Source organism: Terriglobus sp. 2YAB30_2 (assembly GCF_052114765.1).
In the GTDB taxonomy this organism is placed as follows: domain Bacteria; phylum Acidobacteriota; class Terriglobia; order Terriglobales; family Acidobacteriaceae; genus Terriglobus.
On the sequence record NZ_JBFRFJ010000002.1, the window covers coordinates 1 to 52,931 of the forward strand.

Sequence of the window (52,931 nt, forward strand, 5' to 3'; positions counted from 1 at the left end):
GATGCCTGGCGACAACGTCAGCCTGGAAGTAACGCTGCACACGCCGGTAGCCATGGAGAAGGGCCTCCGCTTCGCGATCCGTGAGGGTGGCCGCACCGTCGGTGCAGGCGCCATCGCCGAGATCGTCAAGTAGTCCTGCGCGGACGGCGAAAGCTGTCCGCGAAAACAACCGAATTAGGGTGGCTGGTGGAACAGCACCAGCCACACCTCAACGAGATCTTTGCAGCAGGAAAAGAGAAGAAGATGGCAGGACAACAGAGAATCCGGATTCGCTTGAAGGCTTATGACTACCGCGTGCTTGACACGTCGACGGGCGAAATCGTTGAGACGGCAAAGCGTACCGGCGCACAGGTAGCGGGACCGATTCCCCTTCCCACGCTGAAGAACAAGTACTGCGTTCTGCGTTCGCCCCACGTCGACAAGAAGTCGCGCGAAGCCTTCGAGATCCGTACGCACAAGCGTCTGATCGACATTCTGGAGCCGACGCAGCAGACAGTGGACGCGCTGATGAAGCTTGACCTCCCGGCCGGTGTGGACGTAGAGATCAAGACCGTTACCAAGTAAAAGTTTTGTAGTGAAAACCTACAGTGCTCTGGGAAGATAGCCGGCGCATGATGAGGAGAGAAGAAGATGGCAGTAACTGGAATTCTGGGCAAGAAGATTGGCATGACGCAGGTGTTCGACGATAAGGGTGAGGTTCACCCGATCACCGTGTTGAAGGCTGGCCCCTGTGTAATCACGCAGCTCAAGAGCCTGGCGAAGGACGGCTACGAAGCCGCCCAGATCGGCCTGGTTGAGTTCGTGAAGGCGAGCAAGGTGAACAAGCCGATGACCGGCCACTTTGCCAAGAGCAATGTTCCTCCCGTGAAGTTCGTGAAGGAGGTTGGCCTCGAGGCCGCCACTCCCGCGGCTGAGGGTGAGGATACAAATGGCGTGAAGGCTGGCGACCGTATCATGGTCGACATCTTCGCCGACGAGAAGTTTGTAGATGTGATCGGTACCTCGAAAGGCCGCGGTTTTTCCGGCGTCGTTCGTCGTCACCGTTTCGGCGGCGGCCCCAAGTCGCACGGTCACATGTTCCAGATCCAGGGTTCGATCGGCGCTTCGTCGTTCCCCAGCCGTGTCTTCCCGGGTCAGCGTATGCCGGGTCACTACGGTGTGGATCAGGTCACGGTTCGTAACCTGCGTATCCGCGGCATCGACATCGAAGAGAACCTTCTGATGGTCGAGGGCGCCGTTCCGGGACCGCGCGATGGTTATGTGCTGATCTCGAAGGCCAAGCATCCGCCGCGTGAGCGTCGTGGCTTCGGTGGTTCGGGTACGGTTGACCCGCTGAAGGCTTCGAAGAAGGCTTCGGCTGGTAAGAAGAAGTAAAGCTTGACTGTCCAGATGATGCACTTCGTGTGCTTCATCTGGACGGTAGATCCATCGGCTGCGGGGCTATAGGCCTGACTGCGGGATGAAAACAGACAGTAAGTTACGGTCTCCGCAATGGAACGGAGCCAAAAGGAAAAGAAGATGGCAAACATCAAGGTTGTGAATCTGAGCGGAGATCAGGTCGGCGAGTTTCAGCTTGCTGACGAGGTCTTCGGCGCAGAGGTGAACGAGGCCCTCCTGTGGGAGGCGGTGAAGCACTACCGTGCGTCGCTGCGCCAGGGAACGGCTGCTACGAAGAACAAGAAGCTCGTTTCGGGCTCAGGCAAGAAGCTGTGGAAGCAGAAGGGTACTGGCCGCGCCCGTGTGGGTTCGGTTCGTTCGCCGATCTGGCGTCATGGCGGTACGGTTCACGGACCTCAGCCGCGCAGCTATGAGTACCAGTTCCCGAAGAAGAAGCTGATGGGCGCTCTGCGTTCGGCTCTTGCGGCCAAGCTGGCCGACGGCAAGCTGACGGTGGTTGACACCCTTGAGGTGAAGGAGCCCAAGACCAAGCTCTATCGCCAGGCTCTGGACAAGCTGGATGCCAAGAAGACGGCTCTGCTGGTCGAGTCGGGCAAGAAGCTGACGGACAACCTGTTCCTCGGTTCCCGCAATCTGGATGGCGTCGAGCTGGTGCTTAGCTCTGAGGTTCATCCCTACGATCTGCTGCGCTACGAGCATGCAGTCTTCTCCAAGGACGCCCTGGAGGCGCTGCAGGAGACGCTGAAGAAGTCCGTATCCAAGCGCAAGCCCGCTGTGAAGGAGGTCGCATAAATGCCGACCCTGTATACGACGATTCGCCGCCCTCTGATTACCGAGAAGGGCATGGGCGTGAAGGAGACCGAGGGGACGCTGGTATTTGAAGTGGCTCCCGAGGCGACCAAGACCGAAGTGAAGCAGGCTGTTGAGGCTCTCTTCAAGGTGAAGGTTGCCACTGTACGTACGAGCAATGTCACGGGTAAGGAGCGCCGCCGCGGACGTTTTGTCGGCTATCGCCCTGACTGGAAGAAGGCGTACGTGAAGCTGAAGGCCGGCGAGAAGATGCCGGATTATATCGACAACCTGTAAGGCCATAAGCCCGACAGGGAAGAGTCAACCGAACGATTCAAGACGCCAGCCGCGAAAACAATATGCGGCTGGCCTCAGGCAAGGAAACAGAGACAATGCCGATCAAGACATTTCGACCGATTACGCCGACACTGCGCTTCCAGACGAAGCTGGTGAACGACGACATCACGACCAACGAGCCGCACAAGGCGCTTCTCTCGACGAAGAAGCGTACCGGCGGCCGTAACAACACGGGTATGTTGAGCGTGCGCCACATCGGCGGCGGTCACAAGAAGAAGATTCGTGCCATCGACTTCAAGCGCGACAAGTACGGTATCCCGGGAACCGTGGCGACGATCGAGTACGATCCGAACCGCAGCTCGCGTATCGCGCTGATCAGCTACGCTGACGGCGAAAAGCGCTACATCATTCAGCCGCTTGGCCTGAAGGTTGGCCAGAAGGTGATGAGCGGCCCCGAGGCCGACATCCTGATCGGTAATGCTCTTCCGCTCAAGAACATTCCTGCCGGTACCACGGTGCACAATGTTGAGCTTCGCCCTGGCAAGGGCGCACAGATGGTGCGCTCTGCCGGATCGAGCGCACAGCTCGTCGCCAAGGAAGGTGACTACGCTCTGCTGAAGTTGCCTTCCGGCGAGACCCGCAAGGTGCTAGTTGAGTGCATGGCAACCGTTGGCCAGGTCGGCAACACCGACCACGAGAACATCTCGATCGGTAAGGCCGGTGCGAACCGCTGGCGCGGTATCCGTCCCACCAACCGTGGTGTCTCGATGAACCCTGTCGATCACCCGCACGGTGGCGGTGAGGGTAAGACCTCCGGTGGACGTCACCCTGTGACTCCGTGGGGCCAACCGACCCGTGGCTACAAGACCCGTAACAACAAGCGGACCGATGCCTTCATCGTGAACCGCCGGACCAAGTAAAGGCGAGGATAAGAGATATGGCACGTTCGATGAAGAAGGGCCCGTTTATCGACGCCCACCTGATGACGAAGGTTGAAGCGATGAACCAGGCGAATGACAAGAAGGTCATCCGCACCTGGTCGCGCCGCTCGACCATCTACCCGGAGTTCATTGGTCACACCCTTGCTGTTCACAACGGCAAGAAGTTCATCCCGGTCTACGTGACCGAGAACATGGTTGGCCACAAGCTGGGTGAGTTTGCAGCGACGCGCACCTTCAAGGGACACGCGGCGAAGACCGAGTCGGCGGCGAAGAAGTAAACGATCAGCGGAGCGCTTGGCGCTCCCGAAGATAAGAGAGAAGAGTTATGGCACAGGCAGCAGAACAGACCCGCGAGTTTCGCGCAGAAGCGAAGTTCCAGCGGACCAGCCCGCAGAAGGCCAAGCTGGTGCTGGATCTGATCAAGGGCAAGCGTGTTGAGGCGGCGTTGACCACCGTGATGTTCACCAAGAAGCGCATCGCTCCGCTGGTGGAGAAGGTGCTGCGTTCGGCGGTGCAGAACGCAAACTACCTGTCACAGGAACAGGGCCTCGATGTGGATGTGGACAACCTGTATGTGAAGCAGGCTGTCGCGAACGAAGGTCCGCGTATGAAGCGTATCCGTCCGGCTCCGATGGGCCGCGCGTATCGCTACCAGCGCCGGCTTGCGCACATCATCATCACCGTAGCAGAGAAGCAGCGGGCCGGTGCGGCTGCAGGCTCTGGCGCGGCTGAGGTGAAGGCGGCTGCTCCGAAGAAGGCTGCAAAGAAGACGGCGGCCAAGAAGGCTCCGGCGAAAAAGGCGGCAGCGAAGAAGGCTGCCAAGTAACGCAGGTTTAGTTAGATTTGACCGCGACCGGCCGAATAGATGGACCGGCGCGGATGGAGTGAAGGGATAGCTTATGGGACAGAAAGTCCATCCTTACGGATTTCGCCTCGGCGTAAACAAGCCGTGGAAGTCGCGCTGGTTCGTGGAGCGCGATTATGACAAGCTGCTGGTCGAGGACGTCAAGCTGAAGGCGGAACTCCGCGAGAAGCTGAAGGCCGCCGGTGTGAGCTCAGTGGAAGTGGAGCGCCCCGGCAACAAGCTGCGGCTGATCATCCGCACGGCCCGTCCGGGCATCATCATCGGACGCAAGGGCGCTGAGATCGACAAGCTGAAGGCCGATATCCAGAAGCGCACTAACCGCGAGGTGTTCATTGACATCCTCGAGGTCAACAAGCCTGAGCTGGATGCCCAGCTGGTCGCCGAGAACATCGCACTGCAGCTCGAGAAGCGCGTCAGCTTCCGTCGTGCAATGCGTAAGAGCGTCGACTCGGCGTTGCGCTTCGGTTGCAAGGGAATCAAGGTGCGTGTTTCCGGCCGTCTGAACGGTAACGAAATCGCGCGTTCTGAGTGGTATCTGCAGGGTCGCCTGCCGCTGCACACGTTGCGCGCCGATATCGACTACGGCTTTGCCGAAGCTCGCACGACCTACGGTGTGATCGGCGTGAAGACGTGGATCTACCGTGGCGATATCTACGAGCAGAAGAAGCGCCGCGATCAGGCTACGACTTCGGGCGTGTTCTAAAGCAAGGTTATGGGCTGCCGGAGAACTCCGGCAGTCAGTTGGATGATTTTGACGAATCAAGTATTGCCGGTGAAAGGCGAAGTAACCGGCAGCTAAGAGCGAAGAGGGTTTCACTATGTTGATGCCAAAGAAAGTTAAGTTCCGGAAACAGCAGAAGGGCAAGATGCGCGGCAAGGCGTGGCGCGGCTCGACGCTGAGCTTCGGAGATTACGGTTTGAAGGTGATGGAGTGCGGTTACATTACCGACCGCCAGATCGAAGCCAGCCGTATCGCAATGACGCGCTTCATCAAGCGCGGCGGCAAGGTATGGCTGCGTCTGTTCCCCGACAAGCCGATCACCAAGAAGCCTGCCGAAGTCCGTATGGGTTCCGGTAAGGGTGCTCTGGATCACTGGGTTGCGGTTGTTCGTCCGGGCAAGATCCTGTTCGAGATGGAGGGTGTTTCACCCGAGATCGCGAAAGAGGCGATGCGCCTGGCGTCCAACAAGCTGCCGCTGAAGACGACGTTTGTGCAGCGCCACGACGTGAAGGTTGTTGCCGCCAAGTAACACGGGCAGGCGACGGGATAAGAGAGAAGAGTTATGGAACTGAACAAGATTCGGAATCTGAGCGATACGGAGCTGACGACCGAGGCCGACAAGGCCTCCGAACAGCTGTTCCGCCTTACGTTTCAGCGCTCACTGGGCAACAACGAGGGCGTAAAGAAGCTGCGCGGGCTGAAGAAGGATGTCGCCCGCCTGAAGACGATCTCGCGTGAGCGCCAGCTGGGCGTCCGCGGAGCCGCTGCCGTCGAGGCTTCGGCCGAGCCGGTGAAGGCGAAGAAGGCGGCCAAGAAGGCAACCAAGAAAGCAGCGAAGAAGGACTAACCCATGGCAGAGACCCAAGTACAGCAGAACGAGCAGGCGACGCGCCGCAATGAGAAGGTCGGCCAGGTAGTTTCGACCAAGATGCAGAAGACCATCGTGGTTTCGGTCGAAATGCGCAAGGCTCACCCGAAGTACAAGCGCGTTGTGAAGTCCAACAAGAAGTTCTATGCGCACGACGAACAGAACTCGGCCCGCGTGGGCGATGTGGTCCGCATCCGCGAGACCCGTCCCACCAGCAAGCTGAAGCGCTGGGCGCTGGAAGAGATCGTCCGCCGCTCGGCCCTGGCCCAGTTGCCGGATGTCAAGGAAGCTGCGGCTGAGTAATTCCGGCCCGAACGACGAGAGCCTGCGGCGGAAGAGCCAGCAGGCTGACTGAGGAGAACGAAGATGTCCGTTCAGATGAGAACGATTCTTGATGTGGCCGATAACTCCGGTGCACGCCGCCTGCAGGTGATTCTGCCGCTCGGCGGCGGTCTGGGGAAAAAGGCCGGCCTTGGCGACGTGGTCACCGCCGCGGTGAAGGAAGCCGCTCCGGATGGCACCGTGAAGAAGGGCAAGGTTGTAAAGTGCGTGATCGTGCGGACCCGCAAGGAGTCGCGCCGCAAGGATGGCACCTACATCCGCTTTGACCAGAACGCGGCCGTTGTGATCAACGATGCCGGCGAGCCGGTGGGTACCCGCGTCTTCGGTCCCGTCGCTCGTGAGCTGCGCGAGAAGAAGTTCCTGAAGATCGTCTCGCTGGCCCCTGAGGTCATCTAAGCAATATCCTGGCTGGTTCGAAGCACACCGCTTCTGAACCAGCCAATGACTTTTCTGTTGGTTTAAGGTATTCTTCTTAGGTTTGGTCTTGGTGACCACTGACCCCGTAAGGGGACCCAGATGCGACCGGGGCTTTCGGAAAAACTTGGGGTAAGGCAAGCCGCCCGACGTTTCCCGTCAAAACAAACTTTCAATAAGACTGACCGGCGCAGTACATCGCCGAGGCCTGTCATGCATGGTATGTGCATGGGGACAAGGAGCAACAAGCAATGCCGAATATTCAGCGCAACGATACGGTGATCGTGATCGCCGGTAAAAGCAAGGGCAAGAAGGGCCGCGTTCTGCGCGTCATCTCCGAGAACAATCGCGTTCTGGTTGAGGGCGTAGGCCTGGTGAAGAAGCACGTTCGCCCCAATCCGCAGCGCAACATCAAGGGCGGTATCGCCGAGCAGGAAGCTCCCATCCACATCAGCAACGTGATGCTGCTGGATGGCCAGGGCAACCCGACTCGCGTTGGTTTCCGCGTGGTTGATGGTAAGCGTGAGCGCTTCGCCAAGACGACCGGTGAGACGCTGGCTGGCAAGAAGAAGTAAGAACGGAAACTGATTTTAGGATCACCCCACGCAACGGTATACGGACTCTGAATGGAGTCCACTCCGGGACCGTGAGAAAGAGAAGAGCACAATGGCAGCACGCCTTAAAGAGAAGTACACCAAAGAGCTGAAGCCGGCAGTTCAGAAGGACCTCGGGATCACGAACGTGATGGCCGTGCCGAAGCTGGAGAAGATTGTCATCAACATGGGTCTGGGTGAGGCTACCCAGAACTCAAAGATCATGGATCCTCTGGTCTCTGATCTGGCGCAGATCACCGGTCAGAAGCCGGTGCTGACCAAGGCGAAGAAGTCGATCGCAGCCTTCAAGGTCCGTGAGGGCCAGGCAATCGGCGCGATGGTTACGCTGCGCGGCGACTCGATGTACGAGTTCCTGGATCGTCTGATCACCATCGCTCTGCCCCGTGTTCGTGACTTCAAGGGTGTTTCGCCGAAGAGCTTTGACGGCCGCGGCAATTACACGCTCGGTCTTCGCGACCAGTTGATCTTCCCGGAGATCGACTACTCCAAGGTGGAGCGTCTGAAGGGTATGAACGTCACCATCGTGACTACGGCCCAGGATGACCACGGCGCGCGTACGCTGCTCAAGCACTTCGGCATGCCCTTCCGCCAGGGCAACTAAGGGAAGGGATTAGGAAAAGACTATGTCAACGACTGCAAAGGCTGTAAAAGACGCTCGTAAGCCCAAGTTCAAGTGCCGCAAGCACAACCGCTGCAAACTGTGCGGACGCCCCCGTGCGTTCCTGCGCAAGTTCGGCATCTGCCGTTTGTGCTTCCGTGCTCTGGCGCTGAAGGGTGAGATCCCAGGCGTCGTCAAGTCGAGCTGGTAATGCCGGCGTTCCGACGGGCGCTTCCTGTGAGCGCGTAACGAAATTCGGCGGCCGGTGTAACAGCCGCAGCCGCCATAACATCTCCGCTGGTTCTCCTGGTATGAAGACCGGGAGCGAACGGGGGATGAAGGAGAAACGATGAATCTGACTGATCCGGTAGCAGACTTCCTGACACGTATCCGCAATGCGATCCGCGCTCGCCACCAGAAGCTGGATGTTCCCGCTTCGAAGCTGAAGGCAGAGATTGCCCGCATTCTGAAGGAAGAAGGCTACATCGCCAATTACAAGACCTCTGACGAAGAGGGCAGGACTGTTCTGCGCGTGTACCTGAAGTACGGCGTGAACAATGAGGCTGCAATCCAGAACCTGGAGCGTGTCTCCCGTCCCGGTTGCCGCGTGTATGTCGGCCGCGACGAGATCCGCCGCGTTCAAGGCGGTCTAGGCATCTCGATCATCACGACCCCCAAGGGCCTGATGACCGGTCGCCAGGCGCGCAAAGAAGGCGTCGGCGGCGAACTCCTCTGCAACGTCTGGTAGGACTGGCCGTTCAGGCGGAGGGCGCTTCGCGCATCCTCTGGTGGCTGCACGTTGAGATTGAACCGGTGCGTTGCACCGGAAGTAAGGAAATCGGTAGCGATGAGCTGCCTGGCTGCAGTGGAACGAGTGGTGGCAGAAGCCACTCGGGACTCGCAAGCCGATAAAGGATTGAGTCAATGTCACGTATTGGAAAGAAGCCGATCGCTCTCGCATCGAGCGTGAAGTACAAGGTGAACGGCAATATTGTCGAAGTGACCGGCCCCAAGGGAACGGTTAACGCGCTTCTCCCGACCGGTATCAAGCTGGTGGAGAAGGATGGTCACCTTCTGGCTGAGCGCGAGAACGATTCCCAGGCTGCCATTCACGGTCTGGCGCGCGCTCTGGTTTTCAACGCCGTCGAGGGCGTGACCAAGGGCTGGACGAAGGAGCTGGACATCGTCGGCATCGGTTACCGTGCCGAGATGAAGGGCAAGAACGTGGTGGTGTTTACTCTGGGGTACTCGCATCCGATCGAGTTCCCGCTGCCTACGGGCATCGACGTGGCCATCGATCCGAAGCAGACGCACCTGACGATCACCGGTATCGACCGGCAGAAGGTCGGCCAGGTAGCGGCGGATATGCGCTCTCTGCGTAAGCCGGATCCGTACAAGAACAAGGGCGTCCGTTACACGGGCGAGAAGCTGAAGAAGAAGGTCGGTAAGACCGGCGCTAAGTAAACCGAACGGGGGCGCAGGGCGCCTCCGCTACTAGGAGAGAGACGATGATTCTACAGAGACAGCGCAATGTAATCCGCAAGCGGGTTCACACCCGTATCCGTGAGAAGCTCTCGGGTACGACCGAGCGTCCGCGCCTGAACGTGTACCGCTCGCTGGACCACATCTACACCCAGCTCATTGACGATTCCAATGGTGTGACGATTGCTTCGGCATCGACTGTGGCCAAGAAGGGCGAGTCGAAGAAGAACGGCGGCAATATCGATGCGGCCAAGGCAGTCGGCAAGCTGATCGCCGAGCGCGCCAAGGAAAAGGGCGTCAAGAAGGTGGTCTTCGACCGTGGGGGCTACCTCTATCACGGTCGCATCAAGGCTCTTGCCGATGCCGCTCGTGAAGCGGGACTCGAGTTCTAAACGATTTAGGGCTCATGTGCCCGGAAGGAATTGAAGGGAAACGATGGCAACTCTGAAGAAGAAGATTGATGCCAATAAGCTGAACCTGAAGGACCAGGTCGTCGCGATCAACCGCGTGACCAAGGTCGTCAAGGGTGGTAAGAACATGTCCTTCGCCGCGCTGGTGGTTGTGGGCGATCCCGCTGAGGGCGTGGTCGGCTACGGTTCCGGTAAGGCAAAGGAAGTTCCGCAGGCGATCCGCAAGGGAATCGAGTCGGCCAAGAAGAACCTGGTAAAGGTGAACCTGACCGATACGACCATCCCTCACCAGGTGCTGGGCCGTTTCGGTTCGGGCCAGGTGCTGCTGAAGCCGGCTCCCGAAGGTACGGGTGTCATCGCCGGTGGCGCAGTGCGCGCGGTCATGACGTCGGCCGGTGTCCAGAATGTTCTCACTAAGTCGCTGGGTACCGCCAATCCGCACAACGTGGTCAAGGCGACGTTTGCTGCCCTGACGCAGCTGCGTGACAAGCAGGAAGTGGCCGCCCTCCGTGGCAAGGCTGTTGAGGAGCTCTAAATCATGGCAAAGACCATCAAGATCCAGTACTACCGTTCCAAGATCGCCACGCCGGTGAAGCACAAGCTGGTGGTCAAGGGCCTGGGCTTTACGCGCCTGAACCAGATTGTGGAGCGTGAAGACACCCCCTCGATCCGCGGCATGGTGAAGGCGATTCCGCACCTGGTCCGTATCGTCGAAGAGTAGTTCAGACTAAGGCGCGTTTCACGCGCAAACCAGGGGCGATGTAGAATCAGTGCATCGCCCACAAACATATGCGAGTCGGGAAGAGGGAACACTCTTCGCCGGCGTTGAGCGAGGAAATAATGGCAAAGAATCTTTCGAATCTCCGCGCGCCGAAGGGCGCCAACAGCAACAAAAAGCGTGTCGGCCGCGGTATGGGCTCGGGCATGGGTAAGACCTCGACCCGCGGCCACAAGGGCCAGGGTTCGCGCTCGGGCTCGCGCACGATGCGCGGCTTTGAGGGCGGCCAGATGCCGCTGCACCGCCGCCTTCCGAAGCGCGGTTTCACCAACATCTTCCGCACCGAGTACACGGTTCTGGGTCTGGACACGATCGCTTCTCTGAATGAGAGCGAACTGACGATCGAGAAGCTGCAGGCTCTGGGCGTAGCGAAGAAGAACGCTCTGGTGAAGGTGCTGGCAAATGGCGAGATCACCACTGCCGTTACCGTGCATGCTCATAAGTTCTCCAAGGCTGCTCAGGAGAAGATTGAGAAGGCCGGCGGTAAGGCTGTCGTTCTCAGCTAATGGTTAGGGGCCCGGCCATGGCGCCGGGCCTTGTTCTCTTCGTTTCACCCGAAGTTCTCGAGGCCTCACTCTCAGATGCTGGATAAGTTCCTCAACATCTTCCGTATCCCCGACCTGCGCAAGCGCGTTTTGTTCACGCTTGGCCTGCTGGCGGTCTATCGCCTGGGTGCACATATCCCGACGCCGGGTATCAATGCCGATCTGCTGCAGCAGTACTTCCAGCAGAATTCTGGTTCCGCGCTGGGTCTGGTTGACCTGTTTTCCGGCGGCAACCTGCGCAAGCTGACGATCTTTGCGCTGGGCATCATGCCGTATATCACCGCCTCCATCATCTTCCAGTTGCTGACGGTTATTTATGAGCCGCTGGCCAAGCTGCAGAAGGAAGGCGAAATCGGCCGTCGCAAGATCACGCAGTGGACTCGCTACCTCACGGTTCTGCTGGCCATCGTGCAGTCGTTCTTTATCGGCCTGACACTGACCAGCTCGCAGACCGGAGCTCCGATGGTGACCATCGGCAAGTGGTCATTTATTGCTATGGCGGTGTTGACGCTGACTACCGGTACTGCGTTCATCATGTGGCTGGGCGAGCAGATTACGGAGCGCGGTATCGGCAACGGTATGTCGCTTCTGATCTTTACGGGTATCGTCGTCGGCCTGCCGCGCGGTATCCAGGATCTGTGGGAGAAGGCTACAACCCGTGCATGGGGAGCCTTCACTCCGATCGCGTTGTTGATCCTGGTCGCCGGTATGATCGCCGTGGTCGCGTTTATTGTCTGGGTGGAGCGCTCTGAGCGCCGTATCCCGGTGCAGTACGCCAAGCGTATCGTAGGACGCCGTTTGATGGGCGGTCAATCGACTCACCTGCCGCTGAAGGTAAACTCCGGCGGCGTAATGCCGGTCATCTTCGCCAGCTCGATCCTTTCGGCGCCGTTGCTCTTCGCGAATGCAGCGTGGGTGCAGAACACTAAGTTCCTGCGCATTCTGACCGAAGGTCTGAAGCCGGGTGAGCCGTGGTACGAGATCCTGTTCTTCGCGGCGATTGTCTTCTTCGCCTACTTCTACATCTCGATCGTCTTCCGTCCGGATGACATCGCTGACAATATGCGGAAGTACGGTGGCTTTATTCCCGGTATCCGTCCGGGCCGCCGCACCAGCGATTATCTGAACGACATCCTGACTCGCATTACGCTGGTCGGTGCGCTGTACCTGATCATCATCACCGTCATTCCGCAGTTCCTGATCTCGGGTATCCACCTGAATCACTTGTGGCTGGTTGGCACCCTGTTCGATAAGCTGCCGACCTGGGTTACCAATGGTATGGGCGTACAGTTCTACTTCGGTGGAACCTCGCTGCTGATCGTTGTGGGTGTGGCGATGGATACGGTAAACCAGATCGAGTCGCAACTGATCATGCGTCACTACGACGGCTTTACGCCGAAGAGTGGCCGTATCCGCGGACGCCGGAGCTGGTAACGGGAATGGAATGCGTAACCTCTCCGGGACAGCCGGAATTCATCTCCGGCCCGGTTCTGCTGTTAGGTGCGCCAGGAGTCGGTAAGGGAACCCAGGCCCAGATTCTGATGCAGGCCTGGGGTGTCCCCCAGATTTCAACCGGCGATATCATCCGGGCCAACATTAAAGGCGGTTCGGAGATGGGGAAGGAGTTCCAGAAGCTCGTCTCCGTTGGACATCTGGTTCCGGACGACCTGGTCAACCAGATGGTGGCCGAGCGGCTGGAACAGCCGGACACCGCGCGGGGGTATCTGCTTGACGGTTTTCCCCGGACCCTGCCCCAGGCAGAATGGCTGGATGGGCACCTGGGAAAGAACCAGTCGGGACTCCCCGTCGTTGCCGTTAGTATCGAAGTTGGGTATACTCAACTACTGGGCCGCATTACGGGCAGAAGGACTTGCCCGGTATGTCAAACCATCTATAACGTTCATTTCAATCCACCGAAGGTGGAAGGAAAGTGCGATAAGGAAGGTGCGGCTCTCGAACAGCGGGCAGACGACACCGAAGAGAAGTTCGCCGAACGCATGCGAGTGTTCGACGCGCAGACGGCACCGGTGATCGAGCACTACCGCGCTCTCGGACGATTTGAAGCAGTAGACGGTGATCACCCGGTTGAGGTGGTTACTGAAAAGATTGTGGCTGCGCTGATGCGGCTAAGAGGAAACGAAGGGCAGTAAGCGGATCGACAATGGCCATCATGATCAAAACGCCGCAGGAGATTGAAAAGATGCGGCAGGCGGGGATTATCCTTCGCCAGGTACATGAAGCGATCCGTCAGGCGGTGAAGCCGGGCGCCACCACGATGGATCTTGAGCGTGTGGCGGAAGCGAAGATTGCCGAGCTCGGTGCTAAGCCGGCCTTCAAGGGGTACCACGATTACCCGTGGTGCCTGTGCACATCGGTGAACGAAGAAGTCGTGCACGGAATGCCGTCCACAAAGACGGTGCTGAAGGACGGCGATATCGTCAGCGTCGACTGTGGCGTGATCCTCGAAGGGTATTACTCCGACGCGGCTGAAACTTACCCGATAGGGAAGCTTTCGCCGGCCGCACGGAAGCTGTTGGATGTGACCAAGGCATCTCTGGAGCAGGCAATCCAGGAGGCCCAGGTCGGGGCAACGCTAGGCGATATCGGCGCTGCTGTGCAGGAGATGTGTGAGGCGTCGGGATACGGCGTCGTACGGGATTTTGTGGGACACGGCATCGGCAGAAACATGCACGAAGAGCCGCAGGTTCCAAACTACGGTAAGCGCGGCAAGGGAACCAAGCTGCGGGCCGGAATGGTTCTGGCGATTGAACCGATGATCAACGCCGGGACCCATGAGGTGAAGGTGCTGAAAGACGGTTGGACCGCAGTAACCGTCGACGGCAGCCTGAGCGCGCATTTTGAGCACACGGTAGCCATCACAGAGAATGGCCCCCTGGTGTTGACGCGGTAAGAACGTTTGGGGCTTGTAGAGCCCCGGCAGGTCAGGGGAAGACCCTGACAGTAGTTGCAAAGGAGACGGTTTGTCGAAGGAAGACGCGATTGAAGTAATGGCAGTGGTCCTTGAGACGCTGCCAAATGCCATGTTCAAGGTCGAGCTGGAGAATAAGCACCAGGTGCTGGCCCATGTCTCGGGTCGCATGCGCAAGAACTTCATCCGCATCCTCCCAGGCGACCGCGTAGCGGTAGAGTTGAGCCCGTATGATCTGACCCGCGGGCGTATCGTTTACCGATACAAGTAGCAGAAGACAGTTGCCGGGAACGGTGGCTGAGAATCAGAACTGAGGGAAGTAATGAAGGTTCGTGCATCAGTTAAGAAGATTTGCGACAAGTGCAAGATCGTTCACCGCCGTGGTGTGGTGCGCGTGATCTGCGAAAACGCCAAGCACAAGCAGCGCCAGGGCTAAGCCCGGAGCATCTGCCGCAAGGCAATCAACCTGTAGCACTCCCATTTATGGGGCGAGTTCGCCGAAGTCAAGGCGTGCGATGAACCCCGGGAACAAGCTGCCCTAACCGCTTCTGAGGACGACGTCGTCCGGAAGCAACCAAGAGAAGGAAACCAGATGGCACGTATTGCTGGCGTAGATCTTCCACCGAACAAGCAGGTGCGGATCTCGCTTACTTACATCTTCGGCATCGGTGACTCTCGCGCGCTGACCATCCTGAAGGCTGCGGACATCGATCCGTTCCGCAAGCTGAAGGACCTGAGCGAAGACGAGCTGAACCGCATCCGTCAGACGATTGAGCAGGGCTCCCCGGTGGAAGGCGATCTCCGCAAGGAAGTTTCGCTGAACATCAAGCGCCTGATGGAAATCCAGTCCTACCGTGGTATCCGCCACCGCCGCAACCTCCCGGTTCGCGGTCAGCGCACCCACACCAACGCTCGCACCCGTAAGGGCCCCCGCAAGGGCACGGTTGCCGGCAAGAAGAAAGCGACCAAGTAAACCATGGCAAAACAGCAGAGCGCAGCCGGCAAGGCCGGTAAGAATAAGAAGTTCAAGAAGCGCGAACGCAAGAATGTGCCGTATGGTCTGGTCCACATTCAGGCTTCGTTCAACAACACCATCGTCACCATCACCGACCAGCAGGGCAACACGCTTAGCTGGAAGAGCTCGGGCTCGCTGGGCTTCCGTGGTTCGCGTAAGGGAACCCCGTTTGCCGCGCAGCAGGCCGCTGTGAACGCCGCCAACATGGCTCGCGATCATGGTCTTCGGTCGGTCGATGTCCGCGTCGCCGGCCCCGGTTCGGGTCGCGAGTCAGCCGTTCGCGCACTGGCTGCCGCTGGCCTCGAGGTCCGCAGCATTCGTGACGTCACGCCGATTCCGCACAACGGCTGCCGTCCGCCGAAGCGCCGCCGCGTATAACTTCTGCGGTGCCGGATCCAGAAGAGCCGGCACCGTGCAACCTCGTTTATGGATCGCGACGGAAGCGCTCGAGCAGCGTGTAAAGCGATCGACACCTGAAGTCTTAGGAGATTGATAGAAATGGCTCGTTATACTGGACCCGTCTGCCGCCTTTGCCGCCGCGACGGAATGAAACTCTTCCTCAAGGGACCCAAGTGCTTCTCCGACAAGTGCCCGATCGAGAAGCGTAACTTTGCCCCCGGCCAGCACGGCCGTGACCGTAAGGCCAAGATCGTTGGCTACGGTCTGCAGCTCCGCGAAAAGCAGAAGGCAAAGCGTATCTACTTCACGCTCGAAGGCCAGTTCCGCGCATACTACGAGAAGGCTAGCCGCAGGACCGGCGTTACCGGCGACCTGCTGCTGCAGCAGCTCGAGACCCGTCTGGACAACGTGGCCTTTCGCCTTGGCTTTGCAATCTCCCGCCGTCAGGCCCGTCAGGTCGTCCGTCACGGTCATGTGACCGTCAACGGCCGCAAGGTGAACATCCCCTCCTACCAGGTAAAGGTGGGCGATGTGGTAGAGATCCGCGAGAACGCGAAGAAGCTGGTTCTGCTCGAGACTGCCAAGGATTTTGCCTCCGGTCAGACCCAGGCTGCGTGGCTGGAGATCAATCGCGACAACTTCTCGGGCAAGGTTATTGCTTTGCCGAAGCGCGAGGATATCCAGATCCCGGTCAACGAACAGCTGATCGTCGAACTTTACTCGAAGTAATGGTTGAAGGGCTGCGTGGCATAGCCGCGTAGCCCTTTGATTGACCCCACAACTAAATACTCAACCGTGTAACACCCGCCTGGACCGCAGAATGCTTCGCGGACAGTAGCCGGAAGAAAGGATCGATACATGCTTTGGAGAGGTTTCCAAAAGCCCAAGCGTCTTGCTGTTGACAGCGAGACACTGACAGAGAAGTACGGAAAGTTCAGCGCGCAGCCTTTTGAGCGCGGCTTCGGTACGACCATCGGCAACGCACTGCGCCGCACGCTGCTCTCATCAATCGAGGGCGCGGCTGTGACCGCTGTTCGTATTGAGGGCGTACTGCACGAGTTCCAGTCGATCACCGGTGTGGTTGAGGACGCGACGGACATCATTCTGAACCTGAAGCAGATCCCGTTCAAGCTGAACGGCGACGGACCGAAGGCTCTGTACCTGCATGTGGACCAGCCGGGCGTTGTTACTTCCGGCATGATCGAAGCAGATGGCGACGTCGAGATCCTGGACAAGGACGTCTACATCGCGACGGTCTCCGAGGGCGGCAAGCTCGACATGGAGATGCGTTTGAAGCGTGGCCGTGGCTATGTCTCGGCGGACAAGAACTTCGATTCCGACCTCGGTCTTGGTTTTATCCCGGTTGACTCGATTCACTCCCCGGTCCGCAAGGTGAACTACTCGGTGGACGCGGCTCGTCTGGGCCAGATCACCGACTACGATCGCCTGACTCTCGAAGTCTGGACCAATGGCACCGTGCTTCCGGCTGACGCCGTAGGCCTGGCTGCCAAGCTGCTGAAGGACCACCTGACCATCTTCATCAACTTTGAGGAAGAGCTGGAGACCGGTCTGGACGGCAGCGCGGACGGCCCTGCTATCCGCAACGAGAATCTGAACCGCTCGGTCGAAGAGCTTGAGCTCTCCGTCCGCAGCTACAACTGCCTGAAGAACGCGGGTATCCAGACCATCGGCGAGCTGATCCAGAAGACGGAAGCCGAGATGCTGAAGACCAAGAACTTCGGCCGCAAGTCGCTGAACGAGATCAAGGAGATCCTCGCTCAGATGGGCCTCTCGCTGGGTATGAAGATCGACGAGAACGGCAACCCCGTTCCCGGACCGACCTCCGTGCTTCCGGCTGCCACTCTGGCTGCGAGCTATGGCTCGTTTGACGATGAGGACGACGACGACTTCTCGTTGCCGGGCAGCGAGACTGAGAACTTCTAAGACGCTTACCCGCCAGTTGCTCTCTAGCGTGGGCAACTGGCGGAAAGTGTCAGGTAACACCCAGATTTCCGAGGTTGTCAGAGCATCGGCAACTGAGAACTGACAACTTCGAAGAGAGAGAATTGATATGCGCCACCGTAATGGAGGATTCAAACTCGGACGCAACACCAGCCACCGCCGCGCTCTGCTGCGGAACCTGACGACGTCCGTGATTCTTGAGGATCGCGTAGAGACCACGGCCATCAAGGCCAAGGCTGTCCGCCCCCTCGTTGAGAAGATGATCACGCTGGGCAAGCGCGGTGACGTGCACGCCCGCCGCCAGGCTGCTGCCTTCCTGCAGACGCCGCAGGCTGTGGACCGCCTGTTCGCCACCGTGGCTCCGCGCTACGGCGATCGCAACGGCGGCTATCTCCGCATCACCAAGACCGGCTTCCGCAAGGGAGACGGCGGTGAGAAGGCGTTCATCGAGCTGTTGGGTGCTGAGGCTGAGCTCGGCGAGAAGCGCGAAAAGCGCGAAGCTGCCAAGGCCAAGAAGCGCGAAGAGCTGCAGAAGCAGCTTGAGGAACAGCAGCAGGCTGACGGCGGCGAGAACGCGGCCTAAGCAACAGGAATTTACAGCAACAAAAGCGCGCCTTCGGGCGCGCTTTTTCGTTTTCTGCCAATCTCTTTTTTTTGCTTTGACGCATGAGGTTTTCAACATAGACAGCGAGCACTATTTCCGCGGGCGCCCCCGGCCTGATAACCTCCTGCCGGAGGATTTAGCGCATGAGCACAGTACGTCTACTGGTCGGAACGCGAAAAGGCGGTTTTGTGCTGACTTCAGACGGGAAGCGTCAGGACTGGACGGTGGAAGGCCCGTTCTTCGCCGGCTGGGAGATCTATCACATGAAGGGCTCGCCGGTAGATCCTAACCGTATCTGGGCGTCGCAGAGCTCAGGTTGGTCTGGTCAGGTGCTGCAACGTTCCGACGACGGCGGGAAGACCTGGACAGTCGCCGGCAACAAGTTTCTCTATGAAGGAGAAGCCGGAACGCACCAGTGGTACGACGGCACACCGCACCCATGGGAGTTCAAGCGCGTCTGGCACCTGGAGCCTTCTCTGAGCTGCGCGGATACGGTCTTCGCGGGTGTAGAAGATGCCGCCATGTTCAAGACCACAGATGGCGGCACAACCTGGAGTGAATTACCGGAGCTCCGGAAGCATGGCACAGGTAAAGACTGGCAGCCGGGCGCCGGCGGCATGTGCCTGCATTCGATTGTGATCGACCCCACCGACGAACAGAGGATGTTCATTGCGATCTCGGCGGCGGGCGCGTTTCGTACCGATGATGGCGGCGGCAGTTGGAAGCCGATCAACAAGGGACTCCACTCGAAGTACATCCCTAATCCGACGGCTGAGGTCGGGCACTGCGTGCACCATATCGCCATGCATCCATCCAAACCAAAGACCCTGTTTATGCAGAAGCATTGGGATGTGATGCGGACCGATGATGCCGGCGAGAACTGGTCAAAGGTAAGCGGCAACCTGCCAACGGACTTTGGATTCGTCATCGATGTACATGCGCACGAGCCTGAGACCATCTTTGTAGTGCCCATCAAGAGCGACTCCGAGCATTTTCCCATGGAGGGACAGTTGAGAGTCTTCCGTAGCAAAACAGGAGGGAATGAGTGGGAGCCGTTGAGCCGGGGGCTTCCGCAGAAGGACTGCTACGTGAACGTTCTGCGCGACGCCATGTCTGTCGACCGCATGGATGAGTGCGGCATTTACTTCGGCACAACCGGAGGACAGGTATATGCATCGCCCGATGGTGGCGAGAACTGGCAGGCAATTGTGCGGGATCTGCCTGCGGTGCTTTCCGTGGAGGCTCAGACGCTGCCGTGAGTGCGATGGTGCGGGTGGAATTGCCGGCCCATCTCTGTAGGCTCGCAGGTGTCGGCCATGAAGTGACGGTAGCGGTGGATGCCGCTCCGGTGACGATTGCTGCCGTTCTGGAGGTACTGGAACGCGATTACCCCGCATTGGAAGGCACCATCCGTGAGCACGAGACGAAGCAGAGGAGAGCGTGGCTCCGCTTCTTTGTCTGCGAGGAGGACTGGTCGCATGTCGGCATGGATGCCGTGTTGCCGGGAGTGATCGTGAACGGCAAAGAGCCGCTGCTGGTGATAGGAGCAATCGCCGGCGGGTAATCAGTTTGTATCGAATGCCCCACCCATTGCGATGCAACGGGTAGGGCATCCAGTTCTGTGGTTAATTCAGCAGGTACACACAGGTGCTCTAGCGCTTGCCGAAGACGTCGCCCATGCGGCGAATCTGGGCGCCGACGCCGCGAAGCTTCTCTTCGATGCGTTCGTAGCCGCGATCCATGTGATAAACGCGGTCCAGGATGGTTTCACCGTCGGCAACCAGGGCGGCAAGCACCAGAGAGGCCGAAGCACGCAGGTCAGAGCACATGACGGCTGCTGCCTGCAGCGGAGTCTTGCCGACGATGGTGGCTACACGTCCCTCGGTGCGGATATTGGCGCCCATGCGATTCAGTTCCTGAACGTGCATGAAGCGGTTCTCGAAGATGTTCTCGGTAACGATGCTGGTGCCATCGCACTGCGTCGCAAGCGCCATGTATTGGGCCTGCATATCGGTAGGGAATCCCGGGTACTCTTCGGTGGAGATGTCCACCGGCTTCAAGTGACCTTCGCTGCGGACTCGAACGCTCTCGCGACCGACATCAATGCGTGCTCCGGCGGACTCCAGTTTGCCGATGACGGCGCCCAGATGCTCTGGGTTGCAGGAGTCGACGTTCAGGTCACCACCGGTGATGGCGCCGGCAATCAGGAAGGTGCCGGCTTCGATGCGGTCAGGATTGATGCGGTGGCGTGCGCCGTGGAGCTTGTCGACTCCCTTTACCTTAATGGTCGATGACCCCGCGCCTTCGATCTGGGCTCCCATCGCTGTGAGCAGTGCTGCCAGGTCAGTAACTTCCGGCTCGCGGGCACAGTTCTCGAGCAAGGTCTCACCTTCGGCCATAACAGCGGCCATCAGGATGTCCTCGGTACCCGTAACCGTGATCTTGTCGAAGACGATATGTGCGCCCTTCAGGCGTTGCGTGCGGGCCTCAATGTAGCCGTGATCGTAAGTGATGGTGGCGCCCATCTTTTCCAGTGCCGCCAGATGCAGGTCGATAGGGCGGCCGCCGATGGCGCATCCTCCGGGCATGGCGACGCGCGCCATACCGGTCCGGGCAATCAGTGGACCAAGCACCAGCGAGCTGGCGCGCATGGTCTTTACGATCTCGTATTTGGCGACCGGGTCAGAGAGATTTGCGCACTGGATGCTGGTACGGTGCTGAGCCCGGCCATATCCGAGTTCCACGTTGGCGCCCATGGACTCCAGCAGCTTGCGCTCGGTCTCGATATCGCGAACCTGGGGAATATTTTCGAGGATGATCTCATCCTCGGTAAGGATGGCGGCAGCCATGCAGGGGAGAGCGGAGTTCTTGGCTCCAGAGACTTTGATGGTGCCGAGGAGCGGGTTACCGCCGCGAATAACAAACTTATCCATGAGCCAACGAGATACCTTAACGAATCAGTAAACGCCTCTTTGATTCTACGGAGTTACGTTGTGGAAGGGAGTGCTTCGGCTGGTTCAGGGCTTAGATCATTTTTACTGTAGGTGTAGTTGAGGGGTTCCGATCTATGGGCGTTTTCCGCAATGAAAACGCCGCTGCACATCCCTTCCGGGATACCAGCAACAGGAAAAATGCTCTAGATCTCAGCGTGATGAAGTGCTCTGGTAGAAAACGCCTTTGCGATACGGAATAGCTCAATGCTGAACCAGGAAAGGCAAACGAGAAACAGCTTGCCGCATTTGTGCGGAAGCATCGCCGGGTAGGTCTCAGGATGGAACGGCGAAAGGGTGAAATGGTGTTCCAGAAGGCAGATGACAACTGGCACCCAGCGTAGCCGTGAGCGAGAGTGTGAGGCGGAGGCGTTGACCGCAAAGAGCAGAGTGCTTCACAGAATGGAACGAACCATCCCCACGAAATCGTTTGTGGCGTTCAGACTTTCTATCGCCGTGAGCATATTTTCTTTTGTCACGGTCGGAATCACAATCAAGCCAGCTTCGCTGAAACAGGTCGCCCCCTGCTTGAATGTGAAGTCGATTTCCTGCTGCAGGCGCACTGGATCAAAGAATGTGACCGGAAGGGAGGAACCATCGGGAAAGCGCAAAACACATGCTCCGAACCATCCCTTTTGCTCTACTTCCCAGGCGGTATAGTCGTCGAACTCTACAAGAAATTCGAGTTTTGGATGGCTGTTCATAGTTCCCGAGGTTAGAGCGGGCAAGCCGTCCTACAGCTCAAGGCGGGAGTCTTCGATCGCCAAACGGACATTGCCATCCGACTTGGAAAGGCGGCGGACGGCCTCCATCTTGTCCACGCCGGCCTTCAGCATGACGACCGCGATAGGGATGGATTTACCGGCTGACTTGATGGCGCGGATGGCGGTTTCACGATCGACGCCTGTCACCCGCTGCAACACGTTGATACCGCGCTCGACGAGCTTGGCATTCTTCATGTGGACGTTCACCATCAGGTTCTCGTACACATAGCCCAGACGAGTCATCGCGCCCGTCGTGATCATGTTCAGGATCATTTTCTGGGCTGTACCCGCTTTCATGCGGGTCGACCCGGAGATGACCTCAGGACCTACGTCGGCAACGATACAGATATCGGAGACCTCAGCAAGACGGCTATTGGGATTGCATACCACGGCGGCGGTCCGCGCTCCGCGCTGGCGGGCATAGTCTACGGCGCCGACAACATACGGTGTGTGGCCCGAGGCCGAGACACCGATCACAATGTCTTTTCTGGTTGGGCGGCGCTTGGCAATGTCGCGCTGGCCCATCTCCGGGGAATCTTCATTGACATCAGCGGCAGAGGCAAGAGCTTTTGGGCCGCCGCACATCAGGTACTGGATCTGCTGAGGCTGCGTCGAAAAGGTAGCAGGGCATTCCTGGGAATCCAGTGAAGCGATGCGCCCTGAAGAGCCGGCCCCAACGTAGATTAGCCGGCCGCCATCGCGCAGGGCGCGGGCAACCTGGTCGATCACCAGAGCGATCTCAGGAAGCGCTTTTTTGACTGCCAGGTGGACCTTTGCATCCTCGTGATTAATGATCCGGGCAATCTCAAGCGCACTTTTAGTGTCAAAGCCTTCGGATGCTTCGTTCGGCCGCTCCGTGACGAGTGCCTGCAGGTCGAACTGCTCACGTTCTGTGGATTTGGCGGCGGGAGCTGCAAGGGGTTCGGTCATGAGCGCTGGCATAAGGGTATCGATACAGGCGGAACCATTCTAGTCCTAAGTTACTTGGATGCGACAGATGTGTGTTGTGGATGGCCGTTACGGAAGTGATACGCCCTCTCCGGGAAGGTAGAATATTAGAGATAATCCAAAGATTATTGAGGAAGTGGCTTGCCGGGCAGGCAGCTGAGGAAGAGGGCCAAAGCGCTACGCATGACGGAAATCAAACCGATTCTGGTGACCGGTGGGGCCGGTTTTATAGGAAGCAATTTCGTACTGGACTGGATTGAGACGGAGTCGTCGCCAGTCATCAATCTCGATAAGCTGACGTATGCCGGAAACCCGCTGACCCTGGCGTCTCTGGAAAACAATCCCCGCTATACCTTCGTCCACGGGGATATCTGTGACGGGGAGTTGGTCGCCGATCTGTTGAAGCGTCACCGCCCGCGGGCAATTGTCCATTTCGCCGCCGAGAGCCATGTTGACCGCTCTATCCTCGGGCCGGAGGCATTTCTAAAGACCAATATCGACGGGACCTTCCAACTGTTACGAGGTGCTTTGGCCTTCTATCGGACACTTGCAGGGGAGGAAAAAGAGAGCTTCCGATTCCATCATGTGTCTACCGATGAAGTTTTCGGGACACTGAAGGCGGAAGATCCGGCTTTCCACGAGGAAACGCCATACGCGCCAAACTCCCCCTATGCGGCGAGCAAGGCCGCAAGTGACCACCTCGTCAGAGCGTGGCATCACACCTACGGTCTCCCGACGTTGATGACCAACTGTTCCAATAACTACGGGCCATATCACTTCCCAGAAAAGCTGATTCCGCTGATGATTACCCACGCATTGGAGGGGAAGCCTCTGCCGGTGTATGGTGATGGTTTGCAGGTTCGGGACTGGCTATACGTAAAGGACCATTGCTCTGCTATTCGGACGGTGCTGGCACAAGGAACAGTGGGCGAGACGTACAACATCGGAGGCTGCAACCAGCGAACGAATCTGGAAGTTGTGACGTTCCTCTGCGAACTGCTGGACGAACTCGTTCCGGAATCTGCCTTCCGGCCGCATCGGCAGCTCATCCGTTTCGTGACGGATCGCCCAGGCCACGACAGACGGTATGCCATTGATGCCAGAAAAGTCGAGCGGGAGCTGGGGTGGAAACCGGCTGAGAGCTTCGAGACAGGCCTCCGGAAGACGGTGGAGTGGTATCTAGCTAACAAAACGTGGACCGAAAACGTCACGAGCGGTGTCTATAAGCAGTGGATTGAAAAGAACTATGGATTTCGGAAGGCGGAGTTGTAGATGAAGGGAATCATTCTGGCCGGAGGTTCTGGTACGCGGCTGTATCCGGTAACGCAGGCGGTGTCAAAACAACTGTTGCCTGTGTACGACAAGCCAATGATTTACTATCCGCTGTCCGTGCTGATGTTGTCTGACATCCGCGAGATTCTCATCATTTCGACGCCGCAGGATACGCCGCGATTTGAGCAACTATTGGGAGACGGCAGCCAATGGGGACTGTCGTTTCAATATGCGGTGCAAGAGAGTCCCGATGGCCTGGCACAGGCATTTCTGATTGGAAGGGATTTTCTGGCCGGTGAGGGATGTTGCCTGGTGCTTGGCGACAACATTTTCTTCGGCCACGAGTTACCCAAAAAGCTACAGGCGGCCTCGCAGAAAACGAATGGTGCCACCGTATTCGCATACAGGGTTTCTGACCCGGAGCGCTATGGCGTGGTGGAGTTTGACGCCGCGGGAAATGCGATCTCTCTCGAAGAGAAGCCTAAGGAACCGAAGTCGTCGTATGCCGTTACCGGGGTCTATTTTTACGACTCTCAGATCGTTCGGGTTGCCAGCTCCATTAAGCCTTCGGAACGCGGTGAGCTGGAAATCACAGATGTGAATCGGTGGTACCTGGAACGTGGAGAGCTTGCGGTACAGAACCTTGGCCGTGGCACGGCTTGGCTCGATACCGGAACGCATGATTCCTTGCTTGAGGCGGGAACATTTATCCATGCCATCGAGCATCGTCAAGGTCTGAAGGTGGCTTGTCCGGAAGAGATCGCATTTCGCAAGAAGTGGATCTCAAGCGAAGAGCTTGGGACATTGGCGAAGAAGATCGGTAAGAGCAGCTATGCCAACTATCTTCATCGCATCCTGAAAGAACGGATCTTCTGATGGGGCCGTTTCTTCTGACCGGGGCCAGCGGGCAGGTCGGCAGTGAGCTTGAGCCGATGCTGAATCAACTTGGAACTACGGTGGCCGCACCGCGGCGGCACGAGCTCGATCTAAGCGATCTGGATGCCGTGAGGCGATATATCCGCTCACTGAGGCCACGCTGGATTATCAATCCAGCGGCCTACACGGCCGTGGACAAGGCAGAACAGGAGCCGGAGATGGCGTTTCGGCTTAATGCTGAGTTGCCTCAGGTTCTCGGAGAAGAGGCTGCGGCTCTCGATGCCGTTGTGGTCCATTTTTCGACGGACTACGTTTTCGCCGGAGTAGGGAACACGGCATATGTCGAGACGGATCCAACGGGGCCGTTGAGCGTTTATGGCGCCAGCAAGCTCGCAGGCGAACGTGCACTTGCGGCAACTGGAGCGGCGTATTTCATCTTCCGGACGAGTTGGGTCTACAACTCTACCGGCAAAAATTTTGTCCGGACTATCCTGCGGTTTGCCCGGGAGAGAGAAGAGCTGCGTATTGTGGCTGACCAGCACGGAGCTCCCACATGGGCGCGCGATCTCGCCCGTCTCACACTGCACACTATTCGTCGTTGTGAGGCAACGGGAGATTACCTCACCGAGGCTCGACGCTTAGGCGGTATCTACCACGCCAGTAACGCCGGAGAGACCACCTGGTTTGATTTTGCGCGGGCCTTCCTGGCGCTGGCCCAGGAGAAGGAGCCAGCGCAATCCTGGGCAAAACTCACAGCGGTCAGAACCGAGGAATATCCAACGCCCGCCAGAAGGCCAGGGAACTCTCGCTTAAATTGTGAACTGTTGCAGCGGATGCTCGGATTTACCATGCCGGCATGGCAGGACTCGCTGCGAGCAGCGATGCTTGAAATCTAAAAACAGATCGAAAGAAGGATTCTTTTGCAGGAATCCATTTTCCGGTCTGTTTTAGATTTCTAGTGAGATACAGGTTCCCCTACAGGCGGGAGTTCAGCCTGTAGAAAGCTCATTCCATGTTCGTCCTTTGGGGAGACCAAAACGGTGCCTACTTCATCGAGAGGCCAGTCAATGGCCAGCGTCGAGTCATCCCAGCGGATGCAACGTTCTCCCGCAGGGAGATAGAAGTCGGTTGTTTTGTAAAGGATGTGGGCGCTTTCTGAAARCACGAGGAAGCCGTGCGCAAAGCCTTCGGGAATCCAGAGATATTCCACGCGGTCTTCGCTGAGGTGGAAGCTGGCCCATTTACCGAAGTCAGGGGAGTCGCGGCGAAGGTCGACGGCAACGTCCCAAATGTGACCCGTAAGAGCGCGCACGAGCTTGCCCTGCGGTTTGCCGAGCTGGTAGTGGAGACCGCGCAGTACACCTTTACGGGAAAAAGACTGGTTGTCCTGGACAAACTTGTTTGGCAACCCCGCGTGAGCGAAGGCCCGCTGTGAATATGTTTCTGCGAACCAGCCCCGTGTGTCTTCGAAGACCTTGGGAAGGACGCGCTTGACGTCTTTGAGAGGGGTATCAATAAGCTGCATCACAAATAAACGTCTATTATCTCATTTAGGTTATATGGAAGTTTGACCGAAGAACAGAGATTTCTACGCTGGTCCCAAGACAGATGCCCACTGGTCTGGCGAATCGCAGAGGCAGGTGGGAGCGACGGTTTTTAGCGTGTCGGCTGACAAACCAAAGGCGCACCCAATCGACCAGGCTCCGGCATTCTGTGCTGTGAGGATGTCCACGGCCGAGTCCCCTATCATCACGGTCTGACCGGGTGTGGCCGCAGCTTCATGCATGAGGGTCTCAAGTCCCAATGGATCGGGTTTCTTGGTATGAAAGCTGTTGCCTCCATAGTTTTCGAAGAAAAATGGCTCCAAACCCAAAGCACGGCTAATTTCACGGGACGGATTGACGGGTTTGTTCGTAAGTATGGCCATCTTCAGATGAGGATGAGCCATACGGATGGCTTCAAGTGATTGGAGCACACCGTCATAGACGCGGGTGAAGTCGAGTTTGTGCACCCGATAGTAGTCCAGAAAGAAGGTCAGGGCCTGTTGCACATACTCTTCGTCGTGTAGATCCCCCTCCGGGTCGCCGAGCGCGCGGCGTACCAGCATGGATGCTCCGTCGCCGATATAGGTGGTAATGACGGCGTCCGGCAGAGCCGGCTTCCCCAGATGACGCAGCATTGCGTTGACGGAATTGGTGAGGTCCTGCCGGGAGTCGATGAGGGTTCCGTCGAGATCGAAGACGAGGAGACGAAGGTCGGACGAGGGCGGTAGAGCCATTCTCTCTAGAGTGTGCAAGGTGTGGAAGGTGCAGCGCAAGCCTCGGGCGCCCTGGCCCGGCTCAAAAAAAGAGCGGCGGAGTCTGCACTCTCCGCCGCGGTAAGGAAGTTAAACCTGTTAGCGGATTTCGATGTCTCCCGATCCGGTTTCAGCTTTGATCACAGGTCCGCCGCCGTTGACGGCGCCAAGGACATGGTGGCGATTGAGCGTGCCCTGCATCAGGATGGGCTGCGCTACGTGCACCGTTCCGGAACCGGTGGATGCATTAAGGGAAAACTTGGCGTTCCCCACGGTAAGCCGAACCGAACCTGATCCGGTCTCGAGCTTCCAATCAGAAGATGGTGTGCCGTCAATTTCGATATCTCCGGATCCGGTTCCGGCTCGCAGACCCCCATTGAAACCGTGGATCCGGAGGGAGCCGGATCCCGTTTGGGCGCGTACGTCGCCGGTGGCCGACTGGCGAAGCTCAATGTCGCCAGAGCCCGTCTGAAGCGTCGCTGAACCATGAATTCCGTCGGCGCGGATCGATCCCGATCCGGTTTCCAACTTCGCGTCTGAGCCAATATTTGAGACTTGAACGTCACCGGAACCGGTATTAGCGGTAACTGCACCCATGATTCCGCCGATCATGACGGAACCGGAGCCGGAGTTGGCCCGGAGAGTTGTCGCGGTTGGAACGTTGATGTCGTAGTCGATGACGATATTGCGATAAAGATCGTTGTTACCCTGAGTCTGACCGATCGTAACGCTGGAACCCGACTGAACAATGGGCGGGTTGGCAACAATCTGACGGATGCGTTCGTCGGCATTACCGGCGAACCATCCTCCGGATCCGGCTCGAACGTGGCCGACGATTCGAACCTCCGAGTTCGAGCCGGGAACGACCTTGACGTATCCGGAACCAGTGGAAACGCTGACATTGGTCGACCCGGAGACAGTGAGGGTACGGGAAAAGTCCTCAGCCGTGGCGAGTACGGCGACGGCTGCGAGTGCGGTTGCGGTAAGTAGAGTACGAAGGATCTTCATGGTTGTTCCCTCTATGGTTTCACGATAAAACGCAGTTTACTGCTGCAGAATGACCTGGTCGTTCTGGTTAAGACCGCTCAGAAGCTCGGTCCTTGTGCCGTTGGAGATGCCTACTTTTACGGGGACTTTCCGGCGGCCCTTCTCTGCCTTGGAATCCGGAATCTCAATGCTGGCGTTACGCTGCTTATCGTAGATAACAGCCTGCTCCGGGACGGTAAGCACATTCTTGTGCTCTTCGAGGATGACCTCGGCGTTCGCGGTCATATTGGCCTTCAACTCGCCGCCGGGATTGTCGATCGATACCCGTACTTCGAAGGTCGTAACGTTGTCCTTCTCGACACCCAACGGAGCAATCTTGGTGACCTTGCCGTTGAAGACTTTGTCCTTGAAGCTCTCCACGCGGATGCGGGCCGGCTGACCCAGGTAAACCTTGCCGATATCGCTCTCATCGACCTTGCCCTGTACATAAACCTGGGTTGTGTCGCCGAGGGTCATGACCAGGGTTGCGGTGGACCCCATCACAAGAATGGAGCTGACGGCATTGCCCAGCTCTACGTCCCGGGAGAGGATCATGCCGTCGATCGGGGAGACGATGTTGGTGTAGCTAAGCTGTTCTTCAAGCTGTTTGAGCGATGCCTGCGCCTGCGCAACCTGTGCCTCCGCCTGGTGCAATTTGGCGGTGTCAACCGTGATCTGGGCGAGGGCCTTATCGCGCGCATTGGCGGCGGCAGCGTACTTCTGCTGTGCGTCGTCCAGCGCCTGCTGGCTGACAACGCCCTGCTTCGACATCGCCAGAGCCCGTTCATAGGTGTTTTTGAAGTTGGGCAGATCGGGGGCCTGGGCGTTTACCTTGTCGAACTCGATTGCAGCGGCGGCGGCCCGGGCATTGGACTCTGCGGCGGTCAGTTGCGCCTTCTGGGCGGCAACCTGATCGAGAAGTTCCTGCTGGTCAAGCTGGGCAAGGGGCTGGCCCACCTTGACCGGCTGGTTGATATCGGCAAAAAGCCTGGTGACGATGCCGGATGCCTTGGATTTGACCTCGACTTTGACGATGGGCTGAACCTTACCGGTGGCAACTACAGAGCGAGCGATGTCGCCGCGTTCAACCTTCGACAACTGGGAAGCATCAATCTTCGAGCTGGAACCGGAGGCCTTGATGGCAAACGTTAGGCCGGCGGCCAGGACGACGACGGCGATGCCGCCCCAGATATACAGTTTGCGCTTGGATTTGCGGGGTGCGGCCATGGTACTCCTGATCCTCCGGTGGGTGGTTACGGAAGGGAGTACGCGCGAGATAGGAGGTTGGTTCCCTGAAAATTAGGTAAGCCGAAGTTGTTGCTTTGCAATTAATACTTCCGCAAGACCCCCAGGACCTTTCCCTGGATCGTTACCGCGGCTGCCGGGGCGAAGATCGGCGCCATCTCGGAGTTTGAAGGCTGCAGACGAATCATGCTGCCTTCCCGGTAAAACCGCTTTAGTGTGGCATCCGTGCCATCCACCAGGGCGACGACAATTTCGCCCTCCCGGGCGGTGCGGGTGCGCTCAACCAAAACATAGTCGCCGGAGACGATATGTTCATCCCGCATGGAATCGCCACGGACCTCGAGAGCGAAGACCTCCCGGTTGCCGAGAATATCGCTGAGCGAGATGGTCTCAGCCGTCTCGACGGCTTCCACCGGTCGTCCCGCGGCAATGCGGCCTAGCAGAGGCAGGCGGTCGGTCCCTTTCTTGGAAGAACGTGCCGGCAGAACATCGATCGAGCGGCTCCGATTGTGCGCACGCTGCAACAAACCTTTGTTCTGCAGGTTCGTGATGTGCTTGTGAACGGTGGCAAGCGAATTGACGCCAAGGCCGCTGGCGATCTCCTCATACGAAGGGGAATATCCGCAACGCTGCGTGAATGAGGTGAGGAAGTCGAGAACGTCCTTTTGCCGCCGGGTAATTGCCATGTCTGACATTTTAGCGAATAAAAGGCGAATCGCAACAGGGAAGACGTTAGGGGGTAACTGGCTAAGTTCCTCTTTAGATTCCCGTTTTGGGGCTGCGGCCAAAAAGTCCTGGTAACGCAGGCTTGCGGTTACCCCTGTGCACGAATCAAGGTAGGTACATAAGTCTTATCTGCAAAGACGTGAACGAACGCAAGAGTCGGAACTTACAGCTTTTCGCTAGGTTAGTCAGTGAATTGGAGAAACAAATGGGAATTCTGCTGGTGGAAGACGATAAAGCCCTTGGAATGTTGTTGAAGAAGGGACTCGAAAAAGAAGGTCATCAAGTCGAGTGGTTACAGGATGGAGAAGCCGCACTCCGTCACGCAATGGAAGAGAATCCGGAGCTTGTCGTTCTGGATCTGAGTTTGCCCAAAATGGATGGAGCTCAACTGCTTGAGGAAGTACACCGCAGGCTGCCCCACACCTCCGTGCTTGTACTGACGGGCCGGACTCAGGTCGAAGAGCGGGTGCGCTGTCTGGATCTCGGAGCCGACGACTATCTGCTCAAACCATTCAGCTTTCATGAATTAACAGCGCGCTGCCGCGCCGTGATGCGCCGGAAAAAGCACGCACCGGATCAGCTTCTGAAGTACGGTGTCCTGGAAGTTAACCGTATGCTCCGTCAGGTGCATGTAGCCGACGTGGAAGTCGAGTTGACCTCAAAGGAATATGCTCTGCTCGAGTACCTCCTGCTTCATAAGGGGAAAGCCGTCTCTCGTGCTCAGCTTTTGAAGGGTGTATGGCGGACGACATCCCATACTGGCACTAATGTTGTGGACGTATACATCAACTACCTCCGCCGGAAGCTGACCGTGCAGGGAGTGTCAGATGGCGCCGCGTTGATTGAAACGGTTCGAGGCGAGGGTTATCGGTTACGGAATGTGCCATTCCTCGGCGGTATGCCGGAAAAATCAGGTTCACAGAGCGTAGCCGCCGGTAGTACAACACGGATGTTGCGACACGCGTGACAATTATGGATCGTGAACAGGTACAGGAACTGAGCGTGATGCTGCATGACCTGTGCCAACCGCTGACGGCGCTGCAGTGCCGTTTAGAGTTGGCAGAGATGGAGGGCGACGAGGAGGGTATGCGTCGCGCCATAGCCGACAGTCTGACGGAATGCGAGCGCTTAAACGGCATCGCAATGCGGATGCGGCAGCAGCTTCGAGAAGCAATGCAAGACGGGCCAGGGGACCTAAAATAATGCCATTTGAAACCAGGGTGGCGAACGGATCGGTATCCGTTCGCCATGCCGTTGTGGTTAGCGCAGACGGAGACCGGCGTTTTCGATGGGTTACTTCGCTTGAGGGCCTGCGCTGGCAGGTAGAGGCCGCTTCCGGTGGCGCCGAGGCCATGGCGAGCATGGAACAGCGTATTCCGGAAGCGCTTATTGTCGATAACTGGTTGCCGGATCTGGAAGTTGATGGATTTATTTCCTGGGTGCGGCAGGCATTTCCATCGGTCGATATCCTGCGCGCCGATGGTGTACCGGTGGGAGACGGACCGCGAAGCCCACGGCGCCACGAGTTGCTGCATGTCCTGCGTGCAGCAGAAGAAGATATGGGGGGGGCGCCGGAGCCGGCGTCTGCAAACGTCGAGCGCGAGCCTGCGGCGTCCGTCCCCGCGATTGTTCCCGCCGAGCTTCCTGTGGACGCGGCCTTATTACCGGGAATGATCGGTAATAGCTCGGGTATGCGAGAACTGGCTCGCATGGTCCGTCTCGTGGCTCCCCGCGATACGACCGTCTTGATTGAAGGAGAGACGGGGACAGGCAAAGAGGTGGTTTCAAGGGCGATACACCGGCTCAGTTCTCGCGCCCAGAAGCCCTTTGTGACCTTGAACTGCGCCGCCATTCCGGAGGCGCTGTTGGAGGCAGAACTTTTTGGGCATACCCGCGGCGCCTTTACCGGTGCAGTGCAGTCACGCACCGGCCGTATTGAGGCGGCGAACGGCGGCACCCTGTTTCTGGACGAAATTGGTGAGATGCCGCTGCCATTGCAAGCCAAGATGTTGCGCTTTCTGGAGAACGGGGAACTGCAGCGGGTCGGCGACAACGAGACCGTTCGGGTAGACGTGCGTGTGATCGCTGCAACCCACCGCGACCTGGAACGGCTGAGCCAGGAGCGGACCTTCCGCCTGGATCTTTACCATCGGCTGGCAGTTTTTCCTGTGGTCATTCCGGCATTGCGCGAGCGGGCGGAGGACATCCCGCTGTTGGCGACACATATCCTCAATAAGCTTGGCGAAACGATGCCGCAGAAGCGCCTCTCCCAGTCGGCTCTGGAGGTCTTCCGGGGGTATGACTGGCCGGGAAATGTCCGCGAATTAGGACATGTTCTGGAGCGAGCGGCCATCCTGGCGGAAGACCGTCCGGAGATCGGAATGACGGAAGTTATCCTCCGCCGCAAACGGGCATAGGGCATTGTCATCCGTTCCAGAGATTAATCTTACGAGCGCACTTACTTCAAGACCGGGCGAAAGCCCGGTTTCTTGTTTCGCTCTAATGATTGAGGCTGAGAGCCCTCTTAGATGTCTGCCTGAAGAATGGAGACAAACCTGCACTCTCTATCGGCGATAAGCTCAATTGCTTGAGGGAGAGGGTGTCTGATGCAGACAAGTGCGATCAGTGATGCGTTGACGCGGTATCTGGACCTGGCCAGCTCCCAGATGAAGCTAACGGCCAGCAATATGGCTAATGCTGACACTCCCGGCTACCGGACTCAAGGTTTCAGTTTTGAAGATGAGATGCGGCACGCCATGGAGGGCACCGCAAGCGGCACATTTACTCCGGCTACGCAGGATGTTGATGGCCTGGTGGCGCGGCCTGACGGCAACAATGTCTCCCTTGAGCGTGAGGGCATGCAGTTGGCAAAGTCGCAGCTTGCTTTCCGAACCGGTGTGGAGCTGCTGAAACGGGAATATTCGCGCGTCATGGACGCGATCAAAGCGGACGGTAAGGCATGAACCTGTTTGGTGTGATGGATGTCAGCGCATCCGCGCTGCAGGCTGAGAGAGTTCGCGCCGAGGTAACGGCCAGCAATATGGCCAATGCGGAGACAACCCGCACCGCCGATGGAGGACCGTACCGCAGGCAGCAGGTACTCTTCCAGACCGCCGGCCAGGAAGGAACATTCGGCGCCGCCTTTATGTCGCATCTGGGAATGCATGGAGGCTCTACGAGTTCGAATGCGACCGGCGGCGTGGAGGTTGCCGGAGTTCAGGATGATGCCAAAGCGCCGATTATGCGCTTCGATCCGGGGCATCCGGATGCCGATGCCAATGGATATGTTGCGTATCCCGACATCGATCCGCTGACCGAAATGGTGGAGCTGATGAGTGCGCAGCGCAGCTATGGCATGAATGCATCGGCGGTACAGGCAGAGAAAAGCATGATCACCAGCTCGCTGGACATCTTGAAGTAAGAGACAGATATGGACGCGATTCGGCTAACAGGAACAATTCCCGGAATCGGCAATGTGGTCACGCCACCGGCCTCGATCGAGCAGGCGGAATCTCCCTTTGCCAATGTCCTGGCAGGTGCGCTGCATGATGCCACAGCATTGGAGAAGCAGGCGCAGACGGCTGTAAAGGGTTTGATGGACGGTAGCGGTGTCGAAATTCATGAGGCGATGATTGCAACCCAGAAAGCTGACATGGCTTTCGAGTTAGCTCTGCAGGTACGGAATAAAGCCGTAGCTGCATACCAGCAGATGATGCAGATGCAGTTCTAAGACATAACAATGCCAGATCAGAAGACTGAATTACAGAAAACAGGTTCTACCCCCGGCCTCAGCGATGGCGCCGCTCCCTGGCAGCGTCTGGTGAGGAATGTCGGGAGCCGCTGGAATGCTTTACCGAAGGCGCAGCGTTCAAGTCTGATGCTGGCATGCGGAGTCGTGCTTGCGATAATTGCTGCTCTGAGCTGGTATGGCTCCCGCACGGAATGGAAGATGCTCTTCAGTGGGCTTGATCCCAAGGATGTGCAGGCTGTCAGCCAGGAGCTGAGTGCGGCAGGAATCAATGCCAAGATCTCGTCCGACGGCAGCGAAGTGCTTGTGCCCGAAGAGCTGCTGGACAAGGCACGTATGGAAGTGGCCAGCAAAGGCATGCCGCAGAGCGGGCGCATGGGCTTTGAGATCTTCGATAAACCGAACTGGGTTGGTTCCGAGTTCGATGAGAAGGTCAACTATCAGCGTGCTCTTGAAGGTGAGTTGGAACATACAATCGGAACCCTTGGCTCCGTGCGTTCTGCGCGCGTCCACTTGGCCATGGCCAAGCAGGGTTTATTCAGTGCAGAGGATCATCCGGCCAAGGCAACGGTAGTGCTGAAGCTCCGTCGTTCGACCATGGCTCAGGGCGAGGCCGAATCGATTCGCAATCTGGTGGCCGGCGCAGTGGAAAATCTGCAGCCGGACCAGGTGAACCTGGTGGATGCGGATGGTCATGTCAATATGAGCGCGCCGACACAGTCCGCGCAGCAGACTGACGCTGTTCACCAGATGGAGCAGCAACTGATCTCCATGCTGGAGCCGGTGGCCGGGCGGGATAATGTACGCGCTACAGTTCATGCGGAGTATGAGCAGGGCACGGAAGAAAAAACTGATGAGGTCTATGATCCGGCACTGTCGGCAACCGTCAGCATGCAACGTACCGAGCAGGTGCAGGGTTCCCAGCGGGTCGCGTCGGGAGTTCCGGGAACACAGAGCAATGCCGCGGGTGGACCCGCCGCTGCCGGAGCCAATGGTGCGGCTAACCAGGCCAATGGCCAGGGCAACGTTCCACCTCTGATGCAGAACGGTAGCCTGCCTGTATATCCGCAGGGTGGTAGCGGGACAAGCAACAACGCGCGTGAAGAGAGTGCCAACTATGCCGTAACCCGCCACCTGAGCCACATGCAAGAAGGTCCGGGCCGGCTGAAGCGGCTTACTGTGGCCGTTCTGGTAAACGATCGCCCGCAACTGGAAGGCGCAGGAAAGGACATGCATACCGTCTGGCATGGCCGCAGCAGTGAAGAGATGCGCCGCCTGCAACAACTCGCACAGGCATCCACGGGGTTTGATCCCAAACGTGGAGATCAGCTTGTTCTTGAGAACATCAGCTTCCAGACGAACAGCGCGGAAGTTCCATTGACTCCACTGCAGCGCGTGACAGAGCAGACGCAGGAACTGATACGGACGCCGGGTGTACTTCGCACTGCGGGCCTGGTAGCGATGGGGCTGCTGCTGGTGATGTTCGTCCTGCGTCCGATGGTCAAGCAGACCGCGGCCCTGATGCAGGAGCCGGAGGCGCCATCATTGATGGCGCAGCAGACTCCCGCTCTTGCTGCCGTCGGGGCAGGCGCTGCCGCAGGTGTTCTACCGATTACGGAGCCAGCGTCCTTATTGGCGCAGGGATCTCCGGATACGCCGGTATTGACGCCCGTGGCCGGACTGAAAACAGAGAACAGTGAAGAGGAAATGATCTTCGAACAGGTCAAGAAGCAAATCCGTTCGGAACCCAAGCAGAGCACGCGTCTGCTTGAGCACTGGATTGCTACGGACATGGACGAATAACCCAACCCCTTTTCTTGGTGACGAAAAATGGCTTCTCAAAATAATTCGCCGATGACACGGGCGGCAGGCCTGCGCAAAGCGGCAGTCTTCATGGTCGCGATAGGTGACGACCTCGCAAAGGAGATGTTTCAGTATCTGTCTGAAACAGACGTCCAGCGCGTGACGGAAGAGATCATGCGTCTCGGCACGGTTCCCAGAGAAGAACTGGCCAACGTGATCGGCGAGTACTACGCTTTGCAGGAGACGCAGAAGTTTGCGACACGTGGCGGTGTTGACTATGCCCGCCGGCTGCTGCAAAAGGCCTTTGGAGAGAACCGCGCAGAAGAGCTGTTGAACGAAGTGTGGCGCCTGCGTGAGCGCTCCATGAGCGACCTCACCATGTTGCAGAAGATTGATCCACGGCAGCTGTCGAAGTTCCTCGAGGGCGAGCATCCCCAGACTGTCGCACTGGTCCTGGCTCACCTGGAAGCCGGCCGCGCCGCGTTGGTGCTAATCGCTCTTAGTGAGGAGCTGAGGACTGAGGTGGTGAAGCGGCTTGCGGAAATGCGTCAGTTCTCTCCGGAGATGGCACAGAAGGTTGCGTTGCAACTGTATCGCCGCTCTGAATCGATCGGACAGAACAAGAAACATTCCTATGCTGGTTTCAAGGCCGTGGCCGAGATGCTGAATCGCGTAGATCAGATGTTGAGCAAGAAGATCCTCGAAGACATCGAGCAGAACCAGCCCGAGATCGCGCTTGGTATCCGCAACCTGATGTTTACCTTCGATGACCTGCTGACGGTACCGCAGGCCGGTATCCGCGAGATCGTTGGCGCGGCGGACAAGAAGATTCTGTCAACGGCGATGAAGGGCGCCAAGGAATCTCTGCGTGCGCACCTGTTCCAGGCGATGAGCACGCGCGCTGCCGAAATGCTTCGCGAGGATATGGAAGTGATGGGACCCATCCGCTCGCGCGATGTCGCACAGGCCCAGCAGGAACTGTTGGCGCTGGCGCGGCGGCTTGAAGCAGAAGGAAAGTTGATGCTGAGAATGGAGACTGATAATGACCTTTCCGCTTGAGTCCACTGGGCGTGATCACTCTGTGGGCCCGCTACGGTTCCGGTCACATGGCCGCCTTGGACGTGAGGTACAACCCGCTGAAGCAGAAGAGGATTTCACCGCTGAATTGGAACGTCTTCGTGCGGCGCTTTTTCAGGCAGAGCAGCAACGTATCGCAGACGTTTCCCTGGCGCGCGAGCAGGGTGCGAAGCAGACGCGCGCGGCAATGGAAGAAGAGGCAGAGGAGCGGCACGCCGAACTTCGCCGCGAGATAGGCGATGCCGTCGAGGCATTTGAAGCAGATCGCAAACGTTATTTTGCCGACGCCGAGGCTGAGGTCGTAAAACTTGCCCTCGCTTTGTCGCGGCGCATTCTGAATCGTGAAGCGAAGCTTGATCCTCTTATGCTGCGTGGCGTGGTTCGTGTCGCGGTAGAGCAGATGACCAGTGAAGATGAAGTCCGTCTTCGCGTGCCTCGCGCCGACGTGGCCGCGTGGACAGATATCCTGCAGGGCCAGGATGTCCAGGTAGAAGGGGACGGCGCAATGCAGCCTGGGGCCTGTGAGCTCTATACGAAGTGTGGCTCTGTGGACTTGGGAGTGGAAGCGCAGCTTTCTGAAATTGAGACCAGCTTCTGCGAGCTGCTTGGAAAGCGTCCCTCATGAGGTTGCAACGCTTTCATGCACGGCTGTCTTCGACGCCTTCTTGGCGATGGAGCGGACGTGTTGCTGAAGCAGAAGGGCAACTGATCGAGGCAGACGGACCTCCTTGCTCCGTAGGTGAGTGTTGTGAAATCGTTGCGGATGGCAACCGGCTTGAGGCCGAGGTTGTAGGAATTCGCGGCAGCCGCACGCTGCTGAGCCCGGTAGATGCGGTTGCCGGTGTTCGTTTCGGCGCAAAGGTGTTTGCGATGCGCCGCAGGCCCTCGCTTTCGGTAAGCGAGCAGATGCTTGGCCGTGTCTTCGACGCCGGCGGTCAACCGATTGATGGCGGCCCATCGCTCGATGCGATCGAACGGTGGCCATTGGATGTGAACCCTCCGGGCCCGATGGAGCGAAAGCCGATTCGTGAACCCCTTGGAACGGGGCTTCGCGTCATCGATGGAGTTCTCTCGGTAGGCCGCGGACAGCGCATCGGTATCTTTGGCGGATCAGGCGTCGGTAAGAGCACGCTGATCGGCATGATGACCCGCAATACATCGGCGGATCTGACGGTGGTCGGTCTCGTCGGCGAGCGGGGACGAGAAGTCGGCGAGTTTCTTGAGGACGCCATTGGCGAGGAAGGGCGTAAGCGCAGCGTGGTCATGGTCGCGACCAGCGACCAGTCTCCATTGATGCGTATGCGTGTGGCGATGTCCGCAACATCGGTGGCAGAGTACTTCGCGGCCCAGGGTAAGAATGTATTGCTGGTTCTGGACTCGGTAACCCGTTTCGCCATGGCGGCGCGCGAGATTGGCCTCGCTGCCGGCGAGCCGCCCGCGAGTAAGGGATATACGCCTTCGGTATTTGCCAAGACAGCGCGGCTGCTGGAGCGTGCCGGGAACTTCCAGACGGGTAGCATTACAGCGTTCTATACAGTTCTGATGGAAGGCGACGATCAGCAGGATCCGATTGTGGACTCTGTCCGCTCCATCGTCGATGGACATATCGTGCTTTCACGGCAGATGGCCGGAGCGGGATGGTATCCGCCTGTGAACGTCGTGGATTCGGTGAGCCGTTTGATGCCGGCAGTCACAACACCTGAGCACCTACGTGTCGCGAATCATGTTCGCCGGCTGCTGTCAGCATATGCAAAGTCAGAAGACCTGATTCGCATCGGCGCTTATCAGACTGGTAACGATGCCGAGCTTGATGAGGCGGTGCGGATGCGGCCGGTGCTGCAGCGGTTCCTGCAGCAGACTGCAAATGAACAGGTCGATCGGGACGCTGTGTTACGTGCATTATTCTCTCTCGGTTTGGGGAGCTAGGCCATGGAACTGGCGCGGGCTGCACTTTTGCTGCGTGTTGCGGAGACTGAAGCTGAAAAGGCAGAGGGTGTACTGCAGCAGGCATTCATGAGCAGGCAACAGATCGAACAAAACATTCGAACAATCCAGTCGAGACGAGATGCCCTGAAGAAGAATGCGCAGGATGCACTGAGTATCGGCGATTCCGAACAATGGATTCTGTCATCGTCGGAGTCGGCGTTCATTGATCAAAAAGAGAGACAGCTTAACGAAGGTCTTGTCCGCGCGAATGAGCGCATTCGCATAGCGCAAGAAGCAATGCTTGTACAGCAGCAGAAGCTCGAACAGATGAAGTCGCTCTATCGCGAAGCGACGAGAGCTCGGGCCGCTGCAGAAGATCTTCGTGCACAGAAGGCTGCGGATGAGTTCTTTCTCATCAAGCAACATGCGGCAAAGAAAAAGATTGCTAAAGAGACACTAATATAAAGCGCTGTCGTTTTGGAACGTGAACTGCACATATCCAGGGCATGATGGACATGGCAGCAGCGACGATCGGATCCTCGCTCGTGCGAGGAACGGCAATATCGTCTGACGTGCACTCGACGGGGATTAGCGACAACCTGTCGGGTACAGGAGACTCGCTGTTTGCCGGCATGTTTGAAGCAGCAGCGGGAACCGGTGCACAGACTGCGACCGATGCGCCGATTCTGGCTGACGGCAAGACTAAGGTTCCTGCAACACAGACGTTGTCTGCTGGAACATTCGACAAAGCCACCGATCTTTCTCGCGGATCTCTGCAGCAGACTACTTCCGCCGTGGATACGGTGCCGCATTCAAGCGAGACATCAATAGCGTCTACGCCAGCTGCTCCTCAGATCGTTACTGCACCACAAGTTGGTTCTGCGATAAGTGATGCGGTACCGCAGCAGATGGGGGACGTTTCCAATGTTGAAGTGCCACAAGCTGATTCGAAGGACGCGGTGGGGACGATTGCTGCACAGCAACTGCCAGCCCCAGAGGCTCAGGATAAGCCGCGGCTGATTGACAGCCAGCTATTGCCGCAGACTCCGCATGAATCAGGAGCAAAGCCAGTTCCACAGGCAGAGAATACCTCGACGGTATTAAGCGGCGATAAGGTAGAGACCTCCGATTCGGAGCCTGCCGTCGCAGTGGCCGTGAAGCCAAATGTTTCTGCACCACCGATTCCCGTACAGCCAGGGCCTGTGACTAAGGATGCGCCCGCGCAGTCAGAGATACCGGCTCAAGCGAATACGGCAGTACAGGCGACTCCAGACGAAGTACAGGCGGCTCCGGACCAGCAAACTGTTTCAACACGGGAAACCGTACCCCAGCCACAAGCTCCGTCACAAACTCAAGAGTCGAAGACAGGTACGGGAACTCTTCCGCTTATCATGCCTCGCGGGCACCAATATGCATACCAGCCGCTCGTTAGGGCCATCGACGTTGGGGTTGTAGCCACCCATGTGCCGCAGACGGACGCATCGGTAAAGACGGACAGCCCGAAGGGTGCGGTTTCAACCGATGCAAAAGAAGATGTACCGCAGGCGGCATCGTCTTCTGAAGAAAAGAACGATGCTCAGGATAATGGCCAGGATGGAAGCCTTGTTGCTGCCGTTATAGTTCCTGCATTGCCGGTGCAGTTGGCCGGCGGCGAGCCGACCAAGGTTGGCAAAGATGCACTGTCTTCTTCTGAGTCCCATTCCGCTGTACGTGGCAGCAGCAAGGGTTCGGTCTCGGGAAAGATCTCACACGGGGAGACCGGAAACAATGTTGCTCCCCAGCAGCAGATTATCCAGAGCGATGCAGTCGTCAATGCCATGCCGATGACCTCTGCAGCTCCAACTGTGCAGAAGCAGGCGCAGGAAGATAGCGTCGAGGGTTCGCTTCAGTCGGTTGTCGCGGTAAAGACGGTAACAACAAAAACGGTTGCAGGTAAGTTTGGACGTCCAGTTCAGATGGCAGGACGACAAAAAGAGGCCACTGCAAAAGATGAAAAGCCTGCGAAGGATGAGGCAGGAGTAACGAAGATCTCGCAGGATGTTTCCGCTCCTGCGGAGAAAAATACCTCCGCCGCCAACGAAGCGCCTGTTCCGCAGGCAGCGCATTCTCCCGCGGTCCACACCGTAGATAACAAGCTGCATGCGGTCTCTGCGCTGAAGGTAGAGACAGGGGCGAACAATCTCCAGGATCTGACGGACGCTCCGAAGCCGACGCAGTCAGGTTCTCGCGATCCATTTGCGCGCCTGGATGCGGCTGCAGGATCGAATGCGCAGGAAAACGGCGCACAATGGGTAGCCGCTGGACATCGCCAGATTGAAGTGGCGATTGCGGATGAAACACATGGTGTGATGCATGTGCGCGCCGAGAAGGGAACCGACAACACGGTGACGGCCGTGGTGATGGCGAGCAGTGAGTTTTCGCACGAGGTGCTGAAAGCTGAAGCACCACATATGACAAGTTTTCTGAGCCAGCAGACGGTGCCGGTGGACAGAGTCCAGGTGGTCCGGATGCAGGAGAGCGCTGCCATGAACATGGACCTGGGCGGGAGAGCGCAACAGGACCGTGGGCAGCAGTCCTCCGGCACCGATGCGGGGGCAGAGCAGAAAAAACTGGTATGGCGGCAGGTAGGAGCTTCTCCTTCCTTGTCGACCACATCACGCGGTTTAGGGCTGTTGAGCGTCCGGGTATAAGCCGGATTAAGGGGAGACGGAAATGCAGGTAAATGCGAACGCAGCGAGCCCGATGGCTTCGACATCGAGTACGAACAATTCAACAAGCAGTAGCAGCAGTGGTGGCAACAATATCACCGCGAGCGACTTTATGACGCTGTTGGTGGCCGAGATGAAGAACCAGGATCCCACGCAGCCGACCGATCCGAGTGCCTACCTGCAGCAGCTGGTGAGTGTCAACAGTCTGCAGCAGTTGATTTCGATCAATCAGGGCATTACCTCCATAACGTCAGGCACCAGCTCAACAAGTTCCAGCAGCAACGGATAAAGATTTCCAGCAGTAACGGATCAAAGATAAGGAGAATTACGATGGGTGCATTTTCAATTGCGCTGACGGGCCTGAAGGCCAATACCGTGGCGCTGAATACGATCGGTAACAATCTTGCGAACCTGAACACGGTGGCCTTCAAGGGCGCTACCACCGAGTTCGAAGACCTCTTCTACCAGCAGCTCGGCGAGTCTGGCTCGGGCAATGCGTTGCAGTCCGGACTTGGTACTCGCGTTTCCGGAACTGTGGGAGACTTTTCGCAGGGTGGCCTGACCACGACGAATAATGCGACCGATATGGCGCTGAACGGCGACGGTTTCTTCGTGATCCAGGACCATGGTCAACAGCAGATTACGCGCGCCGGCGACTTCCAGCTTGCCAAGGATGGCTATCTGACGACCCTGGACGGCGCCAGCGTGATGGGCTTCCAGAGCACGGACGGAGTAACTGTAGGCACCGGCGGCGCCCTGGCTCCGATCCAGCTTCCGATCGGTTCCAACCAGGCGGCCAGCACCACCAAGAATGTTGGACTGCGGGCGAATCTGGACTCTTCAGCGGCCACTGGCACAACCTTTGCCAGCTCCGTAAGTGTGTACGACTCCCTCGGAAACACGCACCTGGCGAGCGTCAAGTTCACGAAAACCAGTAATACGACCTGGAATTACGACATCGAGCTTCCCGCTGGCGATATCTCGGGCACGCCCTCGAACAATACCGGCACGCTGACTTTCGACTCGACTGGCAAGCTGGTCGGACCGAGCAGCAATATCACCGGCATCACCTTTCCGGGACTGACCAATAGTGCCGCAGACCTGAGCTTCAACTGGTCGCTCTATGACGGCGCCGGCAACGGGATGGTCTCGAGCTCAAGCTCTGCCTCCGCTACTGCGTCTACCACCCAGGACGGGTATGCCAGCGGTACCTACCAGAACTTCTCCATTGATTCCAATGGCATCATCTCGTCCAAGTACAGCAACGGCCGTAGCAGCGTGGTCGGCCAGTTGGCTATCGCCACGGTTAGCGACACCCAGGGTCTGACCCGCGTCGGCAACAACTCCTTTATCTCCAGCCAGGCATCCGGTCTGCCGTCCATCGGCGTCGCCGGTGCGGGTGGCCGTGGCACGGTGTTGGGAAATTCATTGGAACAGTCCAATGTTGATATCGCCGGCGAGTTTTCGCGTCTGATCGTCGCCCAGCGCGCCTTTGAGGCGAACTCCAAGACGGTTACGGCGTACGACACGCTAACCCAGTCTGCAATCAATATGATCCGTTAGTTGTAGCGTCTGAGGCCTTCCTGAGTCCTCACTAATGCCTGCCGTGCCTGAATGGCACGGCAGGTGCATTTAAGTGGGACATATGGCTAAAGCAGAGACAGCAGAGATGACGCCCGCAGTGCCGGTGGCCAAAGTGGGCATAGTGCAACTGGCGATGGTCGCCTTTGTTGCGGTTATAGGAGCCGTGGGAGCGGCCGGCGGACTGGTCTGGTGGATGGGGAAGACCGGGAAGCTCGGCGGCGGCGGCACAAAGATTGTTGAGGTCGTCAAAACCGAGCCCCAGAAGACCAAGGACCAGGTCCTGGAACCGATGGTAGTCAACCTGACCGATTTGGGCGGGCGTGCTTATCTGCGTGCTGCGATTACCCTGCGCGTTGCCGATGAGGAAAAGCTCGGCGAGGCAAAGAAGGAAGAGGGCGGGGAGAAGAAACCCAAGGCCGGCGGCCAGCAGGATGTCGCGGTACGGGATGCGCTGATCGACGTCCTGGGGCGCAAGAGCTCAGAGGAACTGCTGCAGCCTGAAGGTAAAGAGCAGGTCAAGAAAGAGATCAAGGCCGTACTCACGGTGCGCGAACCCAGCATGAAGGTGGTTGACATCTTCTTCACAGAATTCCTGGTCCAGCGGTAAGGAGACAGAGATGCGTCGCAGCGTAGCAATGGTCAAAGCCGAAGTAGTAAAGCCGGAACTCGCGATCGTGCAGAGAACGATCGTTCCGCTAGCCGAGATGCGTCGTCCGGAACCAGCCGGCCTGGCCTCCTGGATCCTGCGTTCCTGGAAGGGACGCGCTACTCGTCCTCGGGAGCAGAAGCGCCTCCGTGTCCTCGAACAAGTCTCGCTTGGCAACAAGCAGCAACTTGCGCTGGTGGAGTGTGAAGGTCAGCAGTTCCTGGTTGGAAGCAGTGAGCACGGCGTTCAGGCCATGATGCCGGTAAGGAAGGCTGAGTAGATGCTGGTTCGTCCTGTCCTGCTGGTCGCCGTCCTGCTGTCCGGCGTCTCCATGCAGGCTGAAAAACGGAGTGCGGCCCATGGGCAGCCGGCCGCAGCGGTGGCAGAGAGCCCCGCTGTCGCAGAGCAGCGGATGGCGCTGGCCTTTGCCACTGAAGCGGCACGTCGGGCGGCGGGCTCAACTGCCCCTACGGCGCCGACGGCTCCGTCAAAGTCGAACCAGAATACGGGTAAGCGCGAAGATTCCATCAACCACCGCCTCGAGAACGAACCCAGCAGCTCCTGGTCGATCGTCATCGGCCTTACTCTGCTGAGCCTGCTCCCGGCGATTCTGCTGTCGATGACGCCGTTGGTGCGGTTGCTGGTTGTCTTTCACTTCCTGCGCCAGGCGCTGGGGACGCAGACAGCTCCGTCGAACCAGGTATTGATGGGACTCGGTCTCATGATGACCTGGTTCCTGATGCAGCCAGTCCTGGTCCAGGTGGACCAACAGGCAGTGGCTCCCTTCAGGGCCGGACAGATCAGCGGTGAAGAAGCGATCGCGAAGGGCTCTGAACCGGTCAAGGTTTTCATGCTGAAATACGCTCGCGAAAAAGACCTGGCGCTGTTTGCCTCTGCCGGTATGGCGGAGCGCCCTCAGACCCGCGCACAGCTCCCGATGCAGGTTGTCGTTCCGGCGTACATCCTCAGCGAGCTCAAGGCAGGTTTTCAAATTGGCGCGATTCTCTTTCTTCCGTTCCTTCTAATCGACCTGGTGGTAGCAAGCGTGACGACCTCTATCGGCATGATGCAGCTTCCTCCTGTCGTGATCTCAACTCCGCTGAAGATTCTGCTCTTTGTGATGGTCGATGGCTGGAACCTTCTGACCGGCTCGCTGCTGAAAAGTTTTTCGTGAGGAACAATCGTGGAACCCAACCAAGTTGCTGAACTCGGACGAATGCTGCTGCGTGAGGCGCTGATTCTCAGCGCTCCGCTGCTGATCTGCGGATGCTTGATCTCCGTCGGTCTGAGCCTTCTGCAGACTCTTACCAGCTTGCAGGAACAGACGCTGACGACGGTACCTCGCCTGTTTGTCGTTCTGGGAGCAGCCATGGTGACGCTGCCCTGGTTTCTGCACCGTGTGATGACCTTCACCGTGACGTTGTGGCGCGACTTCCACCGCTTTCTTGGATAACGACATGCCGATCGATTTCGCAAATCTGCCGCCGACCTGGGAACGTCTGCTGGCGACCGGACTGCTGGTGTCGATCCGTGTCAGCAGCCTGATGCTCTTTGCCCCGGTGTTCTCGTCGAAGGCAATTCCCATGCGCATCAAGGCTGGTTTCGTCTTCGCGATCGCGTTCCTGCTTACTCCGGTGGTAATGGAGCTGGGACCAACGCCGGCAATCAATGCGTCCTCCGTGCTTGGTGAGCTTTCGGTTGGCCTGGTCTTCGGATTTGCGCTGTCGCTGATGAACGAAGCTCTGTCCTTCGCCGGTCAGTTACTGGGCATCGATTTCAGTTTCTCGCTCGTAAACCTGATGGATCCGAACTCACAGATTGAGACTCCAGTTCTGGGCCAGTTTCTGGGATGGATTGGAATTCTCGTACTACTGGCCTGTGGTCTTGAGCGCACGATGCTGGCCGCATTTATGAGGACGTTTGCCGCAATTCCTGTAGGCCAGGCAGTGATGCACACCAATAGCGGTATCGAGCTGGCGCATATGACAGCAGGTGTCCTGCTGGGCGGCCTTCAGCTTGCGGCGCCTGTGATGTGTGCAGCGCTGATGGTAGAGGTCGTTGTCGGCTTGATCGCCCGAATCTCTCCGCAGCTTCCGGTCATGGCGGTCAATGTCCCCGTGAAAACACTGGTGAGCTACGGTGTACTGATCGCATCGCTCGGAATCTGGCCGCTTTGGATTGAGCACAACTTCACCAACCTGTTGAATGCCGCTGAGAGGCTGGTGCGCGGGTGAGCGAGCAGAAAACAGAACAGGCAACACCGCAACGCAAGCGGAAGGCGCGCGAAAAAGGCGACGTCGTCCGCTCGCGCGAGTTGCTCAGTTCTTTAGCCATGCTCGCTGGTCTGGCCGCAATAGGTGCGGTTGCTCCGAAGGTGCTGCAGAGCTGGCGGGGGGCCTATTCTGATGTGCTCTCGATGACCAGCGAGCGCTGGGACGAGGCAATGTTTCGCCATGCTATCTGGCATGTCGCACTTCCGGTGCTGTGGCCCGCAGTCGTGGTAATGAGCTGTGCACTGATGGGCGCTCTGACGGGAGGCATTCTGCAGGGTGGTGGCACACAGATCCAGGTCGAAGCACTGCAACCCAAATGGACCCGCCTGAATCCGGCTGAAAACGTTAAGCAGCTCTTCGGCACCCGCTCCATATTGCGTCTGGCTAAGAGCCTGATCCCCGCGGCCGTCGTGATTGGTATCGCAATTGGAACCATTCGCAGCCTTATTATCGGCATGCCGGTGATGAGCCTCAATCGCCTCACCGAGACGCTCGCCTCTGCCTATCACCTGGCGATGATCACAGCACTGGTCATGGTGATGTGGGCCGGCGTGGACTACACCATGGAATGGGTGCAGTGGAACAAGCGCCTCAAGATGAGCAAGCAGGAAGTCCGCGAGGAAGTAAAAGAGGCGATGGGTAATCCCCAGATCAAAGGGAAGATCCGGCAGCTCCAGCGGCAGATGCGCAAGCGCAGAGAGAAAGCGGATATCAGCCGCGCCAGCGTGGTGATTACCAACCCGACCCACTACGCGGTAGCGCTGGAGTTCAGCTTTGAGACGATGTCCGCTCCCAAAGTTTTGGCAAAGGGTAAGAACCTGCATGCCCTTGAGATCCGCGAACAGGCGCGCTGGGCAGGGGTTCCGATTATGGAGAACAAACCATTGGCACGGAGTTTGTACAAGATGGTCGAAGTTGGGCAGTCGATTCCGTTTGAGTTGTATTCGGCAGTGGCCGGCATCCTGGCATATCTGTATCGCACCAAGCTCGAGCAGCAGGCCCGGGAAAAACGTATGCGTGAAGCCGGCGGCCTTGCCGGAGGTGGAATGTGAACCTGAAAAAGTGGAATGGTGTATTGCTGCCGCTCGGCGCTATCAGCATGATCTTCGTCATGCTGGTGCCGCTGCCCGGCTTGTTGCTGGATCTATTGCTGGCGGTCTCAATTACCGCCAGCATCATCGTGTTCCTGACGGCTGTGCAGGTGCGGCGCGCGGTGGACTTCTCAGTCTTTCCGACGCTCTTGCTCTTGCTGACTCTGTTCCGCCTGTCACTGAACCTGGCTTCCAGCCGGCGGATTCTGCTGCACGGTCACGAAGGTACAGGCGCTGCCGGAAACGTCATTGAAGCCTTTGGGCAGTTCGTTGTTGGCGGCAACTACATCGTCGGCTTCGTGCTGTTTCTGGCCCTGATCGCGATCCAGTTCCTGGTGGTCAGCCACGGCGCGGTACGTACGGCCGAGGTTACAGCCCGCTTCACTCTTGATGCCTTGCCGGGTAAGCAGATGGCGATCGACGCCGATATGAACGCCGGCCTGATCGATGAACAGGGCGCTCGCAAACGTAGAGAAGCCATCGCTCGCGAGGCCGAGTTCTATGGCGCGATGGATGGCGCCGCGCGCTTCAATCAGCGCGACTCCATGGCGACCATTCTCATTACGGCGATCAATATCATTGCCGGTCTGTTGATCGGAACGCTGCAGCAGGGTGTGGATCTGATGACGGCGGTTAAGACCTACACCATCCTGACGGTGGGCGATGGCCTGGTCACCATGATTCCGTCGCTGCTGGTCAGTGTTGCCGGCGGCATGGTGCTGACGCGCGCCTCTTCTTCCGGAGCTCTGGATGCAGAGCTGGGATCGCAGTTGTTCGCCAAGCGGAAGACCCTCTGGATCACCTGCGGTGTTCTTGCCGCGATGACCCTGATTCCTGGTCTGCCGAAGCTGGCCTTTATTTTCATGGCGCTTGCAGTCGGTATGGTGGCAAAGAGCCTGCCCGCGGAAGTTCCGGAAGTTGTCGAGGAGCTGGTCGAACAGAAGGCGGGCGCGGCTGCGGCATCGCAACAGGATGACCTGGCGTCGCTGTTGAAGGTCGATGAGCTCACTCTTGAGATCGGTTTCCAGTTGATCCCATTCGTCGATGCGTCGAACGGAGGCCAGATGCTGAATCGTGTCCGTGCATTGCGGCGTCACCTGGCGACGGAGCTTGGCTTCGTTGTGCCTTCCGTTCACATCACAGATAACCTCCGGCTTCGTCCACGCGAATACGTCATCAGCCTGCGCGGCATCGAGATTGGCCGCTGGCAGACGGAAGGGAATTGCCTGCTGGCCGTTACCGCCGGTCCCGATCGCGAAGGACGCGCCAAGGCGCTGCCGGGAATTGAGACGAAAGAACCTGCCTTCGGTGTGAATGCGAAGTGGATCGATCCATCGCTGCAGGAGCGCGCTCTAGCAGCGGGCTGCTCTGTTGTGGATCAAACGACCGTCATTGGGACTCATCTTGGCGAGCTTATCCGCCGTCATGCCCATGAACTGCTGAGCCGCGGCGAAGTGAAGCGCCTGATGGACGGTTTGACCGAGAGTCACCCCAAGCTGGTGGAAGAACTTGTGCCGAAATTAATGACTCTCGGCGAGGTCCAGAAAGTGCTGCAGCAACTGCTGCGTGAGCAGGTCTCGGTACGCGATCTGGGAAGCATTCTGGAGGTCCTGGTAGAGGCCGCGGCGCACTCCAAGAACACCGTCCATCTGGTGGAGAGCGTGCGTCAGGCGCTGGGCCGTGGCCTGGTGCATCCGTTGCTCGACTCGGACGGAGCTTTGAAGGTTTTAACACTGGAGCGCTCGCTTGAGGACGAAATCATTGGAACTTTCGATCCCAGGGCACGCAGCAGTGAGGGTCAGATGGTAGTTGGACAGGGAGATTTCCTCAGGAAGCTGGTGGAGTCTGTGAAGCGATTAACAGCAACAGGCTCAACTTCGGCACTTCCCGTGCTCTTATGTCCATCGCCGGCACGTTACCACGTACGTCGCTGGCTTGAGCCGATACTCCCGCGGGTGACAGTACTTTCACCAGTCGAAATACCGGCGGAAGTAAGGGTGCAGAGCGTGGGTCAAATAGGGTAAGGAGCGGAAATGGCGAGGCTTGGAATGAAGGATTACGGAAGCGAAGTGGGGCTGGGGTCGGCACTGCTTGCTGAGGATGCCAGTAAAGCTGCGCGCGCCCTGGTTGCCAGCATGGATGGCAGCCAACTGATACCGAGCCGTGAGCAGGTGCTTCTCGATCATCTGTCAACGGTTCGCTACATCGCGCGGCGTATCCATGAACGGCTGCCGCAGCATGTGGAGCTGGAAGATTTGGTATCGGCCGGCGTGATCGGCCTGATGGACGCCTACGATAAGTTCGATCATGGCAAACGGGTGCAGTTCAAGAGCTATGCGCAGTTCCGCATTCGCGGCGCGATACTTGACTCACTGCGGACTCTGGACTGGAGTCCTCGTGAGCTGCGCCGCAAGGGCCGCAGCGTCGAAGAGGCGATCCGCAAGCTGACACATGCACTTGGCCGCTCGCCGGCGGAGCAGGAGATCGCCGCAGAGCTTGGCATGAGTCTCAATGACTACCAGATGCTGCTTGGCGAGCTGAAGGGGCTTGAGATCGGCAGCCTCCATGTTGAGAAAAATGAAGAGTCCGGAGATGAGGAACTGGCCTATGTCGCCAGCCCTGACGAAGATGGACCCCTGTTCCGGGCACTGAAGGGTGAGCTGCGGCAGCGTTTGGCCGATGCGATTGAAGATCTTCCCGAGAAAGAACGTCTGGTGTTGACGCTGTACTACCACGAGGAACTGACCATGAAAGAGATCGGTCTGACGCTAGGTGTCGTTGAGTCGCGTGTCTCTCAGATTCACTCCTCGGCGGTGCTGAAGCTTCGCACCAAGCTGGCGGATCTGGCCAATGCCAAGAATGGAGACGAGTCGAAGCGTCGTAGCGCGAGGGCGAAATAGCGATGCCTGAGTTGCTGGAAGGGCTTCGGTTCGATGCCGTACTTCGGCTTGGATCGCGGGAATTGACACTTGGCGATGCCGTTCGCCTGCAATCGGGTGCTGGACTGAGGCTCGACCGCCAGATCGACGAGATGGTCGAGCTGGTTGTGAGCGGGCGGGTTGTGGCACGGGGCGAGATTGTGATCGTGAACGGTAATTACGCCTTCGAGGTTACGGAGGTCGCTCCGGAACAAACACGCAAGGAGAGCGTGGAATGGCCTACATCGATTCAGTAAAAGACAGTATCGTGTTGCAAACGCCGTCTATCGGCGATAAGTCTATCCCCTCGAATGTCACCGAGACCGTGCTTTGCGGGAACCTGCAATGCACCGGCGGGTGGTTGCAGCGTTGGAAAAACCGTACTCGTCCGTACTTTGAAGGTCAGTGGGCGTGCAGCCGCAACTGCCTTTCTCATCTGGTAACCCATGCAGTTCGCCGCGAAGTTGGATCAAGCATCGCAGGCGATGAATTCAGCCCGCATAACCACCGTATTCCGTTGGGCCTGGTACTGATGGCTCAGGGAATCATTACGCCTGTACAACTGCAGCAGGCACTACAGCGCCAGCGGCAGCGCGGACACGTCCGCATCGGCGACTGCCTGATGGAAGCCGCAAATTTGAGTGAAGGGCAGATCACGCGCGCGATGGGCGCACAGTGGAATTGCCCGATGCTGACCCTGGAAGGTTTCTCTCCGGAGCGGATGGCGCGTCTTGCACCGCAGGCCGTTCTGGAAGAGAGCGGCATGTTGCCGGTACGTGTAGCCGGCGGCAAGGCTCTTTATCTTGCCTTCGACGCGGATCTGAATCCGGCTGCGGCGTTGGCCCTGGAACAGATGACGGATCTGCATGTGCACAGCGGCCTTTTGCCGTCATCGCAGTATCAGGCCGCACGCAAGCGGTTGGCGGAGTGCAAGGGGATCGCCACGAACGAAGAGACGGTCGAAGATCAGGACAGCCTGGTCAAGGCGATGGTTTCGGCTATTGAGAAGCAGCAGCCGGTCGCGGCACGGCTGGTGCGTGTAGGACGGTTGTACTGGATGCGTTTGTGGCTCGAAGGACACGCCGTTTCATGCATTCCCGGCGAATCGGCGGAGGATGTTCTCGATTGTGTCTGGAGAATCCATCCTTAATAGAAGTAAAGAAGCCGAAAGGCAAAGATAAGACCGGGCTTAGAAAGCGTGCTTAGTGCTTTCTAAGCCCGATTTGTTTTTATCGGCACGCTGCGTGCACATCTTGAGAGTATGAGCAGCGGGATCTATGCCATCTATTCGGCGCTTCAGTCGCGTACCCAGGCCCTGGATACAGCGGCGAATAATCTCGCGAATGTGGGAGCGCATGGATTCCGGGCGCAACGGGACTATTTCCGCTCTCTCATGGATACCGCGGATACTCAAGGTCAGCCGGAAGCCTCCCAGGTGGGCCGGGCGATAAACAATTACAACCTGCTTGGCGGGAATCGCCTGGATACGGCGCAGGGGCAGATTGAGACGACCGGCAATCCATTGGATCTGGCGCTGCAGGGCAACGGCTATTTCGGTATTAAAACGGCACAGGGTACTCGCTATACGCGCGACGGTGGATTTCAACGCAGCGAAAACGGGACTCTGGTAACGCAGCATGGCGACGCGGTTCTTAATCAGAGCGGCGCACCAATCACCCTGCCGAGCGGGCAGGTTCATATTGCAGAGAACGGCATGATTTCAGTGAGCGGGCCCGCGGGCAGCGCCATCGTCGGCCAGATCGGCGTCTTTGACTTTGGTCCGGGGCAACTCACCAATCAGGGAACCAATCTGTTTGCAGCGGCGGACGGGGCTACGCCTCAGACCGGAGCTGCAGTCGTTCGCCAGGGTGCTCTCGAAGGCTCGAATGAAGACGCCATTCACGGCACCATGGAGCTCATCCTGACGCAGCGGCAAACAGAAATGATGCAGAAGGCACTAAGCATTTTCAACAGCTTCGACAAGACGGCAGGCGAAGACCTGGGACGGATATAGGAGTAAGGCGATGATACGGGCGTTATATACGGCAGCCAGCGGCATGAGCGCGCAGCAGATGAATCTGGATACGGTTGCCAACAATCTGGCTAACTCAGCGACGGCAGGATTCCGCCGCCGGCGTCTTCAGTTCGAAGACATGATCTATCAGAACGTCGTTACTCCTGGCAGCGCGCAGAGCACGCAGACGACCCAGGCCGGCCTGCAGATCGGTCTCGGCACCAAGCCGGTCGCGACCGAAGTCATCATGACCCAGGGCGACTTCAACCAGACGGGTAATAATCTCGATCTGGCTATCCAGGGACAGGGCTTCTTCCAGGTCACCCGTCCTGACGGCGCTATCGCTTACACGCGTGCCGGCAGCTTCCATCTGAACAATCAGGGACAGATGGTCACGGCGAACGGCGATTTTCTTACGCCGCAGATCACGATTCCTTCGAATGCAACGAACGTTCAGATCTCACAGTACGGCGTTGTGACGGCAACGATTCCAGGACAGACACAGAGCTCGCAGCTCGGCACGCTTCAGCTCGCTACCTTTGCGAACCCCGGTGGCCTGAATTCGGTTGGCGGCAACCTGTTTCTGCCCAGCACCTCTTCGGGAACCGCGATTACAGATACTCCCGGCGGAACGACCGGCGTCGGCACGCTGCAGCAGGGTTATCTCGAGAACTCGAACGTGGATGCGGTTGAGGAGTTTGTGCAGATGATCATGGCCCAGCGGGCCTACGAGAGCAACTCCAAGGTGGTTAAGACCGCCGACGACATGTACGGCCAAATCAATAACCTGGTGCGCTAATGCGGATTCTTCTGGTAGTAGGTCTGGCAACTGGAACAGTACTCGGGCAGGCAAAGTGCGCACGCACGCCGGAGCTTGCCGTCGTAGGAGTGGCTGCTGCTCCAGTAGAGCTGGGAGAAAGCGGCGGATACCGTGTGGAGGCTGTGAAGCGCGATCTGGTTGGGCGTGGAAGCTGGGCCGTAGTGCGGTCTTGCTCGCACCCAGAATGGCCGGCCTATATGTTACCCGCG

71 protein-coding genes and 1 pseudogene (1 of these 72 running past the window's edge) are annotated in these 52,931 nt (G+C 58.1%); 64 read left to right on the plus strand and 8 right to left on the minus strand.

Annotated elements, in window-relative coordinates; genetic code table 11:
- The 34 genes and pseudogenes from tuf to AB4Y89_RS02665 form a co-directional block, all read left to right on the plus strand.
- Positions 1–133: pseudogene (tuf, locus tag AB4Y89_RS02500) on the plus strand (elongation factor Tu); the annotation flags it as partial.
- 110 nt (positions 134–243) lie between these two features.
- On the plus strand, positions 244–564 hold the full coding sequence (gene rpsJ, locus AB4Y89_RS02505; protein WP_147648591.1) for a 30S ribosomal protein S10: 321 nt from the start codon (positions 244–246) through the stop codon (positions 562–564).
- Between the two features lie 66 nt (positions 565–630).
- Positions 631–1,374, plus strand: a complete 744-nt coding sequence (gene rplC, locus AB4Y89_RS02510) for a 50S ribosomal protein L3 (RefSeq protein ID WP_442299341.1) — start codon at positions 631–633, stop codon at positions 1,372–1,374.
- 144 nt (positions 1,375–1,518) lie between these two features.
- Positions 1,519–2,190, plus strand: a complete 672-nt coding sequence (gene rplD / locus AB4Y89_RS02515; protein ID WP_442299342.1) for a 50S ribosomal protein L4 — start codon at positions 1,519–1,521, stop codon at positions 2,188–2,190.
- Positions 2,191–2,484, plus strand: coding sequence for a 50S ribosomal protein L23 (locus AB4Y89_RS02520; RefSeq protein WP_147648588.1), 294 nt, complete (start codon positions 2,191–2,193; stop codon positions 2,482–2,484). It begins immediately after the preceding gene.
- A gap of 95 nt (positions 2,485–2,579) precedes the next feature.
- A complete protein-coding gene (rplB, locus tag AB4Y89_RS02525; RefSeq protein ID WP_442299343.1) occupies positions 2,580–3,404 on the plus strand; it encodes a 50S ribosomal protein L2 in 825 nt (274 codons plus the stop codon).
- A gap of 17 nt (positions 3,405–3,421) precedes the next feature.
- Complete coding sequence (rpsS, locus tag AB4Y89_RS02530) at positions 3,422–3,703, plus strand: 30S ribosomal protein S19 (protein WP_147648586.1); 282 nt, start codon at positions 3,422–3,424, stop codon at positions 3,701–3,703.
- A 47-nt stretch (positions 3,704–3,750) separates the two neighbouring features.
- Positions 3,751–4,251, plus strand: coding sequence for a 50S ribosomal protein L22 (gene rplV, locus AB4Y89_RS02535; RefSeq protein WP_442299344.1), 501 nt, complete (start codon positions 3,751–3,753; stop codon positions 4,249–4,251).
- A 73-nt stretch (positions 4,252–4,324) separates the two neighbouring features.
- Positions 4,325–4,993 carry a 30S ribosomal protein S3 gene (rpsC, locus tag AB4Y89_RS02540; RefSeq protein WP_442299345.1) on the plus strand — a complete coding sequence of 223 codons (669 nt, stop codon included), beginning with the start codon at positions 4,325–4,327 and terminating at the stop codon, positions 4,991–4,993.
- A gap of 115 nt (positions 4,994–5,108) precedes the next feature.
- Positions 5,109–5,540, plus strand: a complete 432-nt coding sequence (gene rplP, locus AB4Y89_RS02545; protein ID WP_442299346.1) for a 50S ribosomal protein L16 — start codon at positions 5,109–5,111, stop codon at positions 5,538–5,540.
- Positions 5,541–5,573: 33 nt separating this feature from the next.
- Positions 5,574–5,858: a 50S ribosomal protein L29 gene (rpmC, locus tag AB4Y89_RS02550; protein WP_442299347.1), complete on the plus strand. Its 285-nt coding sequence runs from the start codon at positions 5,574–5,576 to the stop codon at positions 5,856–5,858.
- A gap of 3 nt (positions 5,859–5,861) precedes the next feature.
- On the plus strand, positions 5,862–6,182 hold the full coding sequence (gene rpsQ, locus AB4Y89_RS02555; RefSeq protein ID WP_147648581.1) for a 30S ribosomal protein S17: 321 nt from the start codon (positions 5,862–5,864) through the stop codon (positions 6,180–6,182).
- 63 nt (positions 6,183–6,245) lie between these two features.
- Positions 6,246–6,617 (plus strand): 50S ribosomal protein L14, encoded by a 372-nt coding sequence (gene rplN, locus AB4Y89_RS02560; RefSeq protein WP_442299348.1) that lies wholly within the window; start codon positions 6,246–6,248, stop codon positions 6,615–6,617.
- 269 nt (positions 6,618–6,886) lie between these two features.
- The gene (gene rplX / locus AB4Y89_RS02565; RefSeq protein ID WP_442299349.1) at positions 6,887–7,210 is read left to right on the plus strand and encodes a 50S ribosomal protein L24; all 324 of its coding nucleotides are present in this window, start codon (positions 6,887–6,889) and stop codon (positions 7,208–7,210) included.
- A 91-nt stretch (positions 7,211–7,301) separates the two neighbouring features.
- Positions 7,302–7,850, plus strand: coding sequence for a 50S ribosomal protein L5 (rplE, locus tag AB4Y89_RS02570; protein ID WP_442299350.1), 549 nt, complete (start codon positions 7,302–7,304; stop codon positions 7,848–7,850).
- A 22-nt stretch (positions 7,851–7,872) separates the two neighbouring features.
- The gene (locus AB4Y89_RS02575) at positions 7,873–8,058 is read left to right on the plus strand and encodes a type Z 30S ribosomal protein S14 (protein ID WP_147648577.1); all 186 of its coding nucleotides are present in this window, start codon (positions 7,873–7,875) and stop codon (positions 8,056–8,058) included.
- A gap of 138 nt (positions 8,059–8,196) precedes the next feature.
- On the plus strand, positions 8,197–8,595 hold the full coding sequence (rpsH, locus tag AB4Y89_RS02580) for a 30S ribosomal protein S8 (RefSeq protein WP_442299351.1): 399 nt from the start codon (positions 8,197–8,199) through the stop codon (positions 8,593–8,595).
- 176 nt (positions 8,596–8,771) lie between these two features.
- Complete coding sequence (rplF, locus tag AB4Y89_RS02585) at positions 8,772–9,311, plus strand: 50S ribosomal protein L6 (RefSeq protein ID WP_442299352.1); 540 nt, start codon at positions 8,772–8,774, stop codon at positions 9,309–9,311.
- A 44-nt stretch (positions 9,312–9,355) separates the two neighbouring features.
- Complete coding sequence (rplR, locus tag AB4Y89_RS02590; RefSeq protein ID WP_442299353.1) at positions 9,356–9,721, plus strand: 50S ribosomal protein L18; 366 nt, start codon at positions 9,356–9,358, stop codon at positions 9,719–9,721.
- Between the two features lie 43 nt (positions 9,722–9,764).
- The gene (gene rpsE, locus AB4Y89_RS02595; protein ID WP_442299354.1) at positions 9,765–10,274 is read left to right on the plus strand and encodes a 30S ribosomal protein S5; all 510 of its coding nucleotides are present in this window, start codon (positions 9,765–9,767) and stop codon (positions 10,272–10,274) included.
- Positions 10,275–10,277: 3 nt separating this feature from the next.
- On the plus strand, positions 10,278–10,460 hold the full coding sequence (rpmD, locus tag AB4Y89_RS02600; RefSeq protein ID WP_147648572.1) for a 50S ribosomal protein L30: 183 nt from the start codon (positions 10,278–10,280) through the stop codon (positions 10,458–10,460).
- Between the two features lie 119 nt (positions 10,461–10,579).
- A complete protein-coding gene (gene rplO, locus AB4Y89_RS02605) occupies positions 10,580–11,023 on the plus strand; it encodes a 50S ribosomal protein L15 (protein WP_442299355.1) in 444 nt (147 codons plus the stop codon).
- Positions 11,024–11,098: 75 nt separating this feature from the next.
- Positions 11,099–12,496, plus strand: a complete 1,398-nt coding sequence (gene secY, locus AB4Y89_RS02610) for a preprotein translocase subunit SecY (protein WP_442299356.1) — start codon at positions 11,099–11,101, stop codon at positions 12,494–12,496.
- 5 nt (positions 12,497–12,501) lie between these two features.
- Positions 12,502–13,212 carry an adenylate kinase gene (locus tag AB4Y89_RS02615; RefSeq protein ID WP_442299357.1) on the plus strand — a complete coding sequence of 237 codons (711 nt, stop codon included), beginning with the start codon at positions 12,502–12,504 and terminating at the stop codon, positions 13,210–13,212.
- 11 nt (positions 13,213–13,223) lie between these two features.
- Complete coding sequence (gene map, locus AB4Y89_RS02620; protein WP_442299358.1) at positions 13,224–13,973, plus strand: type I methionyl aminopeptidase; 750 nt, start codon at positions 13,224–13,226, stop codon at positions 13,971–13,973.
- A gap of 70 nt (positions 13,974–14,043) precedes the next feature.
- A complete protein-coding gene (infA, locus tag AB4Y89_RS02625; protein WP_147648567.1) occupies positions 14,044–14,262 on the plus strand; it encodes a translation initiation factor IF-1 in 219 nt (72 codons plus the stop codon).
- Positions 14,263–14,313: 51 nt separating this feature from the next.
- Entirely contained in the window at positions 14,314–14,427 is a 114-nt protein-coding gene (rpmJ, locus tag AB4Y89_RS02630; RefSeq protein WP_013569699.1) for a 50S ribosomal protein L36, read from the plus strand.
- 156 nt (positions 14,428–14,583) lie between these two features.
- Positions 14,584–14,964: a 30S ribosomal protein S13 gene (gene rpsM, locus AB4Y89_RS02635; protein WP_263415710.1), complete on the plus strand. Its 381-nt coding sequence runs from the start codon at positions 14,584–14,586 to the stop codon at positions 14,962–14,964.
- Between the two features lie 3 nt (positions 14,965–14,967).
- Positions 14,968–15,384 carry a 30S ribosomal protein S11 gene (gene rpsK, locus AB4Y89_RS02640; RefSeq protein WP_147648565.1) on the plus strand — a complete coding sequence of 139 codons (417 nt, stop codon included), beginning with the start codon at positions 14,968–14,970 and terminating at the stop codon, positions 15,382–15,384.
- A gap of 120 nt (positions 15,385–15,504) precedes the next feature.
- Positions 15,505–16,134 carry a 30S ribosomal protein S4 gene (gene rpsD, locus AB4Y89_RS02645; RefSeq protein ID WP_442299359.1) on the plus strand — a complete coding sequence of 210 codons (630 nt, stop codon included), beginning with the start codon at positions 15,505–15,507 and terminating at the stop codon, positions 16,132–16,134.
- Between the two features lie 129 nt (positions 16,135–16,263).
- The gene (locus tag AB4Y89_RS02650; RefSeq protein WP_147648563.1) at positions 16,264–17,349 is read left to right on the plus strand and encodes a DNA-directed RNA polymerase subunit alpha; all 1,086 of its coding nucleotides are present in this window, start codon (positions 16,264–16,266) and stop codon (positions 17,347–17,349) included.
- A 127-nt stretch (positions 17,350–17,476) separates the two neighbouring features.
- Positions 17,477–17,950, plus strand: a complete 474-nt coding sequence (rplQ, locus tag AB4Y89_RS02655; RefSeq protein ID WP_442299360.1) for a 50S ribosomal protein L17 — start codon at positions 17,477–17,479, stop codon at positions 17,948–17,950.
- Positions 17,951–18,114: 164 nt separating this feature from the next.
- A complete protein-coding gene (locus tag AB4Y89_RS02660) occupies positions 18,115–19,230 on the plus strand; it encodes a WD40/YVTN/BNR-like repeat-containing protein (RefSeq protein WP_442299361.1) in 1,116 nt (371 codons plus the stop codon).
- Positions 19,231–19,235: 5 nt separating this feature from the next.
- Positions 19,236–19,535 (plus strand): MoaD/ThiS family protein, encoded by a 300-nt coding sequence (locus AB4Y89_RS02665; protein ID WP_442299855.1) that lies wholly within the window; start codon positions 19,236–19,238, stop codon positions 19,533–19,535.
- Positions 19,536–19,623: 88 nt separating this feature from the next.
- Here the strand turns inward: AB4Y89_RS02665 and murA are convergent, their stop codons facing one another.
- The 3 genes from murA to murQ form a co-directional block, all read right to left on the minus strand.
- The gene (gene murA / locus AB4Y89_RS02670; RefSeq protein WP_442299362.1) at positions 19,624–20,904 is read right to left on the minus strand and encodes a UDP-N-acetylglucosamine 1-carboxyvinyltransferase; all 1,281 of its coding nucleotides are present in this window, start codon (positions 20,902–20,904) and stop codon (positions 19,624–19,626) included.
- Between the two features lie 452 nt (positions 20,905–21,356).
- Positions 21,357–21,665: a hypothetical protein gene (locus AB4Y89_RS02675; RefSeq protein ID WP_442299363.1), complete on the minus strand. Its 309-nt coding sequence runs from the start codon at positions 21,663–21,665 to the stop codon at positions 21,357–21,359.
- Between the two features lie 30 nt (positions 21,666–21,695).
- Positions 21,696–22,655: an N-acetylmuramic acid 6-phosphate etherase gene (gene murQ / locus AB4Y89_RS02680; protein WP_147648558.1), complete on the minus strand. Its 960-nt coding sequence runs from the start codon at positions 22,653–22,655 to the stop codon at positions 21,696–21,698.
- A 201-nt stretch (positions 22,656–22,856) separates the two neighbouring features.
- On the opposite strand from murQ, the gene rfbB reads away from it, so the two are divergent.
- From rfbB to rfbD, 3 genes are read left to right on the plus strand one after another with little or no spacing between them, the layout of a single operon-like run.
- Positions 22,857–23,945, plus strand: coding sequence for a dTDP-glucose 4,6-dehydratase (gene rfbB, locus AB4Y89_RS02685; RefSeq protein WP_442299364.1), 1,089 nt, complete (start codon positions 22,857–22,859; stop codon positions 23,943–23,945).
- Positions 23,946–24,821 carry a glucose-1-phosphate thymidylyltransferase RfbA gene (gene rfbA / locus AB4Y89_RS02690; protein WP_442299365.1) on the plus strand — a complete coding sequence of 292 codons (876 nt, stop codon included), beginning with the start codon at positions 23,946–23,948 and terminating at the stop codon, positions 24,819–24,821. It begins immediately after the preceding gene.
- Positions 24,821–25,717: a dTDP-4-dehydrorhamnose reductase gene (gene rfbD / locus AB4Y89_RS02695; protein WP_442299366.1), complete on the plus strand. Its 897-nt coding sequence runs from the start codon at positions 24,821–24,823 to the stop codon at positions 25,715–25,717. Before rfbA ends, rfbD begins: the two co-directional genes overlap by 1 nt.
- Before the next feature lie 59 nt (positions 25,718–25,776).
- Here rfbD and rfbC read toward each other — a convergent pair whose 3' ends face one another.
- The 5 genes from rfbC to lexA form a co-directional block, all read right to left on the minus strand.
- Positions 25,777–26,346: a dTDP-4-dehydrorhamnose 3,5-epimerase gene (gene rfbC, locus AB4Y89_RS02700; RefSeq protein WP_442299856.1), complete on the minus strand. Its 570-nt coding sequence runs from the start codon at positions 26,344–26,346 to the stop codon at positions 25,777–25,779.
- 63 nt (positions 26,347–26,409) lie between these two features.
- Positions 26,410–27,099 carry an HAD family hydrolase gene (locus tag AB4Y89_RS02705; RefSeq protein WP_442299367.1) on the minus strand — a complete coding sequence of 230 codons (690 nt, stop codon included), beginning with the start codon at positions 27,097–27,099 and terminating at the stop codon, positions 26,410–26,412.
- A gap of 117 nt (positions 27,100–27,216) precedes the next feature.
- Positions 27,217–28,125, minus strand: a complete 909-nt coding sequence (locus AB4Y89_RS02710) for a DUF4097 family beta strand repeat-containing protein (RefSeq protein WP_442299368.1) — start codon at positions 28,123–28,125, stop codon at positions 27,217–27,219.
- A 36-nt stretch (positions 28,126–28,161) separates the two neighbouring features.
- A complete protein-coding gene (locus AB4Y89_RS02715; RefSeq protein ID WP_442299369.1) occupies positions 28,162–29,370 on the minus strand; it encodes an efflux RND transporter periplasmic adaptor subunit in 1,209 nt (402 codons plus the stop codon).
- Positions 29,371–29,471: 101 nt separating this feature from the next.
- Positions 29,472–30,074: a transcriptional repressor LexA gene (gene lexA, locus AB4Y89_RS02720; RefSeq protein ID WP_147648550.1), complete on the minus strand. Its 603-nt coding sequence runs from the start codon at positions 30,072–30,074 to the stop codon at positions 29,472–29,474.
- A gap of 245 nt (positions 30,075–30,319) precedes the next feature.
- Between lexA and AB4Y89_RS02725 the strand changes: the two genes are divergently transcribed.
- From AB4Y89_RS02725 to AB4Y89_RS02855, 27 genes are all read left to right on the plus strand, one after another.
- On the plus strand, positions 30,320–31,081 hold the full coding sequence (locus tag AB4Y89_RS02725) for a response regulator transcription factor (RefSeq protein ID WP_442299370.1): 762 nt from the start codon (positions 30,320–30,322) through the stop codon (positions 31,079–31,081).
- 5 nt (positions 31,082–31,086) lie between these two features.
- The gene (locus AB4Y89_RS02730) at positions 31,087–31,317 is read left to right on the plus strand and encodes a HAMP domain-containing histidine kinase (protein ID WP_147648548.1); all 231 of its coding nucleotides are present in this window, start codon (positions 31,087–31,089) and stop codon (positions 31,315–31,317) included.
- Positions 31,317–32,531, plus strand: a complete 1,215-nt coding sequence (locus AB4Y89_RS02735) for a sigma 54-interacting transcriptional regulator (protein ID WP_442299371.1) — start codon at positions 31,317–31,319, stop codon at positions 32,529–32,531. Before AB4Y89_RS02730 ends, AB4Y89_RS02735 begins: the two co-directional genes overlap by 1 nt.
- A 189-nt stretch (positions 32,532–32,720) precedes the next feature.
- Complete coding sequence (flgB, locus tag AB4Y89_RS02740; protein ID WP_442299372.1) at positions 32,721–33,077, plus strand: flagellar basal body rod protein FlgB; 357 nt, start codon at positions 32,721–32,723, stop codon at positions 33,075–33,077.
- On the plus strand, positions 33,074–33,535 hold the full coding sequence (gene flgC / locus AB4Y89_RS02745) for a flagellar basal body rod protein FlgC (protein WP_442299373.1): 462 nt from the start codon (positions 33,074–33,076) through the stop codon (positions 33,533–33,535). The genes flgB and flgC overlap by 4 nt, the downstream gene beginning before the upstream one ends.
- 9 nt (positions 33,536–33,544) lie before the next feature.
- Positions 33,545–33,844, plus strand: a complete 300-nt coding sequence (gene fliE / locus AB4Y89_RS02750) for a flagellar hook-basal body complex protein FliE (RefSeq protein WP_442299374.1) — start codon at positions 33,545–33,547, stop codon at positions 33,842–33,844.
- A gap of 9 nt (positions 33,845–33,853) precedes the next feature.
- Positions 33,854–35,665: a flagellar basal-body MS-ring/collar protein FliF gene (gene fliF, locus AB4Y89_RS02755; RefSeq protein WP_442299375.1), complete on the plus strand. Its 1,812-nt coding sequence runs from the start codon at positions 33,854–33,856 to the stop codon at positions 35,663–35,665.
- 27 nt (positions 35,666–35,692) lie between these two features.
- Complete coding sequence (gene fliG, locus AB4Y89_RS02760) at positions 35,693–36,724, plus strand: flagellar motor switch protein FliG (protein ID WP_442299376.1); 1,032 nt, start codon at positions 35,693–35,695, stop codon at positions 36,722–36,724.
- Positions 36,708–37,367 (plus strand): FliH/SctL family protein, encoded by a 660-nt coding sequence (locus tag AB4Y89_RS02765; RefSeq protein WP_442299377.1) that lies wholly within the window; start codon positions 36,708–36,710, stop codon positions 37,365–37,367. Before fliG ends, AB4Y89_RS02765 begins: the two co-directional genes overlap by 17 nt.
- On the plus strand, positions 37,364–38,668 hold the full coding sequence (locus AB4Y89_RS02770) for a FliI/YscN family ATPase (protein ID WP_442299378.1): 1,305 nt from the start codon (positions 37,364–37,366) through the stop codon (positions 38,666–38,668). The genes AB4Y89_RS02765 and AB4Y89_RS02770 overlap by 4 nt, the downstream gene beginning before the upstream one ends.
- A gap of 3 nt (positions 38,669–38,671) precedes the next feature.
- Positions 38,672–39,133 carry a hypothetical protein gene (locus AB4Y89_RS02775; protein ID WP_442299379.1) on the plus strand — a complete coding sequence of 154 codons (462 nt, stop codon included), beginning with the start codon at positions 38,672–38,674 and terminating at the stop codon, positions 39,131–39,133.
- Positions 39,134–39,183: 50 nt separating this feature from the next.
- Positions 39,184–41,358, plus strand: coding sequence for a hypothetical protein (locus tag AB4Y89_RS02780; protein ID WP_442299380.1), 2,175 nt, complete (start codon positions 39,184–39,186; stop codon positions 41,356–41,358).
- 22 nt (positions 41,359–41,380) lie between these two features.
- Positions 41,381–41,665: a flagellar hook capping FlgD N-terminal domain-containing protein gene (locus AB4Y89_RS02785; RefSeq protein ID WP_442299381.1), complete on the plus strand. Its 285-nt coding sequence runs from the start codon at positions 41,381–41,383 to the stop codon at positions 41,663–41,665.
- A 41-nt stretch (positions 41,666–41,706) separates the two neighbouring features.
- Positions 41,707–42,939 carry a flagellar hook protein FlgE gene (locus tag AB4Y89_RS02790; RefSeq protein WP_442299382.1) on the plus strand — a complete coding sequence of 411 codons (1,233 nt, stop codon included), beginning with the start codon at positions 41,707–41,709 and terminating at the stop codon, positions 42,937–42,939.
- Between the two features lie 82 nt (positions 42,940–43,021).
- Entirely contained in the window at positions 43,022–43,567 is a 546-nt protein-coding gene (locus AB4Y89_RS02795; protein WP_442299383.1) for a flagellar basal body-associated FliL family protein, read from the plus strand.
- A gap of 10 nt (positions 43,568–43,577) precedes the next feature.
- Positions 43,578–43,886, plus strand: coding sequence for a flagellar biosynthetic protein FliO (locus AB4Y89_RS02800; protein ID WP_442299384.1), 309 nt, complete (start codon positions 43,578–43,580; stop codon positions 43,884–43,886).
- Positions 43,887–44,780, plus strand: a complete 894-nt coding sequence (gene fliP, locus AB4Y89_RS02805) for a flagellar type III secretion system pore protein FliP (RefSeq protein ID WP_442299385.1) — start codon at positions 43,887–43,889, stop codon at positions 44,778–44,780. It abuts the gene before it with no gap.
- A 9-nt stretch (positions 44,781–44,789) separates the two neighbouring features.
- A complete protein-coding gene (locus AB4Y89_RS02810; RefSeq protein WP_147648533.1) occupies positions 44,790–45,059 on the plus strand; it encodes a flagellar biosynthetic protein FliQ in 270 nt (89 codons plus the stop codon).
- Between the two features lie 4 nt (positions 45,060–45,063).
- Entirely contained in the window at positions 45,064–45,840 is a 777-nt protein-coding gene (locus AB4Y89_RS02815) for a flagellar biosynthetic protein FliR (RefSeq protein WP_442299386.1), read from the plus strand.
- Complete coding sequence (locus AB4Y89_RS02820) at positions 45,837–46,931, plus strand: EscU/YscU/HrcU family type III secretion system export apparatus switch protein (protein WP_442299387.1); 1,095 nt, start codon at positions 45,837–45,839, stop codon at positions 46,929–46,931. Before AB4Y89_RS02815 ends, AB4Y89_RS02820 begins: the two co-directional genes overlap by 4 nt.
- A 47-nt stretch (positions 46,932–46,978) precedes the next feature.
- On the plus strand, positions 46,979–48,994 hold the full coding sequence (locus AB4Y89_RS02825) for a flagellar biosynthesis protein FlhA (protein ID WP_442299857.1): 2,016 nt from the start codon (positions 46,979–46,981) through the stop codon (positions 48,992–48,994).
- A gap of 9 nt (positions 48,995–49,003) precedes the next feature.
- The gene (locus tag AB4Y89_RS02830; RefSeq protein WP_442299388.1) at positions 49,004–49,870 is read left to right on the plus strand and encodes a FliA/WhiG family RNA polymerase sigma factor; all 867 of its coding nucleotides are present in this window, start codon (positions 49,004–49,006) and stop codon (positions 49,868–49,870) included.
- Positions 49,871–49,872: 2 nt separating this feature from the next.
- Complete coding sequence (locus AB4Y89_RS02835; RefSeq protein WP_147648528.1) at positions 49,873–50,145, plus strand: FliM/FliN family flagellar motor switch protein; 273 nt, start codon at positions 49,873–49,875, stop codon at positions 50,143–50,145.
- A complete protein-coding gene (locus tag AB4Y89_RS02840) occupies positions 50,124–51,038 on the plus strand; it encodes a hypothetical protein (RefSeq protein ID WP_442299389.1) in 915 nt (304 codons plus the stop codon). Before AB4Y89_RS02835 ends, AB4Y89_RS02840 begins: the two co-directional genes overlap by 22 nt.
- A 111-nt stretch (positions 51,039–51,149) precedes the next feature.
- Positions 51,150–51,902, plus strand: coding sequence for a flagellar hook-basal body protein (locus AB4Y89_RS02845; protein WP_442299390.1), 753 nt, complete (start codon positions 51,150–51,152; stop codon positions 51,900–51,902).
- A gap of 10 nt (positions 51,903–51,912) precedes the next feature.
- A complete protein-coding gene (gene flgG, locus AB4Y89_RS02850; protein WP_442299391.1) occupies positions 51,913–52,701 on the plus strand; it encodes a flagellar basal-body rod protein FlgG in 789 nt (262 codons plus the stop codon).
- Positions 52,701–52,931, plus strand: partial view of a hypothetical protein gene (locus AB4Y89_RS02855; RefSeq protein WP_442299392.1) — the 5' end (the start) only. Its footprint extends 249 nt past the window's final position; only the first 231 of its 480 coding nucleotides appear in the window; the start codon lies at positions 52,701–52,703; its stop codon lies off the right edge, out of view. The genes flgG and AB4Y89_RS02855 overlap by 1 nt, the downstream gene beginning before the upstream one ends.

Excerpts from the sequence above, each read along its gene's own strand:
- AB4Y89_RS02730 (WP_147648548.1), top strand. The coding sequence starts at position 31,087 with ATGGATCGTGAACAGGTACAGGAACTGAGCGTGATGCTGCATGACCTG.
- AB4Y89_RS02665 (WP_442299855.1), top strand. The coding sequence starts at position 19,236 with ATGGTGCGGGTGGAATTGCCGGCCCATCTCTGTAGGCTCGCAGGTGTC.
- rpsK (WP_147648565.1), top strand. The coding sequence starts at position 14,968 with ATGGCAAAACAGCAGAGCGCAGCCGGCAAGGCCGGTAAGAATAAGAAG.
- AB4Y89_RS02735 (WP_442299371.1), top strand. The coding sequence starts at position 31,317 with ATGCCATTTGAAACCAGGGTGGCGAACGGATCGGTATCCGTTCGCCAT.
- rplQ (WP_442299360.1), top strand. The coding sequence starts at position 17,477 with ATGCGCCACCGTAATGGAGGATTCAAACTCGGACGCAACACCAGCCAC.
- rpsM (WP_263415710.1), top strand. The coding sequence starts at position 14,584 with ATGGCACGTATTGCTGGCGTAGATCTTCCACCGAACAAGCAGGTGCGG.
- rpsC (WP_442299345.1), top strand. The coding sequence starts at position 4,325 with ATGGGACAGAAAGTCCATCCTTACGGATTTCGCCTCGGCGTAAACAAG.
- rfbD (WP_442299366.1), top strand. The coding sequence starts at position 24,821 with ATGGGGCCGTTTCTTCTGACCGGGGCCAGCGGGCAGGTCGGCAGTGAG.
- AB4Y89_RS02840 (WP_442299389.1), top strand. The coding sequence starts at position 50,124 with ATGGCCTACATCGATTCAGTAAAAGACAGTATCGTGTTGCAAACGCCG.
- AB4Y89_RS02705 (WP_442299367.1), bottom strand. The coding sequence starts at position 27,099 with ATGGCTCTACCGCCCTCGTCCGACCTTCGTCTCCTCGTCTTCGATCTC.
- rplD (WP_442299342.1), top strand. The coding sequence starts at position 1,519 with ATGGCAAACATCAAGGTTGTGAATCTGAGCGGAGATCAGGTCGGCGAG.
- AB4Y89_RS02780 (WP_442299380.1), top strand. The coding sequence starts at position 39,184 with ATGGCAGCAGCGACGATCGGATCCTCGCTCGTGCGAGGAACGGCAATA.
- rplR (WP_442299353.1), top strand. The coding sequence starts at position 9,356 with ATGATTCTACAGAGACAGCGCAATGTAATCCGCAAGCGGGTTCACACC.
- AB4Y89_RS02800 (WP_442299384.1), top strand. The coding sequence starts at position 43,578 with ATGCGTCGCAGCGTAGCAATGGTCAAAGCCGAAGTAGTAAAGCCGGAA.
- rpsE (WP_442299354.1), top strand. The coding sequence starts at position 9,765 with ATGGCAACTCTGAAGAAGAAGATTGATGCCAATAAGCTGAACCTGAAG.
- AB4Y89_RS02785 (WP_442299381.1), top strand. The coding sequence starts at position 41,381 with ATGCAGGTAAATGCGAACGCAGCGAGCCCGATGGCTTCGACATCGAGT.
- rpsQ (WP_147648581.1), top strand. The coding sequence starts at position 5,862 with ATGGCAGAGACCCAAGTACAGCAGAACGAGCAGGCGACGCGCCGCAAT.
- fliE (WP_442299374.1), top strand. The coding sequence starts at position 33,545 with ATGGACGCGATTCGGCTAACAGGAACAATTCCCGGAATCGGCAATGTG.
- rplB (WP_442299343.1), top strand. The coding sequence starts at position 2,580 with ATGCCGATCAAGACATTTCGACCGATTACGCCGACACTGCGCTTCCAG.
- rplP (WP_442299346.1), top strand. The coding sequence starts at position 5,109 with ATGTTGATGCCAAAGAAAGTTAAGTTCCGGAAACAGCAGAAGGGCAAG.
- AB4Y89_RS02710 (WP_442299368.1), bottom strand. The coding sequence starts at position 28,125 with ATGAAGATCCTTCGTACTCTACTTACCGCAACCGCACTCGCAGCCGTC.
- rpmC (WP_442299347.1), top strand. The coding sequence starts at position 5,574 with ATGGAACTGAACAAGATTCGGAATCTGAGCGATACGGAGCTGACGACC.
- rplC (WP_442299341.1), top strand. The coding sequence starts at position 631 with ATGGCAGTAACTGGAATTCTGGGCAAGAAGATTGGCATGACGCAGGTG.
- AB4Y89_RS02660 (WP_442299361.1), top strand. The coding sequence starts at position 18,115 with ATGAGCACAGTACGTCTACTGGTCGGAACGCGAAAAGGCGGTTTTGTG.
- AB4Y89_RS02825 (WP_442299857.1), top strand. The coding sequence starts at position 46,979 with ATGATCTTCGTCATGCTGGTGCCGCTGCCCGGCTTGTTGCTGGATCTA.
- fliP (WP_442299385.1), top strand. The coding sequence starts at position 43,887 with ATGCTGGTTCGTCCTGTCCTGCTGGTCGCCGTCCTGCTGTCCGGCGTC.
- AB4Y89_RS02795 (WP_442299383.1), top strand. The coding sequence starts at position 43,022 with ATGGCTAAAGCAGAGACAGCAGAGATGACGCCCGCAGTGCCGGTGGCC.
- AB4Y89_RS02830 (WP_442299388.1), top strand. The coding sequence starts at position 49,004 with ATGGCGAGGCTTGGAATGAAGGATTACGGAAGCGAAGTGGGGCTGGGG.
- AB4Y89_RS02845 (WP_442299390.1), top strand. The coding sequence starts at position 51,150 with ATGAGCAGCGGGATCTATGCCATCTATTCGGCGCTTCAGTCGCGTACC.
- rpsS (WP_147648586.1), top strand. The coding sequence starts at position 3,422 with ATGGCACGTTCGATGAAGAAGGGCCCGTTTATCGACGCCCACCTGATG.
- AB4Y89_RS02790 (WP_442299382.1), top strand. The coding sequence starts at position 41,707 with ATGGGTGCATTTTCAATTGCGCTGACGGGCCTGAAGGCCAATACCGTG.
- rfbB (WP_442299364.1), top strand. The coding sequence starts at position 22,857 with ATGACGGAAATCAAACCGATTCTGGTGACCGGTGGGGCCGGTTTTATA.
- flgG (WP_442299391.1), top strand. The coding sequence starts at position 51,913 with ATGATACGGGCGTTATATACGGCAGCCAGCGGCATGAGCGCGCAGCAG.
- AB4Y89_RS02775 (WP_442299379.1), top strand. The coding sequence starts at position 38,672 with ATGGAACTGGCGCGGGCTGCACTTTTGCTGCGTGTTGCGGAGACTGAA.
- murQ (WP_147648558.1), bottom strand. The coding sequence starts at position 22,655 with ATGACCGAACCCCTTGCAGCTCCCGCCGCCAAATCCACAGAACGTGAG.
- rpmJ (WP_013569699.1), top strand. The coding sequence starts at position 14,314 with ATGAAGGTTCGTGCATCAGTTAAGAAGATTTGCGACAAGTGCAAGATC.
- rplF (WP_442299352.1), top strand. The coding sequence starts at position 8,772 with ATGTCACGTATTGGAAAGAAGCCGATCGCTCTCGCATCGAGCGTGAAG.
- AB4Y89_RS02765 (WP_442299377.1), top strand. The coding sequence starts at position 36,708 with ATGACCTTTCCGCTTGAGTCCACTGGGCGTGATCACTCTGTGGGCCCG.
- rplX (WP_442299349.1), top strand. The coding sequence starts at position 6,887 with ATGCCGAATATTCAGCGCAACGATACGGTGATCGTGATCGCCGGTAAA.
- rplV (WP_442299344.1), top strand. The coding sequence starts at position 3,751 with ATGGCACAGGCAGCAGAACAGACCCGCGAGTTTCGCGCAGAAGCGAAG.
- rplE (WP_442299350.1), top strand. The coding sequence starts at position 7,302 with ATGGCAGCACGCCTTAAAGAGAAGTACACCAAAGAGCTGAAGCCGGCA.
- flgB (WP_442299372.1), top strand. The coding sequence starts at position 32,721 with ATGCAGACAAGTGCGATCAGTGATGCGTTGACGCGGTATCTGGACCTG.
- rplN (WP_442299348.1), top strand. The coding sequence starts at position 6,246 with ATGTCCGTTCAGATGAGAACGATTCTTGATGTGGCCGATAACTCCGGT.
- AB4Y89_RS02575 (WP_147648577.1), top strand. The coding sequence starts at position 7,873 with ATGTCAACGACTGCAAAGGCTGTAAAAGACGCTCGTAAGCCCAAGTTC.
- rpsJ (WP_147648591.1), top strand. The coding sequence starts at position 244 with ATGGCAGGACAACAGAGAATCCGGATTCGCTTGAAGGCTTATGACTAC.
- rplO (WP_442299355.1), top strand. The coding sequence starts at position 10,580 with ATGGCAAAGAATCTTTCGAATCTCCGCGCGCCGAAGGGCGCCAACAGC.
- AB4Y89_RS02715 (WP_442299369.1), bottom strand. The coding sequence starts at position 29,370 with ATGGCCGCACCCCGCAAATCCAAGCGCAAACTGTATATCTGGGGCGGC.
- AB4Y89_RS02815 (WP_442299386.1), top strand. The coding sequence starts at position 45,064 with ATGCCGATCGATTTCGCAAATCTGCCGCCGACCTGGGAACGTCTGCTG.
- secY (WP_442299356.1), top strand. The coding sequence starts at position 11,099 with ATGCTGGATAAGTTCCTCAACATCTTCCGTATCCCCGACCTGCGCAAG.
- AB4Y89_RS02650 (WP_147648563.1), top strand. The coding sequence starts at position 16,264 with ATGCTTTGGAGAGGTTTCCAAAAGCCCAAGCGTCTTGCTGTTGACAGC.
- flgC (WP_442299373.1), top strand. The coding sequence starts at position 33,074 with ATGAACCTGTTTGGTGTGATGGATGTCAGCGCATCCGCGCTGCAGGCT.
- AB4Y89_RS02615 (WP_442299357.1), top strand. The coding sequence starts at position 12,502 with ATGGAATGCGTAACCTCTCCGGGACAGCCGGAATTCATCTCCGGCCCG.
- AB4Y89_RS02520 (WP_147648588.1), top strand. The coding sequence starts at position 2,191 with ATGCCGACCCTGTATACGACGATTCGCCGCCCTCTGATTACCGAGAAG.
- rfbA (WP_442299365.1), top strand. The coding sequence starts at position 23,946 with ATGAAGGGAATCATTCTGGCCGGAGGTTCTGGTACGCGGCTGTATCCG.
- lexA (WP_147648550.1), bottom strand. The coding sequence starts at position 30,074 with ATGGCAATTACCCGGCGGCAAAAGGACGTTCTCGACTTCCTCACCTCA.
- map (WP_442299358.1), top strand. The coding sequence starts at position 13,224 with ATGGCCATCATGATCAAAACGCCGCAGGAGATTGAAAAGATGCGGCAG.
- fliG (WP_442299376.1), top strand. The coding sequence starts at position 35,693 with ATGGCTTCTCAAAATAATTCGCCGATGACACGGGCGGCAGGCCTGCGC.
- rpsH (WP_442299351.1), top strand. The coding sequence starts at position 8,197 with ATGAATCTGACTGATCCGGTAGCAGACTTCCTGACACGTATCCGCAAT.
- AB4Y89_RS02725 (WP_442299370.1), top strand. The coding sequence starts at position 30,320 with ATGGGAATTCTGCTGGTGGAAGACGATAAAGCCCTTGGAATGTTGTTG.
- AB4Y89_RS02770 (WP_442299378.1), top strand. The coding sequence starts at position 37,364 with ATGAGGTTGCAACGCTTTCATGCACGGCTGTCTTCGACGCCTTCTTGG.
- murA (WP_442299362.1), bottom strand. The coding sequence starts at position 20,904 with ATGGATAAGTTTGTTATTCGCGGCGGTAACCCGCTCCTCGGCACCATC.
- rpsD (WP_442299359.1), top strand. The coding sequence starts at position 15,505 with ATGGCTCGTTATACTGGACCCGTCTGCCGCCTTTGCCGCCGCGACGGA.
- AB4Y89_RS02835 (WP_147648528.1), top strand. The coding sequence starts at position 49,873 with ATGCCTGAGTTGCTGGAAGGGCTTCGGTTCGATGCCGTACTTCGGCTT.
- fliF (WP_442299375.1), top strand. The coding sequence starts at position 33,854 with ATGCCAGATCAGAAGACTGAATTACAGAAAACAGGTTCTACCCCCGGC.
- rpmD (WP_147648572.1), top strand. The coding sequence starts at position 10,278 with ATGGCAAAGACCATCAAGATCCAGTACTACCGTTCCAAGATCGCCACG.
- AB4Y89_RS02675 (WP_442299363.1), bottom strand. The coding sequence starts at position 21,665 with ATGAACAGCCATCCAAAACTCGAATTTCTTGTAGAGTTCGACGACTAT.